This window comes from Hyphomicrobium sp. CS1BSMeth3, from assembly GCF_900117415.1.
Taxonomy (GTDB): domain Bacteria; phylum Pseudomonadota; class Alphaproteobacteria; order Rhizobiales; family Hyphomicrobiaceae.
In genome coordinates, this window is sequence record NZ_FPEI01000004.1 from 1,014,139 (window position 1) to 1,059,465 (window position 45,327).

Consider the following 45,327-nt stretch of genomic DNA (forward strand, 5'->3'; position numbering starts at 1 on the left):
GGGATTCAGGGGGTTGTGACTTTGCGTAGGTCGGTACTGGGTCGCGTCATAGCCCTCGGCTTGATCGCCATAGCGGCGGCTGCGTGCGCGGGCCCGGAGCGCCATGCCGTGCCGTCCGCCCTCGTGTCGGATGCGAAGGTGCCGATCACCGGCGCCACGCGCTTCTGGGGCGATGAGGTTCCGAAGGACATCTACGCCTTCGTCCAGAACCACATGCCGAACGTGCGGCGCCTGGCCGCCAGCGCCACGATGAAGAACGGCCGTCCGCACGTCGAGTACCTCGCGCTCTCCGGCGGGGCGGAGGATGGCGCGTTCGGCGCCGGCCTGCTCACTGGCTGGTCGACGCGCGGCGACCGCCCCCGCTTCGAAGTCGTGACCGGCGTGAGTGCCGGCGCGCTCATCGCTCCCTACGCCTATCTCGGCCCGCGCTACGACAATCAGCTCGCCGAGGTCTGGCGCAACTTCGACTCGGGCTCCGTCGCGACCCCGCAGGTGCTGGCCGGCCTGTTCGGTGCCGATGCGCTTGCCGACTCCACGCCGCTTCGCGAATTGATCAAGAAACACGTCAACAGGCGGATGCTGGCGGAGATCGCGCAGGAATACCGCAATGGCCGCCTGCTCCTGATCGGCACGACCAATCTCGATGCTCAGCGCCAGGTGATCTGGAACATGGGCGAGATCGCGGTTGCGGCCGCGCGCGATCCCGAAGCAGCTCAGCTCTTCCGCGACGTGCTGCTCGCCTCGGCGTCGCTCCCCGGCATCTTCCCGCCCGTGCACGTCAAGGTGCGCGTCGGCGACAAGGTCTTCGAGGAGATGCATGTCGATGGCGGCCCCACGCGCCAAGTGTTCCTGGCGCCGGCGCAGTTCTCTCTGAAGACGTTCGATCGTCTCTATCAGACGCCGCCACACCGCACTGTCTACGTCATCCGCAACGGCAAGATCGGCCCCGAGTACGAGGCGGTGCGCTCGAACGTGCTGGCGATCAGCGCGCGCTCGCTGTTCACGCTCACCAAGCATCAGGGCATGGGCGACATCAACCAGATCTACGCCATGACCGAGCGCGATGACGCCGCTTTCCGCCTCACGTCGATCCCTCAGAGTTTCAACGTCAAGGCCACCAAGGCTTTCGACCCGAACTACATGCAGGCGCTGTTCGAGGTCGGCCGCCAGCTCGGCCAGAGCGGCAATGCCTGGGCCCCCACGCCGCCCGAAGCCGTGCGGATCGCGGCACAGCGATAGCCCCGGGCCTCGGCACGGTAGGTCTGCCTTTCAGCCGTCGCCTTTGCCACTTCCAGGTGAAAACAGGCCGATCGTCGCCATGAGCCGGACGAGCTCCGTCTGACGGCCGGTGCCCGTCTTTGCAAATACGCGGCGCAAATGCGTCTTTATCGTATTCGCGGATATCCCGAGCTGGATCGCGGCTTCCGGGATGCTGAGGCCCGATGCGGCCGCAAGGGCGACCCGCGCCTCCGCGCGCGTCAGTCCATAGGCCTCCATGATCAAGGCCGCGGGAATGCCCGCACGGTTGGCCGGATCGACGATGAACAGCATCACCGCCGCATCGGGCATTCGAAGATCCGCAAAGCGTCCGATATCCTTCCCGCGCACGGAGGATACGAGGATCGTCAATGGCGTCTCATCACTCGGGCGGGGCACGGAGATCGAGGCCGAAGGGACGCCGTGCAGCGCGGCGCGAACGAGCGCGGCGAGGCGCTGCGCGTGGAGAGGCGAACGCACCGTGACGCTCGTGCGCCGCAGTTCAAGTGGCCCGTCGTGTGCGCTCAACGCACGCGCCGCCACATTGGCGTAGAGAACGCACGCGCGCTGGTCGAGAAGAACGACACCCGCAGTGAGCCGGTCGAGGATGCGGAACTGGCCCTCCTGCAAAGCTCGATAGCCATCAATGCGGAACGCTAATCCGAGCGATCGACGCATATGGGGAATGAGCTGCTGGAGCCAGTCCTGGTGACTTGCGTCGAGCGGCCCCTGGCCGGCGCTTCGGCACAGATTGAAGGCGACGCAGAAATCCCCACGTGCAGCGAGCGCGATCATCGTGTTGTGCGCGACATCCTGCGGGCGCAGCACCTCGTCGAAGAACGATGTATGGCGAAGGGAGGCAAGCGGGACGACCTCATCGGACAGAACGATCCGCCCCACGACCTGCCTCTGCATGGCACTGTTCCAGGGGTTTTGGATGTGCCGCGTCTTGTAGGCCTGATTGCATTCCTCGCTGAGGCGCCCGTTGTAGTCGAAGAAGACCGTCTCTGCGCCGTACGACTGGCCAAACAGGATGCCGCCTTGGCCTCCCGTCAGATCGGCGATGTGCGTCAGCACGGACCGCCACGTATCCGGCTCGGTCGCGGTGTCGTAGATGGCGTCGAGAAGACTTTCAGGATGCTCGATCACGCGCGCCAATGCACAGCCCTCGTGTTCGCAACCAGGCTCCGGGAACCAAAGTAATCATCAGCCTGTCAGCGTTGCATGACAAGATGCGGCGAACGATCGAGGATTTGAGAGACCGGCATAGTTTTAGCCAGCGAGCGCAGGCGCACACGGTTGCCGAAGTGCGTCGAACTCTTGAACGGCGTCTTTTTTCGTCCCCTCCAGTCATCGACGCGTGGTCGAACGATCCGAAAGGAAGTCCAGATTCCTGCGGGCTGCTACGTGGTGCGGGTCGATGGCCAGCGCACGTCGGAAGTCCGCCGCCGCGCGATCCCGACGGTTCTCCTGCAGGTAAACCTCTCCGCGATTGTTCAAGGCGCCCGCATACTCCGGCAAAAGGTCGATCGCGGCGCCGAAATCGGCAATCGCGCGTGCAAGCTCCTGCTTCCGCCGCCATGCGACGCCGCGATTGTTGTAGGCATAGGCATTCGTGGGATCGAGCCTCAAGGCGACAGAGAAGCCGGAGATCGCCTCGTCGTAGCGCTCGGCTTTGAGGAGTGCGAGGGCGCGATTGTTCACCGCGTCGGCGCGATGCGGATCGAGCTTCAGCACCTCGTCGAAGTCGGCGACGGCAGAAGCAAGCTTGCCGAGCTCCAGGTGCAGCGAACCGCGGTTGTAGCGGGCATTCACGTAGTTCGGGGCAAGGGCGAGCGCCCGGCTGTAGTCGTCGATCGCCCCGTTCATCTGCCCTCGCAGCGTGCGTGCGTTGGCCCGGTTATTGTAGGCTTGCACGAGCTGCTCATCACTCGCCCACGTCGAATCGATGATGAGCGAGCATCCTGCAACGGCCTCGTCAGGATCAGCGGCATTCGCGCAGTCCTCGATCGGGTTGGCGAAGGAAGCTCCAGCCAGGAGGACGCTTGCGGCAAGCACGGAACAGGCAAGCAAGCGGCAACGCAATTGCGCAGAACGTGGCATGGTCCTGACCCGCTGTCGCTGTCCGCAGCCGCGCCTTCGATTGCATGGATCGATACCGGCCGCGAAGCCTCGGCCGACACCACGCGGGCGCCGCGACAGCGAAGCAGGATTGGCCGCGCGCCGCGTCACCCCATCGGGTGATACGATCTTAGCGCGCGGCTCGATTTTGGTCGCCAGGGGCGGTGACTGTGGCGCAGCGGTGCCGCGCCACCCAGGTCATCGCACCATTTATTGGCTGCCCAGGCCCAGGAAGCTTTGAACCCGCGTAATGGCCGGCGGGTTCCACTTCCCGACCAGCGCTTCAGCCTTCGGCGCATAAAGCCGCATCGTCAGGTTGAACGGCCCGCCCGGCGCCGGAAGCCAATTCGACTCGCGGTCCGCTCCTGGGCTGTCCTTCTGGATGAAGAGATCGAGCGATCCATCGCCATTGTACTTCAGCGGCATCCAGCTGCTGATGGCGAACCTGTTGAGCGAGTTCGCAACCTGGAAGCCCTCGGGATCATAGAGCGTGAGCGACCAGAATGCGCTAGCCGGCGGCGTCTCGCCCTTCTCGAAGTGCAGTGTGTACTTGCTCGCGCCATCTAGCGGCTTGCCGGATTCATCGCCGAGATTGAGGGGATAGATCGCATCTTCCGGCAAATTTGCGCCAAGACCGAGCTGAGAGACGATGGCGCGCTTCAAGTAGTAATTTCCGTAGACGCCCATGGTGTCGGTGTTCATCGACCAGCCATTTACAGCGCGGGCAAGCGTCGCCACCTTCCACGCCATCAATCGCTGCGCTTCCTCGGGAACCGTCGCGAGGGCATCGCGGACAGCAGGCGCGGCCTTGTCCAGATCGAAGCTCTTGCCCGGCTCGATGCCGATCTTCTTCATTTGCGCGACGATCGGCTCATCGGTGAGATGGGGCGGATTGGCCTTCATCAGCTCGGCCCCATACGCAAAGAGCTGTCCTGCGGTCATGCGGTCGACTTGCTCTTTCGGCGGCGTCTTCATGTCGAGCGTCGTATCGATCGCGGCCTTAACCGGTACCGGGCTCTTACCCCACTGGGATAGCGGCGTGACCTTGTAGCCGGCCTGGATCTTGTGAACGGCTTCGTAGTCGGGCGGCCCATCGGTCTTCGTCCGTCCGATGATCCACACGTGCGGCGTCGGCGCATCGACGCGCGTCATTTCCGCAGGCACGGTTCCGTTCCAGCCGCGAGGCACGACGAGATAGTTCGCGGCCTGCGTTCCCGTGGTCCGCCAGCCGGGTGAGGCGAACACGTCGGTCCACATGTCGAGCATGGGCAGAAGGTAATATCGGCCGTTCGTATCCGGCGCCGAGACGACCATCGGCTCTTTGGTGAGATCGAGCCACGCGCTCGAATACAAGGTATCGAAGTTCGGGCGCACGACGGTCTTGAAGTCGGCAGACGGGTATGAGGGGATGTTGACGAACGTGTTTGCGGGCCCCTTCCCGATCTCCTTGCCGGCCTCCATGTTGATGGATTGCCTGCGCGTGATGTCCATCGTCACAAGAGGATAGAGATAAACATAGGCATTCACGCCAATGCTCCGCATGTCTTGCTCGGAAGCAGGTTCAGCTTGAGCAAGGAGCGGTGGTGCTGCAATTGCACCCGACAATGACAGGCCGAGCAACACGGTTAGAGCGCTGCGTTTCATGTGCGGTGTCCCTTTCAAATAATACCGCCGACACAGCGTTCTCGCCGGATGATCACCTCACCCGGATTGACGTGCGTCCACGAAGCCGATGAAGCTTTGGCCGATCGCCCTCAATTCATCAGACGAAAATCAACCGACCGGTGAGACATGGCTTGCGATCATTCTCGGCAACGGCGCGGACAATGTCGGCTAGGGAGAACCCTGATGCTCCGGCGGCCAAGTGTGGTGTCGCGCATGAGCTCGCGCCTTCCCCCGAAGCGTTAATGATCGCAGAGGCGGGCCCCGGCCCGGTCGCCGCGGTGCTGTTCGGCCTCACGTACGCGCGCTGTAGTCCGCTAGCTTGCAGCTCGTTGCCGGCCCGCATCCGCACGCTGCCGCCGCCCGCCGCCTGGCAGCCCGCCGACGCACCAGTACAAAGAGGCCGATGCCTCCAAGAGCCGCGAGGCCCAATCCGATCTGGCCGAAAAGAGCCAGCCCTGCGCCACCCGCCGCACCGAAGGCCAGGAGCGCGGATCCCACGATCGGCGCGCAACATACCGCGCAGGCGCCAAGCGCGACGCCGCCGACAGCCGCAAGCCCATTAACCGTAGACTTCTGTTTCGTGATCATGGCAGGCGGCCTCCATCGCTCGAGTTGACACGGCTGGAGCCTACGCCTTCAAGTAACTTGAAGGGCAATAGGAGAGTTCGGTGATGTCCTCTCGATCCGGCGCGCTGAGCATTGGAGCGCTCGCAAAAGCAGCGAGCGTGTCGACGCCGACCATCCGGTACTATGAAGAAATCGGGCTACTGCCCAAAGCCGGACGCAGCGCGAGCGGGCAGCGTCTGTATGAGAAGACGGATGTCGAGCGCCTTACTTTCATCCGCCGCTGCCGGGAATTCGGATTTTCCATCGATCAGGTGCGATTGCTCTCGAGCTTGTCGATCAGCACCGTCTCCGATTGCGCCGAGGTGCGCGACATTGCACGCGTTCATCTTGTCGAAGTGCGAAAGCGGCTCGAGGAGTTGCACGGGCTCGAACGCAGTCTCAACGGTTTCGTGGAGCAATGTGACGCGATCTGCGCCGGCGGGCCAGCTTGCGATTGCGTGGTCTTCAAAAAAATTGCCGAGCCGTAGATCGAGATCCACGACCGTCGAAGCACGGCGAAGCAGGATTTGCCCAAGTCCGCGTTCCCGGAAGGGAGACGCTGCTCACCGCTCAAGCCCCCGGCATTCCATGCGCGATGATCTTGCGCATGACGCTCGGCAAGGCGACGTCGTCGAGGTCGCGGCGGTGCACCCAGCGGCAGCGCTCGGGCTCGGCCCATAGATCGACGACGGCCTCGTCGCGCACGAGCGCACGATAGACCGTCAGTTCGAGGCGGAAGTGCGTGAACACGTGCACCACGCTGCCAACCACGGGCCACCAGTCGCCGCGCAGAGGCGTGCGGCGAAGCGCCTCCTTCGCCACGGGCCGCATCTCGGTCCATTCCGTCGAGGGCACTTCGAGCATGCTCGCGAGCAGGCCCGTCGGCGGACGCTGGCGAAGCAGAATACGGCCGCCTTCGCTGATCGCCAGGAAAGCCGTGCCGAAACGCTCCGGCCGCGGCTTCTTCACGGCGCGCGCGGGCAGGCTCGCCTCGATGGCCATGGCGTGCGCGGCGCAGTGGCGCTCGATCGGACAGACGAGACACGAGGGGCGGCGCGGCGTGCAGATGCTCGCGCCGAGGTCCATCATGGCCTGCGCATAGTCGCCGGCGCGCTTTTTCGGCGTGAGCGTAGCCGCGAGGCGCTTGAGCTCGGCCTTGGCGCCCGGCACCGGCTCGGCAACCGCAAAGAGCCGCGCGATCACGCGCTCGATATTGCCGTCGACCGGCGTCGCGCGGCGGCCAAAGGCAATGGCCGCAATCGCCGCCGCCGTATAAGGACCGATGCCCGGCAACTCGCCGAGGGCCGCCTCCGTATCCGGGAACTGCCCGCCGTACTGCTCGACGACGGCGCGGGCGCAGGCGTGCAGATTACGGGCGCGGCTGTAGTAGCCGAGGCCGGCCCACGCTGCGAGCACGTCATCGAGATCAGCCGCCGCCAGCGCGGCCACGTCCGGCCAGCGCACGAGGAATTTGAGGTAGTAGGGCGTGACCGTCTTGACCGTGGTCTGCTGGAGCATGATCTCGCTCAGCCAGACGCGATAGGGATCCGCCACCTCGCCCGGCGCCATCCGCCATGGCAGGTCCCGGCGCTCGCGCTCGTACCAGTCGAGCAGCGACGCGACCGTGCCCGGACCGGGTGCCGGCCAGATGTGTTGCAGTCTTGCCGCAGCGGTCATGCGATCGCCCCGCCCCCGCGCCCCGAATCATTAACCCGATGTTAAGCACGACTCGCACGAATGGGAACTGAGCGGGGGCGCTCTCAGCGAGCAGAGTTCCGTAAATGTCGCAAATGTCACGCTATTCCGCATCCGGCAAGGGCACTTTCGGTGCCAAGGCAGTCGGCAGCATGGTGCCGAGCCTGACCCGTAAGGCCTTCGAACGCTTCGGTTTTTCGACCGCGGCCCTGCTCACGGACTGGGCCGGGATCGTCGGCAAGGACCTCGCACGCTATACATCGCCGGATCGCCTGAAATGGCCCCGCGGCGGCCACGGGTCGGACGGCGAGACGTCCGGGCCCGAGCGGCAGGGCGCCACCCTCGTCCTCCGCGTCGACCTCGGACGTGGCATCGACGTCCAGTACCGCGCCCGCCAGATCATCGAGCGCATCAACGCCCACTTCGGCTACCGCGCCATCGCCGAGCTCCGCATCATCCAGGCGCCCGTCGAGGGGGCGCTTCCGCCGATGCCGGAAGCACGGCCCGCGCGCCGAGCCTTCGACCGCGCCTCGACCGCGCCGCTGGTGGCTGCCGTCGCCGACGACGGTCTCCGCGCGGCGCTCGAGAAGATGCAGGCCGGGCTCACCAGCCGCGGGCACCGGTAAGTCGCGCTTACTTGTTTGCCGCGGGCTGCTGGGAAGAGGTGCTGACGCCTCGTTCCGCGGTGCCATGCCCGCGGCGGCTCCCCGCTGGAAGGCCCCCCCCGAACCCCCGCCTTTTTTGGCTCGGAGTGCGCGGCTGGCGCGCCGCCGTCCCCTCTCCCCGCTTGCGGGGAGAGGGTTAGGGTGAGGGGCGGCGGCAAACGCCGAGGTTGAACAAGCTCCCGCCCCTCATCCTAACCTTCTCCCCGTGAAGAACGGGGAGAAGGGACATCGCAGCGTTTGCCGCGAGCGATCTACTCAAAAAGACGGGTAGGTCCGGGAGGGTGTCCCTCCCGGTAGAGCGCGAGACTAGTCTCGCTCGCGCCGCAGGCGCGACCCGCTCACTCCAACCCCGCGACCTTCGGCCTGTACTCATCCCACGGCATGGCGCGCTCGTAGATCGCGGCCGCGCGCAACAGCGCCGCATCGGCCCCGCGCCGCGCGACGAGCTGGATCGCGATCGGCAGGCCATCCGAGTGCAGCCCCGCCGGCAGCGTCGCCGCGGGATTGCCGGTGAGATTGAAGGGATGGGTATACGGATACCAGGCCTTGCGGATGCTATCGACGATCTTCCCTTCAATCTCGATGGGATCGAAGAGCCGCTCCTGGATGGGCAGCGCGGTGCGCGAGAGCGTCGGCATGAGAATGAGATCGTAGCGGTCGAACCAGCCCTGGACCTTCCGATAGATGGCCGTACGCTGAAGTGCGGCGCGCGCGAGCATCTCGGCGGTGTGCTGGCCGCCGCCCGCCATTTGGCGCACGAGCGTCGGGCTCATCTTATCGCGCCACTTCGGGAGCTGATCGGCAAAGCGCGCATTCCAGAGCGCGGTCGAGACGACGAGCCACATGGGCTCGGTCGGCTCCATGTCATCGCCCATGGGCTCGACGATCGCGCCGAGATCGCCGAGCGCGTCGGCCACCTGCTCGCAGCGCGCGAGGATCTCGCTGTCGACGACCGTATTGCCGACATAGGGGCGCCAGCCGATGCGCAGGCCATCGAGCGTCCCCTCGCCGCGCGCAGCCTCGACGAGACCTTCCGTCGAGGCGCCGAAGGAATGGATATCGCTCGGATCGGCGCCGCCCATGGCTTCGAGCATCAGCGCCGTATCCATAACATTGCGCGTCGTCGGCGTGATGTAGGACATGTTGCCGAACGTATCGGGCGCCATGTCGTGCGGCACGAGACCGAGCGACTGCTTGAAGCCGACGACGCCGCAGCAGGCTGCCGGAATGCGCGTCGAGCCGCCGGCATCGGTGGCAATGGCGAGCGGGCCGACGCCGACGGCCATGGCCGCAGCCGCGCCGCCCGAGGAGCCGCCACACGTGCGGCTAGCATCATAGGGATTGCACGTCCGGCCGAAGAGCGGCGCCTCGGTAAAGGGCATGTGCCCGAATTCCGGCGTCGTCGTCTTGCCCATGAGGATCGCACCGGCTGCCTTCAGTCGCGCGACCGACACCGCATCTGCAGCAGGAATATTTTCCGCGTACATATGCGAGGCGAAGGTCGTGCGCACGCCCTTGGTGTTCACGAGATCCTTCACGTGCAGCGGCACCCCGTGAAGCGGCCCCACCGCATCGCCGCGCGCGACGGCCTCGTCCGCGGCCTTGGCATCGCGCAGCGCCTCTTCGGCACAGATCGTGATGAAGCAGTTGAGCGCCGCCTGGGCCTTCTCGGCGCGCTGAAGGGTCGCCCGCATGACCTCGACAGCCGAGGCTTTGCGGTCGCGGATCAGGGCGGCGATCTCGGCAGCTCCGAGCCAGGCGAAGTCGTTCGACATCAGGACAAGTGCTCCTCACTTCATGGGACTGTCGTCCGGCGCGGCTAGTGGGGCAGCATGGATCAACCTCAGCCCCGAATGGCCGTCTCCCGGCGAACTCTACGTCGAATGAAGGTCACTGACACCGCACATGCGGCCATAGGCCGTCAGCAAATATGGTTGACCTCGATCCGAGACAACATCAAGCTTTTGCGGGGACCATGCGAGGTGGCAAGGATCGCCCAAGCGGGATCCGGGAGGATCTGAGCCTGCTCGACCGTAGGAACATGCTCGTCGTACTCGGCGCGATGGTCGCGCTGGCCATCGGCATTCTGCATCCGGGATACGCGGGCGATGCGAAACTGCCGAAAGAGATCTCGTGGAGCACCTACGAGAGCGGCTCGTCGGCCTACGCGCAGTCGATCGGCATCGGCGCCCTGCTCAAGAAGAAGTACGGCACCGAGCTCGGCATCGTTCCGGCCAGCGGCGAAATCGGTCGCCAGACGCCGCTGAAGACAGGCCAGTCGCAGCTTTGCGCGTGTGGCATCGGCGCCTACTTCGCCCAGGAAGGCGTGCTGATGTTCGCCACGAAGGCCTGGGGGCCGCAGCGCGTCTTCAACCTCTTCAACAACATCGGGACGAACGGCCAGCAGCTCGCGGTCAGTGAGACCTCGGGCATCAGGAAGCCCGAGGACCTCAAGGGCAAGCGGGTCACGTTCGTGCGCGGCTCGCCGACGCTCAATCAGAACACCGAGGCCATGCTGGCGTTCGCCGGCTTGACGTGGAATGACGTGCAGAAGATCGAGGTTTCAGGCTGGGGCAAATCCATCCAGGCCGTGATCAACGGTGAAGCCGATGCCGCGTGGGGCAACACCGCCGCCAGCTACTACGTCAAGCTCATCAACTCGCCGCAGGGTCTTTTCCTGCCGCCGCTGCCGCATTCCGACGAGGCCGGGTGGAAGCGCGCGCTCGAACGTGCGCCCTGGTGGTCGAAGTCGATGATCAAGACCGTCGCCCCCGGCTACAGGCACGCGGTCCCCTACGAGGGCAACAACTATCCCTATCCGATCATAGTCGCGGCGGCGGACACGCCGAACGATCTGGCCTACGGGCTCACCAGGGCCGTCATGGAGAACTATGCGGACCTCAAGGACGACGCGCCCGGCATGGATGGCTACCGCCTCGCGGTGCAGAACTTGAAATGGGTGCTGCCATATCACCCCGGCGCGATCCGCTACTTCAAGGAGAAGGGCCTCTGGAAGGCCGAGCACGACGTGCACAACGCCGAGCTCGTGAAGCGCCAGAACGTGCTCGCCGAAGCATGGAATGAAATGCAGGCCAAATCCGTGCCCGACGATAAGTTCGCGGAGGAATGGCTCAAGCTGCGTGCAGCAGCACTGACGAAGGCTAATTTGCCCGTCATATTCCAGTAATCTCATCTACAAAGCGCACGCAAAAATCCACGCCCGGCACCGGCCATGCGATCGCGGGCTTATGGTGCATTTCGCCGCGATCGCGCGCCCGCGACTTGTCCGCGCATTGGCCCTTGCCAGATGCCCCTTTTTGCGTGCAAGGAGTAAAAAGCCTTACTGGCTACCCGGCCCGGATCGCGACTCGGGTCGTGTCCGTCCAAGAACAATAAGAAACAGTCCGCCGGGTCCAATCCGCCGTTCTCGGGAGGAACGACTTTTGAGTGAGATGAATAGGGCCGCGCAAGCGGCCCGCATGGATTCGCCTAGCAGCACCGACGTCATTGCCGTCGATCGGCTGTCTCTTACGTACGGCGGGGGTGCCAGTGGCGTCCTTGCGCTTTCAGACATCAGCTTCTCCATTGCCGATGGCGAGTTCATCTCGATCGTCGGCCCCTCGGGCTGCGGAAAGTCCACCCTGCTCAAGATCCTCGCCGGGCTTCTGCCGCCGAGCGAAGGACAAGCCAAGCTCAACGGCACGCCCATCCGCGGCGCGCGGCGCGACATCGGCGTCGTGTTCCAGACCCCTGTCCTCTTCCCGTGGCGCACGGTGCTCGGGAATGTCCTGCTGCCGGCCGACGTGCAGGGCCTCGACAAGGAGAAGATGCGCAAGCGGGCCATGGACCTCGTCCGGCTCGTCGGCCTCGAAGGCTTCGAGAACCGCTATCCGCGCGAGCTCTCCGGCGGCATGCAGCAGCGCGTCGGCATCATTCGCGCGCTCATCCACGATCCGGCGATCCTGCTCATGGACGAGCCGTTCGGCGCGCTCGACGCCATGACGCGCGAGACGATGAACGTCGAGCTCCAGCGCATCTGGATGGAAAGCGGCAAGACGGTTCTTTTCATCACCCACTCGACATCGGAAGCGGTCTATCTCGCCGACCGCGTGATCGTCATGACCGCGCGTCCGGGCAAGATCGGCGACGTCTTCAAGGTCGACCTGCCGCGGCCGCGGCCTCTCGACATCATGAATACGGAGGCCTTCGGTGCCTACGTGAAGCGCATCCGCGTCGCGCTCAATGCCGATGGAGGATTGGACTGATGGGTGGCGCAAAGAATTTCATGCTGAGGCTGCTGCTGATCGCGGCCGTCCTGGCGGTGTGGGAAGTGCTCGTCAAGATCACCGGCGTGCCCGAGTACATCCTGCCGGCGCCGTCGCGGATCTTCTATGCGATGTACAATGGCATCAAGAGCAACGTCTATCCGCAGCACTTCTTCGTGACGCTGACGGAGACGCTGCTCGGCTTCCTCGTCGGCACCATCCTCGCCTTCATGCTCGGCACGGTGGTCGCGCTCAGCCGCCGGGTCGAGTACTTCCTCTATCCCTTCATCGTGATGTTCCAGGCCATGCCGAAAGTGGCGCTCGCGCCGCTGATTATCGTCTGGTTCGGCCTCGGCCTCACCTCGAAGGTCATCAACGCGGCGCTCGTCGCGTTCTTCCCGCTGATGGTGAATACGATCGTCGGCCTGCGCTCGGCGGAGGAGGACCGCATCAATCTCATGCGCTCGCTCGCCGCCTCGCGCACGCAGATCTTCTTCATGCTGCAGCTACCCAATGCGCTGCCCTACATCTTCGCCGGCCTCGAGATCGCGATGATCTTCGCGCTCATCGGTGCGATCGTCGCCGAGTTCGTCGGCGCAGAGCGAGGGCTCGGGATGCTGATCCAGAGCATGAACTTCAATATGGACGTGGCCGGCCAGTTCTCGATCCTGCTGATCTTGTCGCTGCTCGGTCTCGTTCTGAATGGGATTGTAAACTTGGCCCGCCGCCACCTTCTTTTCTGGGAGACGGCGAATACGGGCGAGGAAACAGCTAACACGTCCAAAAAAGGAGGTTCGGTATGAGGAAATTGCTTGGAGTGAGCTTGGGGCTTGCCGTTGTCGGCAGCCTCCTTGCGGTCACGGCGGCCGAGGCGCAGACGACTGTGCGCGTCGGCTGGTGCGCGCGCACCATCAGCTCGGCGGCGGCACCGTTCGCAATCGCCACGAAGCTCGGCTGGTACGAGAAGATGGGCGTGAAGGTCGAGCTCGTGCCGCTGCCGGGCTCGGGCGACTGCGCCAAGTTCGTCGCGACGGGCGAGACCATGCTCGCGCTGCCGTCCGTCGAGCCCGTCACCGTCATGCGCGCCCAGGGCGCCAAGATCAAGACGTACTACACGGCCTATCTCGGCAACATCTATGGCCTTGCCGTCCCCGCCGACAGCAAGATCCAGTCCATGAAGGACCTCAAGGGCAAGAAGATCGGCGTGATCGGCATGGCGTCTGCCAGCGCCATCATCGTCCGCGCCCTTGCCAAAGAAGAGGGCATGGATCCCGACAAGGACATCTCGGTCGTTGTCGCGGGTGAAGCCGGCCAGACGGCCGCCCTCGTCCGCAATGGCTCGGTCGACGCGCTCTCGCAGTTCGACACGCAGTACGCGCTCGTCGAGAACGCGGGCGTGAAGCTGCGCCGCCTGAAGCATCCCTCGATCGACAAGTTCCCGTCGAACGGCTTCATCGCGATGGAAGACACGCTGGTGAAGAACCGGAAGGAGGCCGTCGCGATCGCCCAGGGCTATGCCATGGGCACGCTGTTCGCGCTGAACAATCCCGAGGCCGCCATCCGTCTGCTGTGGGAGATGTGGCCGCAGACGAAGTCGACCAGCAAGGACGAGGCGACGGCGCTCGCACAAGACATCTCGACGCTCAACGCCCGCGCGGTGTCGTGGCGCCTCGAGTCGGTCGGTGCGAAGAAGTGGGGTGAAAACCTCGTCGAGAACTATCAGGCCTACTTCGACTGGCTGCTGGCGAACGGCACGATCAAGGAGAAGGCCTCGGCGAAGGACGTCCTCGACAATTCGCTGCTCGACGACATCAACAAGTTCGATCAGGCAGCGGTCATCAAGGCCGCCAAGGAGTGGAAGCCGAAGTAATCGGCTTCCGTCCTGCTCGGTTCATGCTCGTGGCTGGAAGCCGAAAGGCTTCCGGCCACATTTCATTTGAACTCGACGATGATGACGTGGGTCGGCGTATCCCCGATGTTCGCGCCGATGTGCGTCTGCGCGTCGGAGTAGAGCACGTCACCTGCCTTGAACTCGCGGCTCAGCACTTTGCCGTCCGGCAATGTGATGGTCCGCTTGAAGGGCCCGAGCGCATAGAGCACGAAGGCCGGATGGTGGTGCTGGTTCGTCTTCTCACCCGGCATGTCGCGGTACTCGAGAACGCGGACGCGCTCGTTCTCGAATTTCAGCTTGTATTTGTCGCCGTCCGTCTTGATCGGATCCTGCGCCAGCGCCGGTATACTCGCGAAGGCAATCAGGCACAGAGCAACCACACGACACCAGACCATCACAGCCTCCATCGCTTCAGGGTACAATCCGAATTCTATTGATCGCCGCGACGATCGGCTCAGTGTGCCATGAGGACCGGGATCTGGGCGTGGGCGAGCAGATGGCTCGTCGCGCCGCCGAAGATCATGTGACGCAAGCGGCTCTGCGTATAGGCGCCCTTGATGATGAGATCCGCACCGAGCTTCGTCGCCTCTTCCATCAGCGCATCGCCGGGCTTCCGCCCCTCGAGGCCGAGGGTCAGCTCGCGCGCATGAATGCCGTGCCCGGCCAGCCAGTCACAGCACTGCTCGCCCGATGGCCCGGGCACCGTGATGCCCTCCATGGTGAGCACGACGACGGACTTGGCGAGCTTCAGGAGCGGCAGCGCATCGGCGTTCGTGCGGGCCTGCTCCGTCGAGCGGTTCCAGGAGATGACGATCGTATCGCCGAAGGACTTCGGCGGCCTCGGCGGCGCAATCAGCACGGGGCGGCCGCTCTCGAAGAGCACGCCCTCGAGCGTCGTCATGCGCGGGCCGGTCGCTTCATTCGTCGGACGGCCGAGGACGGTGATGTCATAGACGCGCGAGAGGGAGCCGAGACCGGCATCGTCGACCGAGGCGCCTGCCTTCCAGCGCCGCCGCGGCGTCTGGCGGCCGGCGAAGTAGTTGTCGAAGCCCTCGCGCGCCTTGGCCACGTAGCCACCGTCGTTCCAGTCGGCAGGTGGAAACGTGACAGCGACGATCGGATCCGGCGCGACGATCTCGACATGAACCGGGCGGAGCGCAATGCCCTCGATGAGGCTCTCGAACTTCGATGCAAGCTGATCGGCGGTCGCCAGCACGGACGGCATGCTGTCGCTTTGGTCACACGGCACGAGGATGGTTTTCATAGCCCCTCCTATTTCTGGCCAGGCCCCATGGCAAACGCACGCCGCCTCGAGGCCGCGCCTTCAGCCCACCGGGTACGCTCCCCCGCCAGCACGACGGACGAATCAGTGCCCGTTCATCGGGCTTATGACCCGAGACTAACACGATATTCAGAAATGTGGGCAGAGGGAGATTGCGACCTCGCATGGAGGTTAAGGCGGCCACCAAATTGAGATGGCCGCCCAGCCGTGAACCTCAGGCCGCGCGCAGGCGGCCGGCGAGACCATCCTCGATGAGACGCCGGGTTTCCGGGACGCCGTAAAGCGCGATGAAAGAACCGAAACGCGGCCCCTGCGACTGGCCGAGCAACACTTCGTAGATGGCGCGGAACCAGTCGCGCAGCGTGTCCTTGTCGTAGCCGTTCGCCTTGCCCGCTTCGTAGACAATATTCTGCAAAGTTTCGGCATCGGCCTCTGCGGGCGCCTCGGCGAGCGCCTGATCGAGCGCCTGAAGCGCCGCGGCCTCGGTTGCAGTCGGCGCGCGAAACTTCTTTTCCGGCTTTACGAAGTCCTCGTAGTAGCGCACCGCATAGCCAACGAGCTTGTCGAGCAGCGGATAGCGCTCGGGGCTCGCGCCCGGCACATGGCGCTTGATGAAGCCCCAGAGCACGCCCGCGTCATGCGCGTTCGACGCCGAGACGAGGTTCAGGAGCAGCGCAAACGAGATCGGCAGCTCGGCCGCGGGCGGATGGCCCGTGTGGATGTGCCATACGGGATTGTCGAGCCGCTGCTTCGGCGGCTCCGAATGGTACTTGCCGAGAAACGTCAGGTACTCGTCGACCGCACGCGGGATCACATCGAAGTACAGGCGCTTCGCCGTCTTCGGCTTCTGGTACATGAAGAGTGAGAGGCTCTCCGGGCTCGCGTACGTGAGCCACTCCTCAATGGAGAGACCATTGCCCTTGGTCTTGGAGATCTTCTGGCCCTTGTCGTCGAGGAAAAGCTCGTAGTTGAAGCCCTCGGGCGGCGTGCTGCCGAGCGCGCGGCAGATCTTCGAGGACAGCGTGACCGAGTCGATCAGGTCCTTGCCGGCCATTTCGTAATCGACGCCGAGCGCGACCCAACGTAGCGCCCAGTCGGCCTTCCACTGGCACTTGACGGCACCGCCCGTGACCTTCGTCTCGACCTTCTCGCCCGTATCGGGATCGATGTAGACGACCGTGCCGGCCTTCGCGTTGCGCTCGATCATCGGCACCTGGAGCACGCGGCCCGTGCGCGGCGAGATCGGCAGGAAGGGCGAGTAGGTCGCGCGGCGCTCCGGCCCGAGCGTCGGCAGGATGATGTCCATGACCTGGTCATAGACCTCGAGCATCCGCAGCAGCGTCGCATCCATGGCGCCCGACTTGTAGGTCGTCGTCGCGGACATGAACTCGTACTCGAAGCCGAACTGGTCGAGGAAGGCGCGCAGCCGCGCGTTATTATGGTGCGCAAAGCTCTCGTGCGTGCCGAAGGGATCGGGCACGCTCGTCAGCGGCTTCTCCAGATTGGCCGTGAGCAGATCGCCGTTCGGCACATTGCCGGGGACCTTGCGCAGGCCGTCCATGTCATCGGAGAAGCAGACGAGCCGCGTCTTGACGCGCCCCTCGGTCAGCACCTCGAAGGCGTGGCGGACCATGCTCGTGCGCGCGACCTCGCCGAACGTGCCGATATGCGGCAGGCCCGAGGGACCATAGCCGGTCTCGAACAGGACGGGCGTCTCCGTATCCCGCTTGAGCCGGTCGAGCCGGGCGATCAGCCTCCGGGCCTCCTCGAAAGGCCAGGCGCGGCAGGCGTGCGCGACCGCGATCTCGTCGGGGTTGATCCCCAGATGGGTATTCGGAATGGTCATGACGGCGTGCGGCGGCGCAGCAGGCACCGCCCTCTCCCTGGGGCCTCGGACAGGTGGCGAACCCTATGGACGTGAGGGCGTGGCGTCAACGCTTCGCGCGGATCTCGTCGGAATGTCCATGGGTGTTCCTCATGGGCCCCCGACGGCCTAAGCTCGGCCCAAACAGGTGCAGCAGGCACCGTCTCGACCTCGGGAGGACTTCCATGCGCGACTACCAGACCGTTCATCGGGAAATGTCGGTGGCTTCGGCCGAGAAGGACCTTCTCCAGGGCCGGCTCGATGCGGGCCTCAATGCGGCAATCGAGTGCTGCGACCGGTGGGCGTCAGGTGGCCACGTCGCGCTCGAATGGATCGGCCGCGAAATGCAGCGCGAGACGGTCACCTTCGAGACGCTGAAGGCGGACTCGGAGCGGTTCGCCAGCCTGCTGAAAAAACGCGGCATCGGCAAAGGCGACATCGTTGCCGGCCTGCTGCCCCGCATTCCCGAGCTGCTGACGGTCGTGCTCGGCACCTGGCGCGCGGGCGCCGTCTATCAGCCGCTGTTCACCGCCTTCGGCCCCAAGGCCATCGAAACGCGCATTGTCGGCGACAGCGGCAGCGGCGCGAAGCTCGTCATCACCGACCGTGCGAACCGCTCGAAGCTCGATGACGTGCAGGGCTGCCCGCCGATCATCGAGGTCGACAGAACCGGCGCCACGCCCGGCACGCTCCCGCGCATTCTGGCCGACGAGCCGACCGGCACGGCGCCGCTCATGCTCCAGGGCGATGATCCGTTCGTGCTGCTCTACACGTCCGGCACGACGGGCAAACCCAAGGCCGTACTCTATCCGCTCGCCATGCTGCTGCCGGTCGGCATCTACATGCGCGATGCGATCGATCTTCGCGCAGAGGACAATTACTGGAATATCGCCGATCCAGGCTGGGCCTATGGAATGCTTTACGCCCTGATCGGCCCGCTCCTGCTCGGCCACACGACGACCTTCTACGAGGGCGGCTTCACGGTCGAAGCGACCATGCGGATCGTGCGCGATCTGCGGATCACGAATTTCGCGGGCGCACCGACGGCCTATCGGCTGCTCATGGCCGCCGGACCCGAGGCGGCGAAAGTCGCGGCCGGCACGCTGCGCGTTGCCTCGAGCGCGGGCGAGCCGCTGAACCCCGAAGTGGCGCGATGGGCGAAGAGCGCGCTCAACGTGCCGCTGAAGGATCACTACGGGCAGACCGAGACGGCCATGCTCGTCAACAACCACCACGCCATCCAGCACGCCGAGAAAGAGAGCTCGGCCGGCTATGCCATGCCGGGCTTCCATCTTGAAGTGCTCGGCGAAGACCTGAAGCCCGCAGCCACAAGCACGCCCGGCATTCTCGCCGTGGACATGAGCCGTTCGCCGCTCAATACCTTCAGGGGCTACTGGCGCGCCGAGACGCCGGCCATCCAGGGCAACTGGTATCTCACCGGCGACACCATGATGCGCGATGCCGACGGCCACTTCTTCTTCGTCGGCCGCAGCGACGACATCATCACGTCCGCCGGCTACCGCATCGGCCCCTTCGATGTCGAAAGCGCGCTCATCGAGCATCCCGCCGTCGCCGAGGTCGGCGTGATCGGCAAGCCCGACCCGGAGCGCACCGAGATCGTGAAGGCCTTCATCGTGCTCAAGGCCGGGCACAGCGGCTCACCGGAGCTGACCGCGGAATTGCAGGAGCACGTGCGCCGCCGCCTCGCGACCCACGCCTTCCCGCGCGAAATCGCTTATCTCGCCGAGCTTCCGAAGACCCCGAGCGGCAAGATCCAGCGGTTCATCCTGCGGCAGATGAGCTAGTGGCCGAGCAGCGACGGTGATGCGTGCGGAACCCACCTGGGGCATATTGGTGAAATAAGCGGAACTTCATTTCACCCTGGAGGGGCGCTTCATGGAATTCGATTTCGAGCGCATGAGTCCAACGGATTGCTTCACCTTCCTCACCAGCACCGTCGTACCGCGCCCCATCGCCCTGATCACGACCACATCGCCGACGGGTGCCTGCAATGCGGCGCCCTATACCTTCTTCAGCATCGCGGGTATCGATCCGCCCGTCGTGACCGTCACCGTTCTGCCGACGCCTGATGGCCAGATGAAAGATACCGGGCGCAACATTCTCGCCACCGGCGAGTTCGTGGTGAACCTCGTCTCGGAAGACCTGGCCGAGGCGATGAACATTACCTGCATCGACGCCCCCCAGGATGTGGATGAGCTCGTGCTCGCAGGCCTCGAAGCCGGGCCCTCGATCAAGGTGCGGCCGCCTCGAATTGTGGCGAGCCCCGTATCGCTCGAATGCCGGATCCACAGTTCGGTGCCGCTGAGCCCCAACCAGGTGCTCATCGTCGGCCGCATTGTCCAGGCGCACGTCGCGGACAGGTTTGTGATCAGTCCGCGTGAGCCCCTGCTCGATACGCCCGCCTTTCGGCTGATCGGCGGGATGCACGGGGCCCGGTGGTACACGCGGACGAACGACCTCTTCGAGATGGAGCGCCCCACCTGGGCCAATTGGAAGGTACAACGCTGAGTGGCAAACGCTGCCCTCCCATGACTTTTCGGCAACCACGCCGCTGACGGCGCGTTCATCAACCAAGGCATAGGCCCCTTCCCGCCCTGGCCTTGCGCGGGCCTGGGGCTTCGCGGTATGGCTGCGGCCCATATTGCCGCGCGTCGGAGGCGCGTTTCCGGGCATTTTCCCGCCTCCGTTGCACAGCATCCTCGACGGCGCCGCAAGGCCGCCGACCGTTTCCAACACCATCCACGCGGGAGCAGAGCCATGGCCGTAAAAGTCGCTATCAACGGGTTCGGACGGATCGGGCGCAATATCCTGCGCGCCATCGTCGAGAGCGGTCGCAAGGACATCCAGGTCGTCGCCATCAACGACCTCGGCCCGGTCGAGACCAACGCCCACCTCATGCGCTTCGACAGCGTGCACGGCCGCTTCCCCGGCGAGGTGAAAGTTTCGGGCGACACGATCGACGTCGGCACCGGCCCGATCAAGGTCACGGCCGTGCGCAATCCGGCTGAGCTCCCGCACAAGGATCTCGGCGTTGAGATCGCGCTCGAGTGCACGGGCATCTTCACGTCGAAGGAAAAGGCCTCGGCGCATCTCACGGCCGGCGCCAAGCGCGTCATCGTTTCGGCGCCCGCCGACAACGCCGATCTCACGGTCGTCTACGGCGTGAACCACGACAAGCTGACGAAGGATCATCTCGTCATCTCGAATGCCTCGTGCACGACGAACTGCCTGGCGCCCGTCGCCAAGGTGCTGAACGACGCCGTCGGCATCGAGAAGGGCTTCATGACGACCATCCACGCCTACACGGGCGACCAGCCGACGCTCGACACCATGCACAAGGATCTCTATCGCGCACGCGCTGCCGCGCTCTCGATGATCCCGACCTCGACGGGTGCTGCCAAGGCCGTCGGCCTCGTGCTGCCTGAGCTCAATGGCAAGCTCGATGGCGTCTCGATCCGCGTGCCGACGCCGAACGTGTCGGTCGTCGATCTCAAGTTCGTGGCGAAGCGCGCGACGACAGTGAAGGAGATCAACGAGGCCGTGCAGGCCGCCGCCGCGAAGGGCCCGCTCAAGGGTATTCTCGGCGTCACGAGCCAGCCGAACGTCTCGATCGACTTCAATCACGATCCGCATTCCTCGACCTTCGCCCTCGATCAGACGAAGGTCATGGACGGCAATCTCGTGCGCATCCTCACCTGGTACGACAACGAGTGGGGCTTCTCGAACCGCATGAGCGACACCGCGGTCGCCCTGGCGAAGCTGATCTAGCGATCAATTTCTGCAATAGAATTTCGCTGCGCTTCTGATCGACGTGCGATCGCCTCCCCCGGCGGTCGCACGTTTTGCTTTTTGCATCCGTCGACTGAGCGTACGGAAATCCCCGGAAACAAGGCATTTCCTGCATTCTCGGCCGGGCGCGGCCAAGGCATGGCCGGCGAGACGGCGTCGCGGCTCATGCTGCGCTGCACAACACGCGCTGCCGTTCGCGACCAGCGAAGCCGTCTTGATCGAAGATCAAAATAATGAGACCTTTCTTCTCGCATCGCAGACCTTCCCGGGTGGGTGGCCGCGACGCGAAACAAGTGATCGCGCGAGAGCGAGCCGGCACACTGAGAACGCTGGCCGCGCGCAAGCAGGGAGGTACCCTACCTATGTCGATCCGCAATTTTGCGGTGGGCGCTGCGTGCGCGCTCGCTCTCGGTGTCTCGGCCTTCGCGCCGGCCGTGCTCGCGCAGGACAAGCCGATCAAGATCCGCATCCAGTCGGTGATCCCGACCTCGGCCGACGAAGTCACCATGCTCAAGGACTTCGCCGCCGACGTCGCCGCGCTGACGAACAACACCGTGACGATGGAAGTCCTGCCGGCGGGCGCGGTCGTCGCCGTCAACGACACGCTCGACGCCGTCGACAAGGGCCTCATCGAAGGCGGCTTCGCCTGGACGCACTACTGGTCGGGCAAGCATCCGGCCGCGACGCTGTTCGGCTCGCCGGCCGCCGGCTCGGGCGTCGGGCTCGACAATCTCGCCTGGCTCGCCTGGTTCCAGTACGGCGGCGGCAAGGAGCTCTATGACGAGCTCTGGAAAGAGATGAAGGTCAATGTGAAGGGCTTCATCCTTCAGCCGGTCGGCCCGGAGGCGCTCGGCTGGTTCAAGAACCCGATCAAGGATATGGCGGACTTCCGGAAGCTGCGCTTCCGAACACCGCCCGGCATTCCCGGCCAGATCTACCGCGATATCGGCGTCGCCTCGGTCGCCATGGGCGGCGGCGACATCCTGCCGGCCCTCGAGAAGGGCGTGATCGATGCTGCCGAGTGGTGCTGCCCGAAGCCGGACATGGTCTTCGGCTTCCAGAAGGTGCTGAAGCACTACTATCTCGAAGGTCTGCACCAGAACGTCGTGAACGCCGACATGTACCTCAACGGTGATGTCTGGAAGCGCATGTCGCCGCATCAGCAGAAGGCCATGGAGGTCGCTGCCAACGCCGCGCTCATGAAGGCCCACTCCTACCGCATTTCCGAGAACGGCAAGGCGCTCAAGGAGCTGACCGAGAAGCACGGCGTGCAGATCCATGCAACGCCCGACGCCTACTTCAAGGAGTACGGCGAGGCCGCCAAGAAGGCCTTCGAGAAGCACGCCTCCGAAAACCCGTTCTTCAAGAAGGTATGGGACAGCCAGCGGAACTTTGCCGACGTCGCGATCCCGTTCTGGGCCCGCGCGCAGAAGGCCAATGCCGGCCTCACCGGCGCCTACGCGGCCTCTCTCGAGAAGAAATAGCGCATGAGCGGCGGCTGCGGGTACTCCGCAGTCGCCGGAAACTTTGGCTGCCGGCGCGTCTCGATTGTGCCGGCTCCTGTGAGCGATGCGCTGCGCGCGATCCGAGGGCGTGCGAGGGGGTGGGCGAATGTCCAAGGGACCAGAGGCGACGCCGGAGCTTAACGACGAGCTCATTGCGAGCCGTCGGGAAGGCGGTGGGTTGCCTTCCGACATGCCGCGCTGGATGGCCGGCACGATCACGGCAATCGACACGCTGAACCTTTGGGCCGGGCGCATTTTCGCCTGGCTCACCGTGCCGCTGATCTTCGCAATGATGTACGAGGTCATTGCGCGCTACGTCTTCACGGCGCCGACCGTGTGGGCCTACGACATGAGCCGCTTTCTCTATGGCGCCATGTTCGTCCTCGGCGCCGGCTACGCCCTCTCCAAAGGCGTGCACATCCGCTCGGATTTTCTCTACCGCAACTGGTCGGCCCGCACGCAAGGCACGGTCGATCTCGTGCTCTATATCGTCTTCTTCTTCCCGACGATGATCATCCTGCTCTGGGTCTGCAGTGACTGGGCGCTGACCTCGCTCGTGCGCGGAGAGCGCGGCATGGATACGGCCTGGGCGCCGCTTCTGGGCCCGGTTCGCATGTCGCTTCCCATCGGCATCGCGCTCCTGACCCTGCAGGGCTTCGCAGAAACACTCAGAGCCGCCTACGCGGCCAAACACGGAAAGTGGCCTGGCGCATGACCCCCGAGCTCATCGGACTGTTGATGGTCGGGGCGATGCTGTTCGCCATCTTCATCGGCTTCCCGATCTCCTTCACGCTGCTCTTTCTCGGCATCGTCTTCGGGTACTGGGGCTTCGGTCCGCTGGTGTTCTACCTGCTGACGCTCCAGTTCAACGCGACCATGATGGAGCAGACGCTCGCCGCCGTCCCGCTCTTCATCTTCATGGGCGTGATGATGGAGCAGGCGAACCTCATGGAGCGCCTGTTCAGCAGCGTCCAGAAGCTGCTCGCGAACGTGCGCGGGTCGCTCTATCTCGCCGTGATGTTCGTTGCGACGATCTTCGCCGCGGCAACCGGAATCGTCGGCGCCTCCGTCACCATTCTCGGCATCATGGCCGGGCAGCCGATGATCCGATCGGGCTACGATGTGCGCCTCTCGTCGGGCCTCATCGCGGCCGGCGGCACGCTCGGCATTCTCATCCCGCCGAGCATCATGCTCGTCGTCATGGGGCCGGTGCTCGAAGTGCCGGTGACGACGCTCTTCGCTGCGGCGATCCTGCCGGGCCTGCTGCTCGCAACGCTGTTCACCTGCTATGCGATGTTCCGCTGCTGGCTCAATCCGGCACTCGGGCCGCCTCTCCCGGAAGAGCTCCGCGCGAAGAGCATGAGCGAGGTCTGGTCCGATTTCTTCGCGGGCCTCGTGCCGCCTGCTGCCCTCGTCATGGCCGCGCTCGGCAGCATCATCTTCGGCCTCGCCACGCCAACGGAGGGCGCGGGCTTCGGCGCCGCCGGCGCGCTGGTGCTCGCGGCCGTCTATGGACGCCTCACGTTCCGGAATTTCTCCGACGCCCTGATCAAGACGCTCGAGATCTCGGTGCTGATCCTGTTCCTCGTCGCCGCATCGAACTTCTTCGGCGCCGTGTTCGCCCGCCTCGGCACGCCGACCATGCTGACCGAGGCGCTGCTCCAGCTCGAGCTCAACCGCTACGTCCTCCTCTTCATCATCATGGCGGTGATCTTCGTGCTCGGCTGGCCGCTCGAGTGGGTGCCGATCGTCCTCATTGTGGTGCCGTTCCTGCTGCCGCTCGTGGACAAGCTCGGCTTCGACAAGACCTGGTTCGGCATCCTGATCGCGGTGAACCTGCAGACCGCTTGGCTGTCTCCGCCCGTCGCGCTATCCGCCTACTTCCTGAAAGGCGTGGTGCCGGAATGGTCTCTGAGCGACATTTACAAGGGCATGATGCAGTTCATGGGGCTCCAGCTTCTGGCGCTGATCCTGATCATCCTCTTCCCCTCGATTGCGCTCTGGCTTCCCGAGTTCCTTTACGGGCGGTAAACGGCCGCCCCTAGCCCCGCGCCGCGTCGCGTGATGATCGGGAAATTCGCCTCATCTCGCGGCCCGGTACCGAGCGAATTTCTCGATCTGAAGCACGCGAGCAGGTTTGTGCTTCTAGTGTCCCTATTGTTTCCGAAGTTCGCTCAGAACGCCGGCATCGGGGTGGGGCGAACTTCGGAATCGGGACACTAGCGCCTTGACTTCCGGGGGCGAAAGGCGCCATCGATCCGTCCGAAATCGGACCTATAACCCCAAACGCGATTACTGGGTCGGAATGCCGTCGCCCGGCTCTGTGGTGAAACCACAGGCCGGGGTGCGCGTTCCTGACGAGGAAAACGATCATATGATGCTGCCGAAGCCCCGCCCCGACCTGAAACCCAATACGCCCGAGTTCGAAACCCTGCCCCTCGTGAAGCCGACCGGCTTTCGCGAGTATGACGCGCGCTGGCTCTTTCCCAATGAGATCAACCTCATGGGTCTCAATGCCATCGGGCTCGGGCTTGCGGCGCTCTTCCGCCGGCGCGGCGTGCCGCTGCGCATCGTGACGGGCCACGATTATCGCTCCTACTCCGCCTCAGTGAAGCAGGCGCTGATCACCGGCCTCCTCGCGGGCGGCACCGAGGTGCACGACATCGGCCTCGCGCTCTCGCCTATGGCCTACTTCGCGCAGTTCGATCTCGATGTGCCGGGCGTCGCCATGGTCACGGCGAGCCACAACGACAATGGCTGGACCGGCATCAAGATGGGCCTCGCCCGGCCGCTCACGTTCGGCCCCGACGACATGAGCGAGCTGAAGGAGATCGTGCTCTCCGGCAACTATGACGCCCCCGGCGGCGGCCGCTATATCTTCGTGCCCGACATGGCCGAGCGCTACATGAAGGCGCTGGCGAACCGGCCGAAGCTGAAGCGCAAGCTGAAGGTCGTGTGCGCGTGCGGCAACGGCACGGCCGGCGCCTTTGCCCCGAAAGTGCTGGAGGCCCTCGGCTGCGAGGTCGTCCCGCTCGACTGCAATCTCGACCACAGCTTCCCGCGCTACAACCCCAATCCCGAAGACCTCGAGATGCTGCACGCCATGAGCGCGGCCGTGCTCGAGCATAAGGCCGATGTCGGCCTCGGCTTCGACGGTGACGGCGATCGCTGCGGCGTCGTCGACAACGAGGGCCACGAGATCTTCGCCGACAAGGTCGGCGTCATGCTTGCGCGTGACCTCTCGGCCCTGCATCCGAACGCGGTCTTCGTCGCTGACGTCAAGTCGACCGGCCTCTTCCTGACCGATCCCGTGCTCAAGAAGAACGGCGCCAAGGCCCTCTACTGGAAGACCGGCCACTCCTACATGAAGCGCTACACGCACGAGCAGAAGGCGCTCGTCGGCTTCGAGAAGTCGGGCCACTTCTTCTTCCAGCCGCCGCTCGGGCGCGGCTATGACGACGGTCTCGTCGCGGCGCTGGCCGTTTGTGACATGCTCGACCGGAGTCCGAGCAAGACCATGGCCGATCTCCAGCGCGACCTGCCGCAGACCTGGCAGTCGCCGACCATGTCGCCCCACTGCGCCGACGAGAAAAAATACGGCATCGTCGAGAAGATGGTGAAAACCTACCAGGATGCGGCCGCCAAGGGCGAGAAGATCGCCGGCCAGGCGATCCGCGACCTCATCACCGTCAACGGCGTGCGCGTGGTGCTGGAGGACGGCACCTGGGGTCTCGTCAGGGCTTCGTCCAACAAGCCCGAGCTGGTCGTGGTCGTCGAGAGCCCGACCTCCGAGGCGGCCCAGCGCGCCATTTTCGCCGACATCGACGGGCGGCTGCGCGCCTTCCCCGAAGTCGGCGAATATAATCAGAAAATCTGAGCCCCGGCGGGCCGCCGCGGCCCGCCCCTTCGGCAAGTCACAACTTCGTGCGGTGCGGCATCCGGCCTGCAGGGCTGCATGGCGGCTGGCGGTCTTTGACTGTGATCGCCGATGGTGTAGCAAAAGAAGCCATGGAACGCACCGCCACGCGCCCGACGACGCTGACGACGCTGCCGAACGTCCTGACCTACGGGCGGATTGTTGCCGTACCGCTGATGGCAGCGTGTTTCCTCCTGCTCGAAGGCGACAATGCCCATTGGGCCGCCCTCTCGATCTTCACGCTTGCCTGCCTGACCGACTGGCTCGACGGCTATCTCGCGCGCATTCTCGCGCAGCAGTCGACCCTCGGGCGGATGCTCGACCCGATCGCCGACAAGCTGCTGGTCGGCACCGCGCTCCTGCTGCTCGTCAATGACGGGACCATCGACTACATCACCATCTGGGCGGCCATCATTATTCTCTGCCGCGAGATCCTCGTCTCGGGCCTGCGCGAGTACCTGGCCGAGCTGAACGTCAAGGTGCACGTCACGCGCCTCGCCAAGTGGAAGACCACCGTGCAGATGCTGGCCCTCGGCGTGCTTCTGGCTGGCCCGGCAGGCGAAAAGCTCATTTCGGGCGTGACGCTGACCGGCACCATGCTTTTGTGGGCAGCGGCCCTGTTGACGCTCTGGACCGGCTACGACTACCTCAAGGCCGCAGTGCGCCACGCCATAGACAATTGAAGTTTTCCTTCTCCCCGTTCTTACGGGGAGAAGGTTAGGATGAGGGGCGGCGGCATACGCAAGCGCTTGCGCAAACTCCCGCCCCTCACCCCGGCCCTCTCCCCATTGAAGGAATGGGGAGAGGGGGAAGGAAGTCCATGACCGTAACACTTCGCTATTTCGCCTGGCTGCGCGAACGGGTCGGCCGCTCCGAGGAGGTGCTGGACGTCCCGCGCGGGGTCACGACCGTCGCCGATCTCATCGGATGGCTGCAAACGCGCGGTCCCGAGTATGCCTCGGCCTTCGAGCGCGCCGAGGTCATCCGCGCCGCCATCGACCACGCCCACGTCCGCCAGGAAGCCCCCATTGCCGGCGCGCGCGAGATCGGCTTCTTCCCGCCCGTCACGGGAGGATGAGCTAATGAGCGTCTCCGTCCAGGCCGAGGATTTCGATATCACTCGCGAGGTCGCGGCCCTCACGAGCGGCCGCACGGACATCGGCGCGATCGTCACGTTCACGGGCACCGTACGCGGGAAGAATGAGGGCGCGGAACTCTCCTCCATGACGCTCGAGCACTATCCCGGCATGACCGAGGCGGAGCTTGCCCGCGTCGAGGCCGAGGCGCACGCCCGCTGGCCGCTGCAGGGAACGCGCATCGTCCATCGCATCGGTACGCTCGCACCCGGCGAGAACATCGTGCTGGTCGTCACGGCATCAGCGCACAGGCACGCCGCATTCGAGGCCGCCGCCTACCTCATGGACTACCTCAAATCCCGCGCCCCCTTCTGGAAGAAGGAAACGGACGCGAGCGGCGCCGGCCGCTGGGTCGATGCGCGCGAGAGCGATGACGCCGCGCTTGAGCGGTGGAAGGCGCGCTAGAGTCCAAAAAAGAGGGGGTCCGGGGGATACTTCCCCCGGCGGGGGTGCGGGGCGCGAGCCCCGCTCGCGAAGCGATCACTATTCGCGCCTGCGACGCGAAAGGGGCTGCCGCCCCTTCAACCCCGCCCGGGGGACACCCCCGGAGCCCCCGTCTTTTTGAGACTTCAATTCGCGCCCGCGACACGATCCGGCAGCAGGTCCAGCATCGGACCGATGCGCGCAATGAGGCGTGCGGTCATCGGCGCCGCATTGAGACCCGCCGTGATCTTGCCCTTGGTCTCCGCGGTCCCTTGCGGCTCGAAGAGTGACAGCAGCAGCACATAGCGCGGCGCCGATGCCGGCAGCACGGCGAAGAACGACGAGATGACCGTCTTTTCCTTGTAGCCGCCTTTCCCAGGCTGCTCGGCCGTGCCCGTCTTGCCGCCGATCTCGTAGCCCTCCAGCTCCGCGCGACGCCCCGTGCCGTGCTGGTTGATCACGGCCTGGCGCAAGGCCTCGCGGATGGCGGCGCTGGTGGCTGGCGAGACGACGCGCGCCTCACCCGACGGCACGGCCTCCTGCCGGATCATCGTCGGGCGCACCTTGATCCCGCCATTGACGAGCCCGGCGGCTGCAGCCGCGAACTGCAGCGGTGCAACCGCAAGACCGTGGCCATAGGCGATCGTCACACCCTCGAGTGAGCCCCAGTGCGAAGGGAGCAGCGGCTTCGCCACGGGGCCCGCCTCAGTGCGGATCGTATCGAGCAGGCCGAGGCGATCGAGGAAGGCGCGCTGACGCGCCACGCCGGCTTCCATGGCGATGAGGCCTGCGCCGACGTTCGACGAGCGAACGAGAATTTCAGCAAGTGTCAGCGGGCGGCCGGGCGGATACTGCTCCGCGATCGTGTAGCGGCCGAAGCGCAGGGGCTCGCGCGTGTCGTAAATGCGCGTGAGCGAGGCGCCGAGATCATCGAGCGCCAGGCCGAGCGTGACGGTCTTCGCGATCGAGCCGAGCTCGAACACGCCGGCCATGACGCGGTCCTTGCGGTCGTCGTCATCGGCGCCGGAGAACTTTTGCGGGTCCTGGTCGGGCAGCGATACGGAAGCGATGATCTCGCCGCTTGCCGCATCGAGGATCACGCCGGAGGCTCCCTGCGCCTTGTACTGCTTCATGGCATCGGCGAGCGTATCGGCAACGGCATTCTGCACGCCGAGATCGATCGAGAGACGCACCGGCTCACGCTGCGAGCGCCGCGGTGCTGCAGCCGCGTCCGTCTCGCCGATCTCGTCGATATGCCGCTCAATGCCTGAAATGCCGCGGTTGTCGACGTCGACATGACCGATGATATGCGAGGTCAGGTAGCGCGTCGGGTACACGCGGCGCGGCTCGCGACGGAAACCGAGACCGGGAATGCCGAGGTCGTGCGCGCGTTGTGCCTCGATGGGCGTCAGGCCGCGCTTGATCCACATGAAACGGCGCGTGCTGTCGGCAAGATGGCGGCGGAGCTCTGTGGCATCGAGCTCGGGAAAGAGCGCCACGAGCTTCTCCGCCGTCAGGTCGGCATCGCGAACCATGGCCGGATCGGCGAACAGCGATGCTGCATCGACATCGGTCGCGAGCAGGTTTCCGCGCCGGTCGACGATATCGGGGCGGATATAGGTCTGATGGAGCGGCTCGGCGCGCGCGAGCCGCGTCTCCGTCTCGCCGCTCGCCGCGAGCCGTACGGTCTGGCCGGCAATGGCAATGAAGACCGCGGCGATCGCAGCATGCATGAGCCACGTGCGCTCGCGCGGCAGCTCGATGTGTGCGCCGTGGCCGGAAGCGCGCGGCGCACCGGACCGCGCCGCCAGCGCGGGCCCGACACGTAGCGGTTCAGGCCTCCGTTTCATTTGTGCCGCTCACCTGCTGCAGTCAGCGGCTCGTACTGGCGCGGCTCGATGGGGCCGAGGCCGATCTTGCGGGCCATCTCCTCGATGCGCTCGGGGCGCGCGAGATAGGCGCGCTCGGCGCGGAGCACGGCAATGTCGAGGCGTGTCTTTTCGATCGTCCGCGCCTGGGCGGCGACATGCTGCTCCAGACGCCGTGTTTCGTACGTCACGGCGTAGAGCACGAACGCCGAAGCGACCGCGAGCAGCACAGTGGCGACTGCGGCGAGACGGGGCATGGCACCACTCCTCAACGCTGGTGTGATGATCGAGAAATTCGCCAAGCCTCGCGGCACCCTTCCGCGCGAATTTCTCGATCTGAATCACACCAGCAAAGCTACAATTCTAGTGTCCCTTTTGATTCAGAAGTTCGCTCGGATCGCCAGCATCAAAGGTGGGGCGAACTTCTGAATCGGGACACTAGCGACGAGTGAGGCCTTCGGGTCGGATGACCCCGAAATGAGCCTCATCCGCAGGAGACGCCGCCAGGGCCGAAGTCCGCTCGGCTGCTCTGAGACGCGCCGAGCGCGCTCGTGGATTGGCGGCGATTTCCTTCTCAGACGGGGTTAACGGGCGTTGGTTAACAATTCGGTAACGCGGGGCCGAGGTGGCCTCCGCGGTGGGCGGAAGATGGCGCGAACCCGCAGGATTTCGGCCGCTCGCATCCGTGAGGTAGCGCTTCACGATGCGGTCCTCGAGCGAATGGAAGGTCACGACGACGAGCCGGCCGCCGGGCTTCAGGCAGCGCTCGGAAGCGGAGAGGGCGTCCATGAGCTGGCCGAGCTCGTCATTCACGTAGATGCGGAGCGCCTGAAAGACGCGCGTGGCTGGATGCTTGTCGTCACCGCGGGGCCGGCCAAGCGTGCGCTGGACCAGGTCGGCGAGCTGGCGCGTGGTGGTAATGTCGCTGCTTTCTCGCGCCTTGCCGATTGCGCGCGCGATGGCGCGCGAGCGCCGCTCCTCGCCAAGGTGGAAGAAGATATCGGCGAGCAGCTCCTCGGAAGCCTCGCGAATCACATCCGCCGCGCTCGGTCCCGACTGCGACATGCGCATATCGAGCGGACCGTCGGCCATGAAGGAGAAGCCGCGATCGGCCTCGTCGAGTTGCATCGAGGAAACGCCGATATCGAGGACCACGCCGTCGACAGCAGGAAAACCGGCTGCCGTAGCAATGTGATCGAGATCGCCGAAGCGGCCTTCGCTGAGGATCAAGCGCGGCGCGTACTTCTCGACGAACGCCTGGCCGGCTGCCAGCGCGTTCGGGTCCTGGTCGATGGCAATGACGCGCACATCGGCCGCTTCGAGAATGGCCGACGTATAGCCGCCGGCGCCGAATGTGCCATCGACGAAGACCTCGCCGTCCCTGGGCGTCAGGGTGGCGAGGACTTCATCAAGCAACACGGGAATGTGGCGGGCCGCACCCTCAGTGGCGCGTTCCCCTGGGCGCGCCTGGCGGCCCGCCATCATTCCCGCGCCCCCTGCTGGCCGCCGCCGGAGTCACCCCCGGAGCGACGGCCCGCGCCGAAAAGTTTGAGATGCTCGCGCACTTTTTGCTGGGCCTCGGCGCGACGGCGCTCGAACTGGCCCGGCTCCCAAAGCTGAAATTTTTCACCCAGCCCGACAAAAGCGACCTGGGTCGTGATGCCAGCGTGGGCACGAAGGCTCTCAGGAAGCACGATACGTCCGTCCTGGTCGACCGAAAGGACCTGGGAGATACCGTAGAGCGCGACAGAGAGTTCGTCCCGCTCGATCGAATAGTCCGGCAGGCCAGCGAGAAGCCCGTCGATCGTGCGCGCAAGTCTTTCGCCGCCTGCATCGACCGCAGGACTGTCGAGCGCGGGGTAGCAGTAGACGTGTCCAGCGCCGCCCTGCTGGAAGCCATCGCGCTCGAGAATGGCGCGAAAAGGCGCAGGGACGGATACGCGCCCCTTGGCGTCGATCTTGTTGATGAATGTCGAGACAAAGCGGTCCATTCCTTCAGCCGGAGCCCCGTCGTTTTTGCTCAACGCGACAACCGCGACTGAAAACCCGCCTCACGCCACGAACTCCCGCAACTGACCGGGCCTGACCTCACGTCGGGAACGGCTGCCCGTCCCTTTGCGATCGTCTGGATCGAACCGGCCGGAGAGCGGGCGGTCGCACGGTTCAGACCCTCTGCAGAACCGGCGCCACGCCCCACATCTCCTGCCCGGTGCGGACGGGCACTTATGGGATGTCATGGGAAACTATGGGCGTCAACGGGAAACTAAGGAGACTTTATGGTTTAAACAGGAATTTGAACAAGGAACTGGCGTTCACGTTCGCCCTCGGCGCGATTCGCGTTTTCTGATCGCCGTGCAGTGCCGATGGGGGATAGTCGCGGGCGCCCTGTTGCATGAACCTTCCGGCGTGCTATCGCCTGGAAGTGATTGGAAGTGGCCCGATTTTCCTCGGGCGCCGCGCTAAGGGAGGGCCTCGATGCCTCGGGATCTCATCATCGCGCCGTCGATCCTCTCGGCCGACTTCGCCCGTCTCGGCGAGGAGGTCTCGACCGTCGACGCCGCCGGCGCCGACTGGATCCACCTCGATGTCATGGACGGCCACTTCGTCCCGAACATCACCTTCGGCCCGCCGATCATCAAAGCCATCCGTGGTGCTTCGAAGAAGGTCTTCGACTGCCACCTGATGATCACGCCGGCAGATCCCTACCTCGCCGCCTTCGCCGAGGCCGGCGCCGACATCATCACGGTCCACGCCGAGGCCGGGCCGCATCTCGACCGTTCGCTCCAGGCGATCAAGGCGCTCGGCAAGAAGGCAGGCGTCTCGCTCAATCCCTCGACGCCCGAGAGCGTCATTTCCTACGTGCTCGACCGCCTCGACCTCATCCTGCTGATGACCGTCAATCCCGGCTTCGGCGGCCAGGCCTTCATTCCTTCCGTCGTCGAGAAGGTGCGCCGCGTGAAGGCGCTGATCGGCGATCGCCCCATCGACATCGAGATCGACGGCGGCGTTACGCCCGAGACGGCGCCGCTCGTCGTTGCTGCCGGCGCAAATGTGCTGGTTGCGGGCTCGGCCGTGTTCAAGGGCGCCAGCAGGGATGCGTACGCGAAGAACATCGCGGCCATTCGCGCGGCGGCAGAGAGCGTGCGCTGAGTTCGGCGCGCTCGCACGCCCGATCGGCAACTTCTTGTTAGTGGCGAGTTAACGAGAGCTGACCGCGAGAAATGCCGTCAGCGCTTAAGGAAATCGCAAGAGCCGGGCGTTTTAATCCGGGACAGTTGTTCATTGCCTGCCAGCGTTCGCGCTGGCGTGCCTGATCGGTCCTAAGCTCATGCGTAACTCCGCCCGAGTGCCGTCGGAAGATATTGCCGTCATGTCATTGTGGTCAGTGCTCATGCGCTCATGGCTGAGGGTGATGATCGTCGCGGGCTTTGCCGGCGCGGCCGTATTTGCCGCGCTTGCACTCGCACCTGCGCGCTATTCCGCCACCACCGAGATCCGTCTTCCCGCGCCGACCTCGAAAGAGGCCGTGGCCGCCGCCGTATCGGCGCTCAAATCGCGCGACCTCGCCAGAAAAGTCGCAGCGGATCTCGATCTCACGCGCGGCGCGGATCTCAACAGTCCCCCGATGACGCACGACATCATCAGTTGGATGGACCGCGTCTCGGGCCGCACGCTGCAGCGTCCGGGAGAAGCACGCAGCGAGCATATTCTCACCGCATTCGAGCGAAGCCTGCGCGTGGCGCCGGGCCGCGAGACGGGCACGGTCACGATCACCATGACGGCGCGCGCCCCCGATCTCGCGACACGCATCGCCGACCATCTCGCGGATCTCTACCTCGCCGCGGACCAGCCGGCCCCCTCGGCAAAGTCCGCGGACGAACGCGCCGCGCTCGACCGTGAAGTCGGCCAGCATTCGGCGGACCTCACAACGATCGAGAACGAGATCGCGCGCCTCAAGAGCCTTTCCGACGGCACGGCGGAGACGCAGCGTCGCGGTGATCTTGCAGAGGCTCTGGCGCAGGCCGAGCGCGAGCGGAGTGACGCCGAAGCCCGCGCCCGGGGCGTTCGCGAGCTGCTCGACAAGGGCAAAGTCGAAGCCATCGCAGAGCTGCAGACATCACCGACGCTCCACCAGTTGATCGCGGAGCGCGTGCGTGTCGAGGTCCAGAAGAACGGCGCAGAGACGACGCTTCCGGCAGGTCATCCGCGCGTGCGTGAGTTCCAGGCGCGCCTGAGCGAAATCCGCTGGCACATGTTCCGCGAGGCGACCACCATCGCCGATGCCCTCGATGCAGAAGTGCAGGCGGCACGAGGGCGAGAGGCAGAGACGCGCACGCGTCTTTCGGGTGCCGACGCACGCGCCGCCACAAGGACTGCGACCAGCGCCGACGCCGACGTCGCTCGTATCGCGGTGTTGGAGCGGGACGCCGCCGAAAAGCGCGACACGATCGAGAGCCTGAAGGCGCGCCAAGCCACCATAGCGGATGCACCATCGCGGAGCCGCGCGCGGCTCACGGCTCCCGAACGCCTCGTTCCGGCGCACGCCGTTGCCATCCCGGCATTTCCGCAGAAGGGCGAGCTCTCGCTGCTGACCGCCGTATCAGTGCTCATGGTCGGCTTTGTCATTGTCATCCTGCGCACGCTGCTGGCCGGCCGCCAGCGGTCGGTGGCGGACCTCGGTTTCGCCGACATGGCGGCAACGGCGCGCGATCGCGCGGACGTGCGGCTCGAAGCCGGAGCCTCTGCGGCGCGCCCCGACGATGAGACCGGCGCCCCGGATGTCCCGGGCCGCCCCGTTGAGCGGACGCTCGAGGCCATCGAGCCAGGCCAGTTCGTGATCCTTTCGGCCACTGCCGATGCCGCCCGTCATCTCGCCGGAAGGGCCCTCAGCCGCAAAGGCCACCGGACGCTTCTCGTCAGCGACGGCATTGACGGCGCAAGCGAGGCGCGCGACCTCGTATCCTCGCTCACGACCTCGGGACGCCGGTGCGTGCTGGTTGACTGGTCGCGCGATGGCCGGGGTATCGCCGCAAGCCTCGGAGCCGCTCAGCAGCCGGGCATGAATGACCTCCTCGACGGCCGGGCGAGCTTCGACGACGTGATCGTCCGGCTCCCCGACAGCGACGCGCATTTCATCGCCGCTGGCGCCCCGCCTGCCGATGCCAGCGCGCCGCTCGATGCCGGCTGGGTCAATCTCGTGCTCGATGCGCTCGACGAGGCCTACGACCAGATCGTGGTGGTGGCGCAGCTCGAGCAGGCGCGCCCCCTGTTCGAGGCTATCGAGGGACGCTTCGACGCCGGCATCGTCATGTCCGACCGCCGCAGCCAGGGATCGACCATCAATGCCGGCCCCGGCGTCTTCCTCGGCTTCGAGGTGACGGAGATCTACATCGTCCAGCTCGATCTCGCCCCACGCCGCGCCGCAGCGCGACGCTTCAAGCGCGCACGGCGGCAGGTGGCGGCCTAAAGCGCCGGGCCTTGAGTGCGCCCGACGCCCATGCCGATCCCAAGATCGCCGAGCCTCGAACTGAGGTGAACTTCAAGTCCGTTGCTTCAGCGGAACGATCAGTTCCCGAAGATGCCCGAGAAGAAGTCGTTGGAGCTCGGGCCGCGAGCGCGACGGCCCTGCTGCTGCGGCGGCGGGCCCCAGCCCCATCCACCCCAGCCGCCTCCCCAACCACCGCTGTAGTTCTCGCGGCGCGGTGCCGGGTTCGCAGCGAGCTCCTTGACCTTGCGGTCGAGCGCCGCGGCAGGATCGCTGCGGGCGACGACCTCGGGACGCTGGCCGTCGAGAAGCACGGCCTGGATGCGCTGATCGTGGCCATAGACATCCGCGAACCTCGTCACCTTGCCGTGCTCGTCGGCGGTGAGCGTGAAGTAGGTGTTGTGAACGGGGATGCGCCGGTTGAGATCGACACGGTTGACCTGGGGCGCATTCGGCCTCAGGCGCTCCGAAATGTCGGTCATGCTCCAATTGCGGTCCTGGCCGAAAATGAGCTCCGCAAAGCGCACCGGATTGCGCACGCGGATACAGCCGAAGCTGTAGGCACGGACCGGCGTCTCGAAGAGGTTCTTCGTCGGCGTGTCGTGCATGTAGACGTCATGCTTGTTCGGGAACATGAACTTGAGCTGCCCAAGCGGGTTGCTCGGCCCCGGATCCTGGATGATCGACAGGCGGCGGATGTCCGTGCGCTCCCAATCGATCTCGTAGGCACGGACGGTGCGATTGCCGTTGACGATGCGCATGTTGCGCCGCGCGAGGACGGAGTCGTCGCCCGACTGCAGCGCCGGAAGCAGGTCCTGGACCTTGATCGTACCCGGCACGCCCCAGTCCGGGTGGAAGACGACAAACTGCATCTCGTCGGAGAAGACCGGGGTCTGATTGGTCGGCTTGCCGACGATGATGCGTTCCTGGAAAACGACGCTGCCGTTCCGGACGACCCGCGTCACGTACTCGGGGAGGTTGTTCCAGATGTACGTGGTGCCGAGCTGCTCGGGCAGCCAGCGCCAGCGCTCCAGATTGACAAGATACTGCTTGAGTGACGGCTGACGACCCTCGGCCTGCTGCGTCGTCTTGCGGCTGAGGCTCGAACGGGCTGCATTCGTCAGGGCGGGGTGGGTCGCGCGCTGGACCGTCTTGCCGGTCCGGCTGTCGCGGTAGGTCGCGCCGAGGAACCGGCGAACGGCAGCAGCGACGTCCTCGTCGTAGAGATCGGCATCGTCCCGGCTCTGCGCCGGAACCTCGAGCCGCTTGCGGACGAGCTCCACATGCGGATGGCGGTCACCCAGGCGCACGACAGGCCCGTTGGGGATCGTGACGTCGCGCGGATCCTCCTCCTGAACCTCCGTCTTCACGCCGCGCGCCTTGAGATAAGCCTGGCGCAGAAGCTCGAACTGGCGATGCTGCGGATGCAGCTTCTGCAGAGCAACGGACGGATCGCTGACCGTGGCGAACTGCTCGAGCAGTGCCTTGACGTCGAGCGGGCGCGGCGACTGGTCCAGCCACTTGCTGAGCTGCGAGGGATCGACGCGGCCACCACGGGCGTGCCACGCGTACGTCACCAGAGCGCGGGTGAGCTTGAGCTCCGCGGCGGCGAGCGCCTCGGGGCTCGCACTGCCCTGCGGCAGGCCGGTCAGGTCGAAAGCCTTCGGATCGAGGCCCCAGTCGTCGGCGCGGCCGATCTCGGCAGAAAGCGCCAGTGCCGCCGTGTTGAGACCGCTATCCGTGGTCCAAACCGGGAGGCCCTTGCGGGCTGCGTAGAAGGCGCTGATGGCCTCGTGCCATTCACGGTCCTGAGCCTGGCGCGCGCTCCGCTGGCTGCTCTCGAGGGCCGCAATGAGCGCGGCATTGAGCGGCGGCACGGGGGGCTCGGCAGGCGCGGCGACGGCCGGGGGCGGCGCAGGTGTCGTGCTCGGCGCCGCCGTAGCCGGCGCTTCCGGTGCCGGTGCCGCCGGTGCGGCGGCGGGGCTTGCGGTATCCTGCGACGCGGGGGCTGCCGGGGGCTCGCTCGCAGCCGGCGCCGCGTCGCTCGCGGGTTTTGCGTCAGGGATCGACGATGTCGTGATGGGGTCGCTCGAGGGTGTGGCAGGCGTTGCGGTGGCCTGCGTATCTGCGGCCGGCGCTGCTTCGCTCGCCGTCGCGGGAGTTGCCGGCGCGGAGAGATTGGCCTCACCCTCCGAGCGCGTCTTGGAGCTCAATGCTGCCGGATCGGCTGCGGTCGGCCCCGGTGCGGGCTGCGCCGACTGGGCGGCTTCCTGCGCGATGGCCGGCTGCACGGCGGCGAGTGCGAGAGTGGAAAGCAGGCATAGAGCAGCACGCCGCATGGCAAGAGGCCTCTCAAGAGGTTCGGGGAATTCGGGCCGGTAGAGCCGACGGATCATCCCCATCAGCCCACATCAAAATGCTGACTGCAGCATGACCGGTTCGCCATCTCATCGCAAGCTAAACCCATCCATTCCAATCGATTGCGCCATATCTTTGGCGATTTTGCCTCGATTTGCTGATTCGCTTTCGCACCCGATCACCTAGATGTGACGGCCCCGGAAAGTCCGGGCCCTCCGACCCATCGGGGTCGCACTGACGCGGCAACGCTTTGCACGATGGTGTCGTTGCATATGAACTGCCGTTCGTAGACGGATGGAGCCGTTGCCCGGAGGATGAGGCTCGGCTAGCTTCCGGAAATCAGCCCGCAGCCCTCTGGCTGCGTTCCGCATTGCGATCGACCTCATGTCCCAGCACCCCTACGACGCCCATCTCGGCAAGACGCCCGCCAACTATCAGCCCCTTACGCCGCTCACCTTCCTCGAGCGATCCGCGGCGGTGCATCCGAACCACGTGGCCGTCATCCACGGGCACCAGCGCTTTACCTACGCGCAGCTCTACGAACGCTCCCGCCGGCTCGCCTCTGCACTTGCCTGGCTCGGCATCAGCGAGGGCGACACCGTCTCGGTCATGCTCTCGAACACCCCGCCGATGCTCGAAGCACACTTCGGCGTGCCCATGACCGGCGCCGTGCTGCACTCGATCAATACCCGGCTCGACGCGGCGATCGTCGCCTTCCAGCTCGATCACGCCGAGGCGAAGGTCCTGATCTACGACCGCGAGTTCTCGGCGACCATCAAGGAAGCCATCGAGAAGTGCCGCGTGAAGCCGCGCCTCGTCGAGTACGACGACCCCGAGTTTCCGCAGGTCGGCGAGCGGCTGAGCCCCGTCGAGTACGAGGATTTCATCAAGCGCGGTTTCGCGAGCTTCAAGTGGCGGACGCCCGCGGACGAGTGGAACGCGATCTCGCTCAACTACACATCCGGCACGACGGGCAATCCCAAGGGCGTGGTCTACCACCATCGCGGCGCCCACCTCATGTGCTACGCCAACATCGTCTCGGCGCAAATGAGCCGGCACTCCGTCTATCTCTGGACGCTGCCGATGTTCCACTGCAATGGCTGGTGCTTCCCCTGGACGGTCACGGCCGCAGCCGGCACGCACGTCTGCCTCCGCTGGGTGCGGGCGGGCGCCATCTTCGAGGCCATTGCCGAGCACAACGTGACGCATCTTTGCGGCGCCCCGATCGTCATGTCCTCGCTGCTCAATGCAACGGCGAACGAGGTCCGCCCGCTGCCGCACCGCGTGCAGTTCATTACCGCCGCCGCGCCGCCGCCCGAGGCCGTGCTCTCGCGCATGGAGCAGGCGGGCTTCGACGTAACGCACGTCTACGGCCTCACCGAGACCTACGGGCCGGCTTCGGTCAACGAGTGGAAGAGCGAATGGGATGTGCTCGATCCCTCGGCACGCGCTCAGAAGAAGGCACGCCAGGGTGTGCGATACGCGGCTCTCGACGGGCTCACCGTGATGAACCCCGAGACCATGGAGATCGTGCCTGCCGACGGCGAGACGCTCGGCGAGGTCATGTTCCGGGGCAATATCGTCATGAAGGGCTATCTCAAAAACCCGCAAGCGACGGACGAGGCCTTTGCCGGCGGCTGGTTCCACTCGGGCGATCTCGGCGTGCTCCACGCGGACGGCTACATCCAGCTCAAGGACCGCTCGAAAGACATCATCATCTCGGGCGGCGAGAACATCTCCTCGATCGAGGTCGAGGACGTGCTCTACAAGCATCCCTCGATCGCGACCTGCGCCGTCGTCGCCAAGCCCGATGAGCGTTGGGGCGAGACGCCCTGCGCTTTCATCGAGCTGAAGCCGGGCGCGGAGATGCTCGCCTCCGACGTGATCGCCTGGTGCCGCGATCGGCTCGCGCACTACAAGTGCCCGCGCCACGTCGTGTTCACCGAGGTGCCGAAAACCTCGACCGGCAAGATCCAGAAGTTCCGGCTGCGCGAGATGGCGAAGGAGATCTGAGCGCTTCGCGCGCGGCCACATCGTCCTACGAACTGAGCATTGGTCTGCGATCCCAGGAGGATGCGGATCTCAAAGGAGCATTCATCATGCAGCTTGGAAAAGACATTGCCGCCGTCATCACGGGCGGCGCTTCGGGCCTCGGAGCCGCTACCGCGCGCGCACTCGCGGGCAAAGGCGTCAAGGTCGGCCTTCTCGATGTGAACGAGGCAGGCGGCACGGCGCTCGCCAAGGAGCTCGGCGGCACGTTCGCAAAGTGCGACGTGACGAGCGAAGCCGATGTGGATGCCGCGCTCGCCGCCGTCCGCAAGGCGCACGGCCAGGAGCGCATTCTCGTCAATTGCGCCGGCATCGCCATCGGCCAGCGCACGGCCCGCAAGGGCAAGGAAGGCGCACCGCCCGTGCCGCACGACCTCGCGAGTTTCGCGCGCGTGATCTCGATCAACCTGATCGGCTCCTTCCTCATGATGGCAAAGAGCTCGGCCGGGATGCTGACGCTCGACCCCATGGGGCCCGATGGCGAGCGCGGCGTCATGATCAACACATCCTCGGTCGCGGCCGAGGACGGCCAGATCGGCCAGGTGGCTTATGCCGCATCGAAGGGCGGCGTGAAGTCCATGGTGCTGCCGGTGGCGCGCGATCTCGCTCAGAGCGGCATTCGCGTATGCGCGATCCTGCCGGGCCTCTTTCACACGCCCATGTTCGACGGCCTGCCCGAGGATGCGCGCAAGGCGCTTGCCGCCTCCGTGCCCTTCCCCTCGCGCCTCGGCAGCGCGACGGAGTACGCGGCACTCGCGACGCACATCTGCGAGAACGTGATGCTCAACGGCGAATGCATCCGCCTCGACGGCGCCATCCGCCTCGCGCCGCGGTAAGCACTCAGCACGCGAGCGTGGCATCACTTTCCGCAACCATCCCTCCCCCCTTGTGGGGGAGGTTAGGAGGGGGGGATTGCAGAACAATTGTTGTCGGGATTCCCCCCACCCCTAACCCCTCCCCACAAGGGGGAGGGGGATTCCAATTCAATCGAGCCGCACTAAGATCCCGGCCTCAGACGGCCGGGTCGCCCGGCACTTTCGCCGAGGGAAGGACGCTCTCCGGCAGGAGGTGTCCATCCCCGATGCGCTCGCCTTCCTGGGCGAGCGCTGCGGCCAGCTCCTCGCGCGCCTTCTCGGCCTGGCGCTGGCGGTTCCACAGCGAGGCATAGAGCCCACCGCGCTGCATCAGCTCGCCATGCGTACCCTGCTCGACAAGTTGCCCCTTATCGAGGACGAGGATGTTGTCGGCATGCACGATCGTCGAGAGACGATGCGCGATGACGAGCGTCGTGCGGTCCTTCACGACCTTGTCGAGCGCGTCCTGGATCTCCTTCTCGGTGTGGCTATCGAGCGCGCTCGTCGCCTCGTCGAGCATGAGGATCGGCGGTGCCTTGAGGATCGTGCGCGCGATCGCGACGCGCTGCTTCTCGCCGCCGGAGAGCTTCAGGCCGCGCTCGCCCACCATGGTGTCGTAGCCCTCGGGCAGCGTCTTGATGAAGGCATCGATCTGGGCAAGTCCCGCGGCGGCCTCGATCTCGGCCTGGCTCGCATCGGGACGGCCGTATTGCAGGTTGTAGCGGATCGTATCGTTGAAAAGCACGGTGTCTTGCGGCACGACGCCGATCGCCGCGCGCAGGCTCGTCTGCGTCACATCGCGAATGTCCTGCCCGTCGATCGTCACGCGTCCGCCGGCGACATCATAGAAGCGCAGCAGAATGCGGCTGATCGTGGATTTGCCCGCACCTGACGGCCCGACGATCGCGACCATCTTGCCTGCCGGCACCTCGAAGGAGAGCCCTTCGAGGATCGGCCGCTCGGGCTCGTAGTGAAAGCGCACGTTCTCGAAGCGGACGGCACCACCGCGAACGGCGAGCTCGCGCGCGCCCGGCTTGTCGGCGACCTCCGCCGGCTGCTCGAGCACGTCCATCATGATCTCGATGTCCGTGATGCCCTGCTTGATCTCGCGGTAGACCATGCCCATGAAGTTCAGCGGAATGAAGAGCTGAAGCATGAGCGCATTGACCATGATGAACTGGCCGAGCGTATTCGCGCCCGCGATTACATCGCGCGCCGACATCACCATGCAGAGTGTCAGAGCCAGCGTGAAGATCACGGCCTGCCCGGTATTGAGCCACGCGAGCGAGGTGTACGTGCGGACGCTCGCGCGCTCGTAGGTTACGAGCGAGGCGTCGTAGCGCGCGGCCTCGCGAGCCTCGGCGCCGAAGTACTTGACCGTCTCGTAGTTGAGCAGGCTGTCGATCGCCTTCGTGTTGGCATCGCTGTCGCTCTCGTTCATCGTGCGGCGAATGCGAATGCGCCACTCGGTGGCTGAGATCGTGAACCAGAGGTAGAGGCCGATCATGGCCATCACGATCAGCACGTAGCGCCAATCGAACTCATAGGCGAGCACGCCGAGCACGAGCCCGAACTCGACGATGGTCGGAATGAACGTCATCAGCGTCATGCGCGTGATGTTCTCGATGCCGTTGCGGCCGCGCTCGAGGACGCGCGTGAGCCCGCCGGTCTTGCGCTCCAGGTGGAAGCGCAGCGAGAGCTCGTGCATGTGCTTGAAGGTCGTGAGCGCGAGCTGGCGCACGGCGTTCATGGCGACCTTGGCGAAGAGGCCCTCGCGCGCCTGTGAAAGAACGACCATGGCAATGCGCGTCGTGCCATAGAGCAGCGTTGCCGCAACCGGCGCACCGATCAGCCAGTTCCAGGCAATGCTCGCAGGCTGCTGCCCGCCCGTCGCGGCGACGAGTGCGTCCGTCGCCCACTTGTAGGTGAACGGCATGGAGACCGTCACCAACTTGGCGCACAGCATCAGCGCAAGAGAAATGAGGACCGTACGCTTGAGGTCCGGCCGATCATGGGGCCAGACATAGGGGAAGATGCCGCGCAGTGCCCGCAACGATCCGCGCTCGGCTGGCCTCGAGCCGGCGCCTCGATTGGGACGCTGCGGTCTTCCGCCGCTCGCTTCGCGCTGCATGAACTGGCTCCTGGATGGCTGCCGACCTTGCAGGTCGCCGTCGACCTGCTGAGTGGGTGGCTCGTCAGCTCATAGCATCTTGTGCCGGGAATTGCGCACCCGCGGCCCGCCAATCCACGCGGCACTTCGCGCTCGGCTCACCAGTGGCGCGAGACGCGAGGGCGCTCCGGGCGCGGACAGAAGAGGAATTCCTCCCGTTCGCGCGTCGCCCGGCGTGCAGCTCGCCGGTAGCTCGCCACGACTGGGCGGCGCGGCGCGGCCTTGGCCGACCGCCGCGCGGGCGGGCAGGACCGGCACTTCGCCGCCGCCGCACGCGACCGTGCCCGCGAGCGGATCGCGGCCGCCTGCCGCGCTGTTTTGCGCGTTGGTGCCGCGCGGGCCGGCGACGCGGCGGCCGTTCGCGCTTGCGCGGCCGGGCGAGCCTCGGCGGCTTTGGCCTGCGCGCGCGTTTCGGCTTCGCGCACCCGTTCCGCGGCGAGACGCTCTGCTTCGGCGCGCGCATTAGCGAGCTTCTTCGCTTCCGCCTCACGCGCCTGCTGCTCTTCGGCGCGCTTGCGCTCTTCTGCCGCTCGTGTGGCCGCCTCGGCGAGTTTGCGTGCTTCCGCTTCGCGGGCCTGCTGCTCGGCGAGGCGCTTGCGTTCCTCCGCGGCGCGGACAGCGGCCTCGCGCGAGCGCTCGTGCGCCGCGAACGTGCTCGCCTTTGCTGCCTCTTGTGCCTGCTGCTCGGCGCGGCGCGCCCGCTCGGCTTCGGCGCGAGCGGCAGCCTCGGCAAGCTCTCGGGCTTCCTCACGCGCAAGCCGCTCCACGGCAACGCGGGCCTTCTCCTCTTCCGCGCGCTTCTTCTTCAATTCTGCTTGTTCGGACTTCTGCGCGCGCTTGTGCGCTTCGCCGGCACGCAGCTCGGCGTCGGTCGTCGAGCGCTCCGCCATGGCCTTCGCAAGCGCCTCCGCCTGACGACGCACCTCGGCATCGCGTTCCTTCTGCTCGGCCTCGAGCTTGGCGCGGGCCGCTTCTTCTGCGTCGCGCGCCTCACGCTCGCGACGCGCCTGCTCGAGGAGCTTTGCCGCTTCCTCCTGGCGCCGCGCTTCGGAAGCCTCTCTCGCCGCGACAGCCGCGCGGCGCGCGGCCTCGGCGCGCTCACGCTCGGCAGCCGCATCGGCTTCGGCCTTGCGGGCGGCCTCCTCCCGAAGGCGCGCGGCCTCGGCCTGCCTCTCTGCCTCCATGCGGCGCGCTTCCTCGGCGGCGAGCTTCGCCTCGGCCTCCTTCAAGGCTTGGACGCGCGTTGCCTCGTCCGGCTGGCGAGCGATCTGAGGCGCGGGCTCCGGGCCTTTCTCCGGTAGAGGCGCCGCGGGCGCGGGTGAGGGTGATGCCTCTTTCGGCGCTGCCGTCGGGGCCGCAAGCTGCGTTGCCGCCACCGGGACGCTCAAGCGCATCAGGAGATGCTGGTGCGCGCGGCTCGTCTCGTGCAGCCACTCGGCGAAGCTCTCCACGAGACCCTTATTGGCAGAGCGCCTCTCTCCGGCGGAGGCCGGTGGCGTCTGCGCCTGCGCGCCCGCAAGATTGCGCGGCGATACGTCGAGCGCCGTCAGAGCGAGGGCGAGTACCATGATCGACGCCACGTGACGCGGCTGTCGGCGCAGGCGCCAACTCGGCCCGCTCCGAGATCCAATTCGGCGGGCATCCTCAATTCCCGGCATGGCAATCCTGACGCAACTAGGCAACGCAAGGCTCAAGTCTAGCCAACTCTCGAAGCCCGCACCATTGCGGCCCAGCCACGCCTGCGCACGGATAAATTCGCGCGCGGCAGGTCAGGTACCGGAACGTTTGCGCTCCGGCGGCGCATCGTCGAGCGGCGGCTCGGGCGCCCGAGCTGGATCGCGACCGGCAAGCCGCGCGAGGCTCGCCGTGAGCGACGGCGGCAGCGTGGTCTCGCGCATGGTATGCGGCAGCGGGCGATTTCCTTGCGTGCGCGGCGCGGCGCCATTCGGCATGAGCGGCGGCGGCGGCATCCGCTGCCCCTCGGAGGGTGGCGGCACGGGCGCTCCACGCTGATGCGGCAATGGCGGCGGGGGCTCCAGTGGCGCACCGCTCCCGGGCATGGGAGGCATCGGGGGCCGGCCTGGTGCTGCACCGAGGGGCGGAGCAGGCGGCGGGCCGGGCGGCGGACCCGGCGGGAAACCTCCCGACGCACCAATCGGCGGGCCGGGCGGCATACCCGGTGGCGGCCCTGGCGGAGATGCCAGCGCGGGCCCCGGCGGCGGAGGCGGCGACATGGGCGGCTGCGCGGACGACGGCACGCCCGGAAGGGTCGGACCGCCTTTCGGCGGCGGCGCTTCGGCTGCCTGCAGAACGGCAGCGAGGCTGCCGGGCTGGGGCGGAGGCGCCGCTGCTGGCGGCGGCATCGGCGTCGGCATTGGGCCTGGCATCGGGCCAGGCATGGGCCGCGACTCCGGCCCCGCGGCGTGCACGGGTGGCGGTGCG

At 65.8% G+C, this 45,327-nt stretch carries 39 protein-coding genes and 1 pseudogene; 23 read left to right on the top strand and 17 right to left on the bottom strand.

All coding sequences use genetic code 11. From position 1 onward, the window contains the following. Positions 1-21: 21 nt before the first annotated feature. A complete protein-coding gene (locus tag CS1BSM3_RS09040; protein WP_143149115.1) occupies positions 22-1,239 on the top strand; it encodes a patatin-like phospholipase family protein in 1,218 nt (405 codons plus the stop codon). Between the two features lie 30 nt (positions 1,240-1,269). Here CS1BSM3_RS09040 and CS1BSM3_RS09045 read toward each other — a convergent pair whose 3' ends face one another. From CS1BSM3_RS09045 to CS1BSM3_RS09060, 4 genes are all read right to left on the bottom strand, one after another. Beyond that, positions 1,270-2,406: a helix-turn-helix transcriptional regulator gene (locus CS1BSM3_RS09045; RefSeq protein WP_244540468.1), complete on the bottom strand. Its 1,137-nt coding sequence runs from the start codon at positions 2,404-2,406 to the stop codon at positions 1,270-1,272. 201 nt (positions 2,407-2,607) lie between these two features. After that, positions 2,608-3,330, bottom strand: a complete 723-nt coding sequence (locus tag CS1BSM3_RS09050) for a tetratricopeptide repeat protein (protein ID WP_072386641.1) — start codon at positions 3,328-3,330, stop codon at positions 2,608-2,610. A gap of 258 nt (positions 3,331-3,588) precedes the next feature. Next, positions 3,589-5,022 carry a DUF1254 domain-containing protein gene (locus CS1BSM3_RS09055; RefSeq protein ID WP_072386642.1) on the bottom strand — a complete coding sequence of 478 codons (1,434 nt, stop codon included), beginning with the start codon at positions 5,020-5,022 and terminating at the stop codon, positions 3,589-3,591. A gap of 312 nt (positions 5,023-5,334) precedes the next feature. Then, complete coding sequence (locus CS1BSM3_RS09060; RefSeq protein ID WP_072386643.1) at positions 5,335-5,631, bottom strand: hypothetical protein; 297 nt, start codon at positions 5,629-5,631, stop codon at positions 5,335-5,337. Between the two features lie 83 nt (positions 5,632-5,714). On the opposite strand from CS1BSM3_RS09060, the gene CS1BSM3_RS09065 reads away from it, so the two are divergent. Continuing rightward, positions 5,715-6,137, top strand: a complete 423-nt coding sequence (locus tag CS1BSM3_RS09065) for a MerR family transcriptional regulator (RefSeq protein WP_072386644.1) — start codon at positions 5,715-5,717, stop codon at positions 6,135-6,137. 82 nt (positions 6,138-6,219) lie between these two features. Here CS1BSM3_RS09065 and mutY read toward each other — a convergent pair whose 3' ends face one another. Then, positions 6,220-7,326, bottom strand: coding sequence for an A/G-specific adenine glycosylase (mutY, locus tag CS1BSM3_RS09070; protein ID WP_072386645.1), 1,107 nt, complete (start codon positions 7,324-7,326; stop codon positions 6,220-6,222). Positions 7,327-7,430: 104 nt separating this feature from the next. Here mutY and CS1BSM3_RS09075 point away from each other — a divergent pair, with 104 nt between their 5' ends. Continuing rightward, a complete protein-coding gene (locus CS1BSM3_RS09075) occupies positions 7,431-7,970 on the top strand; it encodes a DUF721 domain-containing protein (protein WP_083528455.1) in 540 nt (179 codons plus the stop codon). 377 nt (positions 7,971-8,347) lie between these two features. Here the strand turns inward: CS1BSM3_RS09075 and CS1BSM3_RS09080 are convergent, their stop codons facing one another. Continuing rightward, positions 8,348-9,784, bottom strand: a complete 1,437-nt coding sequence (locus CS1BSM3_RS09080; RefSeq protein ID WP_072386647.1) for an amidase — start codon at positions 9,782-9,784, stop codon at positions 8,348-8,350. 200 nt (positions 9,785-9,984) lie between these two features. On the opposite strand from CS1BSM3_RS09080, the gene CS1BSM3_RS09085 reads away from it, so the two are divergent. From CS1BSM3_RS09085 to CS1BSM3_RS09100, 4 genes are all read left to right on the top strand, one after another. Then, positions 9,985-11,196 carry a TAXI family TRAP transporter solute-binding subunit gene (locus CS1BSM3_RS09085; protein WP_210188753.1) on the top strand — a complete coding sequence of 404 codons (1,212 nt, stop codon included), beginning with the start codon at positions 9,985-9,987 and terminating at the stop codon, positions 11,194-11,196. A gap of 292 nt (positions 11,197-11,488) precedes the next feature. Further along, positions 11,489-12,274 carry an ABC transporter ATP-binding protein gene (locus tag CS1BSM3_RS09090; protein ID WP_083528456.1) on the top strand — a complete coding sequence of 262 codons (786 nt, stop codon included), beginning with the start codon at positions 11,489-11,491 and terminating at the stop codon, positions 12,272-12,274. Further along, the gene (locus CS1BSM3_RS09095; RefSeq protein ID WP_072386650.1) at positions 12,274-13,077 is read left to right on the top strand and encodes an ABC transporter permease; all 804 of its coding nucleotides are present in this window, start codon (positions 12,274-12,276) and stop codon (positions 13,075-13,077) included. The genes CS1BSM3_RS09090 and CS1BSM3_RS09095 overlap by 1 nt, the downstream gene beginning before the upstream one ends. Continuing rightward, positions 13,074-14,144 (top strand): ABC transporter substrate-binding protein, encoded by a 1,071-nt coding sequence (locus CS1BSM3_RS09100; protein ID WP_072386651.1) that lies wholly within the window; start codon positions 13,074-13,076, stop codon positions 14,142-14,144. Before CS1BSM3_RS09095 ends, CS1BSM3_RS09100 begins: the two co-directional genes overlap by 4 nt. 62 nt (positions 14,145-14,206) lie before the next feature. Here the strand turns inward: CS1BSM3_RS09100 and CS1BSM3_RS09105 are convergent, their stop codons facing one another. From CS1BSM3_RS09105 to CS1BSM3_RS09115, 3 genes are all read right to left on the bottom strand, one after another. Then, on the bottom strand, positions 14,207-14,560 hold the full coding sequence (locus CS1BSM3_RS09105; protein WP_210188754.1) for a cupin domain-containing protein: 354 nt from the start codon (positions 14,558-14,560) through the stop codon (positions 14,207-14,209). Between the two features lie 59 nt (positions 14,561-14,619). Next, a complete protein-coding gene (locus tag CS1BSM3_RS09110) occupies positions 14,620-15,429 on the bottom strand; it encodes a universal stress protein (RefSeq protein ID WP_072386652.1) in 810 nt (269 codons plus the stop codon). Between the two features lie 232 nt (positions 15,430-15,661). Next, positions 15,662-17,293, bottom strand: a complete 1,632-nt coding sequence (locus CS1BSM3_RS09115) for a lysine--tRNA ligase (RefSeq protein ID WP_072386776.1) — start codon at positions 17,291-17,293, stop codon at positions 15,662-15,664. A 203-nt stretch (positions 17,294-17,496) separates the two neighbouring features. Between CS1BSM3_RS09115 and CS1BSM3_RS09120 the strand changes: the two genes are divergently transcribed. The 10 genes from CS1BSM3_RS09120 (at position 17,497) to moaE (ending at position 28,083) form a co-directional block, all read left to right on the top strand. Then, positions 17,497-19,116, top strand: coding sequence for an AMP-binding protein (locus CS1BSM3_RS09120; RefSeq protein ID WP_072386653.1), 1,620 nt, complete (start codon positions 17,497-17,499; stop codon positions 19,114-19,116). Positions 19,117-19,207: 91 nt separating this feature from the next. Then, positions 19,208-19,840 (top strand): flavin reductase family protein, encoded by a 633-nt coding sequence (locus CS1BSM3_RS09125; protein ID WP_072386654.1) that lies wholly within the window; start codon positions 19,208-19,210, stop codon positions 19,838-19,840. 249 nt (positions 19,841-20,089) lie between these two features. Continuing rightward, positions 20,090-21,100, top strand: a complete 1,011-nt coding sequence (gene gap, locus CS1BSM3_RS09130; protein ID WP_072386655.1) for a type I glyceraldehyde-3-phosphate dehydrogenase — start codon at positions 20,090-20,092, stop codon at positions 21,098-21,100. A gap of 383 nt (positions 21,101-21,483) precedes the next feature. Continuing rightward, positions 21,484-22,605: a TRAP transporter substrate-binding protein gene (locus CS1BSM3_RS09135; protein WP_072386656.1), complete on the top strand. Its 1,122-nt coding sequence runs from the start codon at positions 21,484-21,486 to the stop codon at positions 22,603-22,605. Positions 22,606-22,732: 127 nt separating this feature from the next. Then, positions 22,733-23,341, top strand: coding sequence for a TRAP transporter small permease subunit (locus tag CS1BSM3_RS09140; RefSeq protein WP_072386657.1), 609 nt, complete (start codon positions 22,733-22,735; stop codon positions 23,339-23,341). Beyond that, positions 23,338-24,657 (top strand): TRAP transporter large permease, encoded by a 1,320-nt coding sequence (locus tag CS1BSM3_RS09145; protein WP_072386777.1) that lies wholly within the window; start codon positions 23,338-23,340, stop codon positions 24,655-24,657. The genes CS1BSM3_RS09140 and CS1BSM3_RS09145 overlap by 4 nt, the downstream gene beginning before the upstream one ends. A 346-nt stretch (positions 24,658-25,003) precedes the next feature. After that, a complete protein-coding gene (locus CS1BSM3_RS09150; RefSeq protein ID WP_072386778.1) occupies positions 25,004-26,503 on the top strand; it encodes a phosphomannomutase/phosphoglucomutase in 1,500 nt (499 codons plus the stop codon). Between the two features lie 131 nt (positions 26,504-26,634). Further along, positions 26,635-27,225 carry a CDP-diacylglycerol--glycerol-3-phosphate 3-phosphatidyltransferase gene (pgsA, locus tag CS1BSM3_RS09155; protein WP_072386658.1) on the top strand — a complete coding sequence of 197 codons (591 nt, stop codon included), beginning with the start codon at positions 26,635-26,637 and terminating at the stop codon, positions 27,223-27,225. Positions 27,226-27,362: 137 nt separating this feature from the next. Then, positions 27,363-27,620, top strand: a complete 258-nt coding sequence (moaD, locus tag CS1BSM3_RS09160; RefSeq protein WP_072386659.1) for a molybdopterin converting factor subunit 1 — start codon at positions 27,363-27,365, stop codon at positions 27,618-27,620. 4 nt (positions 27,621-27,624) lie between these two features. Beyond that, on the top strand, positions 27,625-28,083 hold the full coding sequence (gene moaE, locus CS1BSM3_RS09165; RefSeq protein WP_072386660.1) for a molybdopterin synthase catalytic subunit MoaE: 459 nt from the start codon (positions 27,625-27,627) through the stop codon (positions 28,081-28,083). A gap of 164 nt (positions 28,084-28,247) precedes the next feature. On the opposite strand, the gene CS1BSM3_RS09170 is transcribed toward moaE, so the two are convergent. Then, positions 28,248-29,951: a peptidoglycan D,D-transpeptidase FtsI family protein gene (locus CS1BSM3_RS09170; protein ID WP_072386661.1), complete on the bottom strand. Its 1,704-nt coding sequence runs from the start codon at positions 29,949-29,951 to the stop codon at positions 28,248-28,250. Next, positions 29,948-30,226 (bottom strand): cell division protein FtsL, encoded by a 279-nt coding sequence (locus tag CS1BSM3_RS09175; RefSeq protein WP_072386662.1) that lies wholly within the window; start codon positions 30,224-30,226, stop codon positions 29,948-29,950. Before CS1BSM3_RS09175 ends, CS1BSM3_RS09170 begins: the two co-directional genes overlap by 4 nt. On the opposite strand from CS1BSM3_RS09175, the gene CS1BSM3_RS28210 reads away from it, so the two are divergent. After that, complete coding sequence (locus CS1BSM3_RS28210) at positions 30,225-30,398, top strand: hypothetical protein (RefSeq protein WP_174263656.1); 174 nt, start codon at positions 30,225-30,227, stop codon at positions 30,396-30,398. The genes CS1BSM3_RS09175 and CS1BSM3_RS28210 overlap by 2 nt on opposite strands. A gap of 9 nt (positions 30,399-30,407) precedes the next feature. On the opposite strand, the gene rsmH is transcribed toward CS1BSM3_RS28210, so the two are convergent. Both rsmH and CS1BSM3_RS09185 read right to left on the bottom strand, forming a co-directional pair. Then, complete coding sequence (gene rsmH, locus CS1BSM3_RS09180) at positions 30,408-31,454, bottom strand: 16S rRNA (cytosine(1402)-N(4))-methyltransferase RsmH (protein ID WP_083528457.1); 1,047 nt, start codon at positions 31,452-31,454, stop codon at positions 30,408-30,410. Continuing rightward, complete coding sequence (locus CS1BSM3_RS09185) at positions 31,451-31,960, bottom strand: division/cell wall cluster transcriptional repressor MraZ (RefSeq protein ID WP_072386664.1); 510 nt, start codon at positions 31,958-31,960, stop codon at positions 31,451-31,453. The genes rsmH and CS1BSM3_RS09185 overlap by 4 nt, the downstream gene beginning before the upstream one ends. Before the next feature lie 484 nt (positions 31,961-32,444). On the opposite strand from CS1BSM3_RS09185, the gene rpe reads away from it, so the two are divergent. Together rpe and CS1BSM3_RS09195 are read left to right on the top strand one after the other, a co-directional pair. After that, complete coding sequence (gene rpe, locus CS1BSM3_RS09190) at positions 32,445-33,119, top strand: ribulose-phosphate 3-epimerase (RefSeq protein ID WP_072386665.1); 675 nt, start codon at positions 32,445-32,447, stop codon at positions 33,117-33,119. 220 nt (positions 33,120-33,339) lie between these two features. Next, the gene (locus tag CS1BSM3_RS09195; RefSeq protein ID WP_072386666.1) at positions 33,340-35,436 is read left to right on the top strand and encodes a GumC family protein; all 2,097 of its coding nucleotides are present in this window, start codon (positions 33,340-33,342) and stop codon (positions 35,434-35,436) included. Between the two features lie 98 nt (positions 35,437-35,534). On the opposite strand, the gene CS1BSM3_RS09200 is transcribed toward CS1BSM3_RS09195, so the two are convergent. Further along, on the bottom strand, positions 35,535-37,793 hold the full coding sequence (locus tag CS1BSM3_RS09200) for a L,D-transpeptidase family protein (RefSeq protein WP_072386667.1): 2,259 nt from the start codon (positions 37,791-37,793) through the stop codon (positions 35,535-35,537). 403 nt (positions 37,794-38,196) lie between these two features. Here CS1BSM3_RS09200 and CS1BSM3_RS09205 point away from each other — a divergent pair, with 403 nt between their 5' ends. Then, the gene (locus CS1BSM3_RS09205) at positions 38,197-39,825 is read left to right on the top strand and encodes an acyl-CoA synthetase (RefSeq protein WP_072386668.1); all 1,629 of its coding nucleotides are present in this window, start codon (positions 38,197-38,199) and stop codon (positions 39,823-39,825) included. Between the two features lie 86 nt (positions 39,826-39,911). Then, positions 39,912-40,697: an SDR family NAD(P)-dependent oxidoreductase gene (locus CS1BSM3_RS09210; protein WP_072386669.1), complete on the top strand. Its 786-nt coding sequence runs from the start codon at positions 39,912-39,914 to the stop codon at positions 40,695-40,697. Positions 40,698-40,872: 175 nt separating this feature from the next. On the opposite strand, the gene CS1BSM3_RS09215 is transcribed toward CS1BSM3_RS09210, so the two are convergent. The 3 genes from CS1BSM3_RS09215 to CS1BSM3_RS09225 form a co-directional block, all read right to left on the bottom strand. Continuing rightward, positions 40,873-42,846 (bottom strand): ABCB family ABC transporter ATP-binding protein/permease, encoded by a 1,974-nt coding sequence (locus tag CS1BSM3_RS09215; RefSeq protein ID WP_083528459.1) that lies wholly within the window; start codon positions 42,844-42,846, stop codon positions 40,873-40,875. 137 nt (positions 42,847-42,983) lie between these two features. Continuing rightward, positions 42,984-44,453 (bottom strand): hypothetical protein, encoded by a 1,470-nt coding sequence (locus tag CS1BSM3_RS09220; protein WP_072386670.1) that lies wholly within the window; start codon positions 44,451-44,453, stop codon positions 42,984-42,986. A gap of 201 nt (positions 44,454-44,654) precedes the next feature. Beyond that, positions 44,655-44,882 (bottom strand): hypothetical protein, encoded by a 228-nt coding sequence (locus CS1BSM3_RS09225; RefSeq protein ID WP_143149116.1) that lies wholly within the window; start codon positions 44,880-44,882, stop codon positions 44,655-44,657. 235 nt (positions 44,883-45,117) lie between these two features. On the opposite strand from CS1BSM3_RS09225, the pseudogene CS1BSM3_RS28415 reads away from it, so the two are divergent. Beyond that, positions 45,118-45,327, top strand: a pseudogene (locus CS1BSM3_RS28415) (hypothetical protein); the annotation flags it as partial.

Bases quoted from the DNA above. Each gene is read 5' to 3' on its own strand.
- CS1BSM3_RS09055 (WP_072386642.1), bottom strand. From the start codon at position 5,022: ATGAAACGCAGCGCTCTAACCGTGTTGCTCGGCCTGTCATTGTCGGGT.
- CS1BSM3_RS09060 (WP_072386643.1), bottom strand. From the start codon at position 5,631: ATGATCACGAAACAGAAGTCTACGGTTAATGGGCTTGCGGCTGTCGGC.
- CS1BSM3_RS09065 (WP_072386644.1), top strand. From the start codon at position 5,715: ATGTCCTCTCGATCCGGCGCGCTGAGCATTGGAGCGCTCGCAAAAGCA.
- mutY (WP_072386645.1), bottom strand. From the start codon at position 7,326: ATGACCGCTGCGGCAAGACTGCAACACATCTGGCCGGCACCCGGTCCG.
- CS1BSM3_RS09075 (WP_083528455.1), top strand. From the start codon at position 7,431: ATGTCGCAAATGTCACGCTATTCCGCATCCGGCAAGGGCACTTTCGGT.
- CS1BSM3_RS09080 (WP_072386647.1), bottom strand. From the start codon at position 9,784: ATGTCGAACGACTTCGCCTGGCTCGGAGCTGCCGAGATCGCCGCCCTG.
- CS1BSM3_RS09085 (WP_210188753.1), top strand. From the start codon at position 9,985: ATGCGAGGTGGCAAGGATCGCCCAAGCGGGATCCGGGAGGATCTGAGC.
- CS1BSM3_RS09090 (WP_083528456.1), top strand. From the start codon at position 11,489: ATGGATTCGCCTAGCAGCACCGACGTCATTGCCGTCGATCGGCTGTCT.
- CS1BSM3_RS09095 (WP_072386650.1), top strand. From the start codon at position 12,274: ATGGGTGGCGCAAAGAATTTCATGCTGAGGCTGCTGCTGATCGCGGCC.
- CS1BSM3_RS09100 (WP_072386651.1), top strand. From the start codon at position 13,074: ATGAGGAAATTGCTTGGAGTGAGCTTGGGGCTTGCCGTTGTCGGCAGC.
- CS1BSM3_RS09105 (WP_210188754.1), bottom strand. From the start codon at position 14,560: ATGGTCTGGTGTCGTGTGGTTGCTCTGTGCCTGATTGCCTTCGCGAGT.
- CS1BSM3_RS09110 (WP_072386652.1), bottom strand. From the start codon at position 15,429: ATGAAAACCATCCTCGTGCCGTGTGACCAAAGCGACAGCATGCCGTCC.
- CS1BSM3_RS09115 (WP_072386776.1), bottom strand. From the start codon at position 17,293: ATGACCATTCCGAATACCCATCTGGGGATCAACCCCGACGAGATCGCG.
- CS1BSM3_RS09120 (WP_072386653.1), top strand. From the start codon at position 17,497: ATGCGCGACTACCAGACCGTTCATCGGGAAATGTCGGTGGCTTCGGCC.
- CS1BSM3_RS09125 (WP_072386654.1), top strand. From the start codon at position 19,208: ATGGAATTCGATTTCGAGCGCATGAGTCCAACGGATTGCTTCACCTTC.
- gap (WP_072386655.1), top strand. From the start codon at position 20,090: ATGGCCGTAAAAGTCGCTATCAACGGGTTCGGACGGATCGGGCGCAAT.
- CS1BSM3_RS09135 (WP_072386656.1), top strand. From the start codon at position 21,484: ATGTCGATCCGCAATTTTGCGGTGGGCGCTGCGTGCGCGCTCGCTCTC.
- CS1BSM3_RS09140 (WP_072386657.1), top strand. From the start codon at position 22,733: ATGTCCAAGGGACCAGAGGCGACGCCGGAGCTTAACGACGAGCTCATT.
- CS1BSM3_RS09145 (WP_072386777.1), top strand. From the start codon at position 23,338: ATGACCCCCGAGCTCATCGGACTGTTGATGGTCGGGGCGATGCTGTTC.
- CS1BSM3_RS09150 (WP_072386778.1), top strand. From the start codon at position 25,004: ATGCTGCCGAAGCCCCGCCCCGACCTGAAACCCAATACGCCCGAGTTC.
- pgsA (WP_072386658.1), top strand. From the start codon at position 26,635: ATGGAACGCACCGCCACGCGCCCGACGACGCTGACGACGCTGCCGAAC.
- moaD (WP_072386659.1), top strand. From the start codon at position 27,363: ATGACCGTAACACTTCGCTATTTCGCCTGGCTGCGCGAACGGGTCGGC.
- moaE (WP_072386660.1), top strand. From the start codon at position 27,625: ATGAGCGTCTCCGTCCAGGCCGAGGATTTCGATATCACTCGCGAGGTC.
- CS1BSM3_RS09170 (WP_072386661.1), bottom strand. From the start codon at position 29,951: ATGAAACGGAGGCCTGAACCGCTACGTGTCGGGCCCGCGCTGGCGGCG.
- CS1BSM3_RS28210 (WP_174263656.1), top strand. From the start codon at position 30,225: ATGGCACCACTCCTCAACGCTGGTGTGATGATCGAGAAATTCGCCAAG.
- CS1BSM3_RS09175 (WP_072386662.1), bottom strand. From the start codon at position 30,226: ATGCCCCGTCTCGCCGCAGTCGCCACTGTGCTGCTCGCGGTCGCTTCG.
- rsmH (WP_083528457.1), bottom strand. From the start codon at position 31,454: ATGATGGCGGGCCGCCAGGCGCGCCCAGGGGAACGCGCCACTGAGGGT.
- CS1BSM3_RS09185 (WP_072386664.1), bottom strand. From the start codon at position 31,960: ATGGACCGCTTTGTCTCGACATTCATCAACAAGATCGACGCCAAGGGG.
- rpe (WP_072386665.1), top strand. From the start codon at position 32,445: ATGCCTCGGGATCTCATCATCGCGCCGTCGATCCTCTCGGCCGACTTC.
- CS1BSM3_RS09195 (WP_072386666.1), top strand. From the start codon at position 33,340: ATGTCATTGTGGTCAGTGCTCATGCGCTCATGGCTGAGGGTGATGATC.
- CS1BSM3_RS09200 (WP_072386667.1), bottom strand. From the start codon at position 37,793: ATGCGGCGTGCTGCTCTATGCCTGCTTTCCACTCTCGCACTCGCCGCC.
- CS1BSM3_RS09205 (WP_072386668.1), top strand. From the start codon at position 38,197: ATGTCCCAGCACCCCTACGACGCCCATCTCGGCAAGACGCCCGCCAAC.
- CS1BSM3_RS09210 (WP_072386669.1), top strand. From the start codon at position 39,912: ATGCAGCTTGGAAAAGACATTGCCGCCGTCATCACGGGCGGCGCTTCG.
- CS1BSM3_RS09215 (WP_083528459.1), bottom strand. From the start codon at position 42,846: ATGCAGCGCGAAGCGAGCGGCGGAAGACCGCAGCGTCCCAATCGAGGC.
- CS1BSM3_RS09220 (WP_072386670.1), bottom strand. From the start codon at position 44,453: ATGGTACTCGCCCTCGCTCTGACGGCGCTCGACGTATCGCCGCGCAAT.